This is a genomic window from Mycobacterium sp. RTGN4 (assembly GCF_033804635.1).
GTDB lineage: Bacteria > Actinomycetota > Actinomycetes > Mycobacteriales > Mycobacteriaceae > Mycobacterium.
The window spans coordinates 1-54854 of the sequence record NZ_JAPZLB010000018.1 but is presented as its reverse complement, the minus strand read 5'-3'; the positions used below and the strand labels follow the sequence as shown (position 1 = coordinate 54854).

Below are 54854 nucleotides of genomic sequence, written 5' to 3'. Positions count from 1 at the left end.
AACGCGCTCGCCAGCGCCAGCGGATCGCCCGTCAACTCGGCGCCGGACTGGTCGGCCTGATACTCACGCGAGCGCGACACCGCCATCCTGATGACCGTCGCGGCGATGGGGCCGAGCATCGAAACCAAAAGAATGGCAAAGGGATTGGTGCCGCCGCCCCGGTTGCCGCCGAACATGCTCGCGAAGAACGCGAGATTGGCCAGCGCCGTGATCACCGAGGCCATCGCCCCTGCCACGCATGAGATGAGGATGTCGCGGTTGTAGACGTGCGACAGTTCGTGGCCCAGGACGGCGCGCAGTTCGCGTTCGTCGAGCAGCTGCAGAATGCCAGCGGTGCAGCACACCGCGGCATTGCGCGGGTTGCGTCCGGTGGCGAACGCGTTGGGCGCATCGGTGTCGCTGATGTACAGCCGTGGCATCGGCTGGTGCGCGGTGTTCGCGAGCTCGCGCACGATCTTGTACATCGCAGGCGCCTGCAACTCGTTGACCGGCTGGGCGTGCATCGCCTTCAGCGCCATCTTGTCGCTGTTGAAGTAGACGTACGCGTTCATGCCGAGGGCAAAGAGCACGGCCAGGAACATGATGTTGCGACCGAACAGCGCGCCCACGAACACGATCAGCCCAGAGAACCCCGCCAACAGCAGGAACGTCTTGAGCCGGTTGGCGTGCGGGTGCCAGGTCATCGTTTGCTTCTTCCTTACCGAACTTGGAAAGTCTTCCGCGGACTAAACGCTTGGACTGCCTCCGGAAGTTTCCAAATCAGCCGTGACGATTGACGGTGTAGTCGACGAGGTTGGCCAACGCCTGCCGTCCAGGCCCATCCGGGAGGTTGGCGAGCTCTTCACGTGCCTGCACGGCGTACTTCGCGACCGTTTCCTTGGCCTCTGCGACGCCTCGTGACTTTCGCAACAGTGCCAGCGCCTCGGCGACGTCCTCGTCGGCCTCCACCGGGCCTGCGAGCAGTTCCCGGAGTCGATCGGCGTCGGGACCGGTGTCACGCAGCGCGTACAGCACGGGCAGCGTGTGCACGCCTTCGCGCAGGTCGGTCCCTGGCACCTTGCCCGATTCGTCGGGATCGCTGTCGATGTCGATGATGTCGTCGGAGATCTGAAACGCGGTCCCGACGATGCCGCCGAGCCGGCTCAGCCGCTCGATCTGCTCTTCGTCCGCCCCCGAGAACGTGGCACCGAACCGACCTGACGCGGCGATCAGGCAGGCCGTCTTCTCGTAGACCACCTTGAGGTAGTGCTCGACGGAGTCGACGTGTTCGACGGCGCCGCGGGTCTCCCGCATCTGGCCCGTGACGAGCTGCGCGAAGGTGTCGGCGATGACCAGCACGGCCTCGGGCCCCAGCCGCGACACCAGGCGTGACGCCGTCGCGAACAGATAGTCGCCCGCGAGGATCGCGATGTTGTTGCCCCACCGCGCGTTGGCGCTGTCGGCGCCGCGGCGAACCTGCGCCTCGTCCATCACGTCGTCGTGATACAGCGTCGCCAGATGCACCAACTCGATGACGGCTCCCGCCACGGTGACCTGCCAGGCGTCGGGCTCGGGACCCAATTGCGCAGACAACACCGTGAACAGCGGGCGGAACCGCTTGCCACCGGCCTCGAACAGATGGGAGACCGCCTCTGCCATCAGCTCGTCGGCCTTGCCCAGCTCCGTGGACATGAGGTCCTCGACGCGCGCCACGCCATCGCGTACCTGTGCGGCGAAGTCGGCGTCGCCGAAGTCCACGCCCGCGACCACTGTCGCTGGTGTCTTCATTGCTCCAACATACTGTGAAGCGTGGATCGCAAATCTGACGTGGTGGTGATCGGGGCCGGCCCTGCCGGCTCGGCGGCTGCCGCGTGGGCGGTTCGCAACGGCCGCGACGTGCTGGTCGTCGACTCCGCGGAGTTCCCGAGGGACAAGGCGTGTGGCGACGGGCTGACCCCGCGCGCGGTCGCCGAACTCGAGCTCTTGGGGCTCGGCGAATGGCTCGACGGCCGCATCCGCCATCACGGTTTGCGGATGTCGGGCTTCGGCGCCGACGTCGAGATCGCATGGCCCGGCCCGTCGTTCCCGCCGACCAGCAGCGCCGTCCCACGCACCGAGCTCGACGACCGCATCCGCTCGGTGGCCGCGGACGATGGAGCCAAGATGTTGCTCGGCGTCAAAGCGGTTGACGTCAAACATGATTCAACCGGCCGCGTGTCGAGCGTCGTGCTCGACGACGGCACCGAGCTCGGCTGCCGCGAGTTGATCGTGGCCGACGGCGCCCGCTCGACGCTGGGCCGGGCGCTTGGCCGCGAGTGGCACCGCGAGACCGTCTACGGCACCGCGATCCGCGGCTACATCAAGACGCCACGGGCCAACGAACCCTGGATCACGTCGCACCTCGAACTGCGCTCCCCCGACGGCGACATACTGCCCGGCTATGGCTGGATCTTCCCGCTCGGCAACGGCGAGGTGAACATCGGCGTCGGCGCGCTGGCCACCGCGAAGCGGCCCGCCGATGCCGCGCTGCGGCCGCTGATGTCCTATTACACGGCGTTGCGGCGCGAGGAGTGGGGGTTCACCGGCGAGCCACGGGCCGGGCTGTCCGCGCTGCTGCCGATGGGCGGGGCGGTCTCCGGGGTCGCGGGGCCGAACTGGATGCTGATCGGCGACGCCGCGGCCTGCATAAACCCGCTCAACGGCGAGGGCATCGATTACGGCCTGGAGACCGGCCGGCTGGCCGCCGAATTGCTGGGCACCGGCGACCTGACCGAGGCCTGGCCGGCCGAACTGCGTCGCCACTACGCCCGCGGCTTCTCCGTGGCGCGGAGGCTGGGGCTGCTGCTGACCATCCCGCGCTTCCTGCCCGCGACGGGCCCCATTGCGATGCGTTCGAACTTCCTGATGGGCATCGCGGTGCGGGTGATGGGCAACCTCGTCACCGACGAGGACGCCGACTGGATCGCCCGCGTCTGGCGCAGGGCCGGGGCAGGTTCGCGCCGGCTCGACGGCCGTCCGCCCTTTAGCTGACCATTGAGCGACGGCCAGCTTAAGAGTCGTGAAATGACGGCGTCGCCACAGCGATACGGCTTGGACACGGCGATATGGTCAAGGCATGACCGGCGTAACGTCCGACGCCACGTACGAGTGGGCACACGCCGGATACGACGTGCTGGTCGACGTAGCGCGAAAGCCGAATAGCCACATCACCTATCAGGAAATCGCCGACGCGCTACAGGACACGACCGGCATTCGGGCAGGCGGCGCCACGTGGATCGACACGACCCTGGCGTTGGTCGCCGAGATGTGCGTGCGCAACGGCGAACCGCAGTTGACGGCGCTGGTCGTCGAGGCCGATTCACTGGAAGTGGGCGACGAGTTCGCCATCACCTACTCCATTGCCGGTCAACTGCTTCCGAAGAACTTGCAACGCGCCGCCGCCGAACTGCGCGCCAAGTGCTACGACCACTTCTCCCGGCGTGAGGCGGTCGGGTGGGACCGGACCAAGCTCACGGGCCGAACTGGAACACCGCGCACGCCGCCGGTGCGGGTCTTGTCGAAGCCGAAGCACGAACCCGTCGCTCCCACGGTCTGCGCGCAGTGCCGTCTGGTGTTGCTCCCGAGCGGCCGTTGCGGCTACTGCGACTGAGCCTGCGCTACGGTTTGGTCGCCGCGTGCAGCGCGACGATGCCTCCGGTGAGGTTGCGCCACCGCACCGACGACCAGCCCGCCGCCGAAATCTGTTGCGCCAGTTCGGCTTGGTCGGGCCAGGCCCGGATCGACTCGGCGAGGTACACGTAAGCGTCCGGGTTCGACGACACCGCGGTGGCCATCCGCGGTAGGGCCTGCATGAGGTACTCCTTGTACGCCGTGGCGAACACCCGGTTCGTCGGCGTCGAGAACTCGCACACCACCAACCGACCACCGGGGCGAGTCACACGCGCCATTTCCCGTAGCCCCTCGAGGTACGGGTTGACGTTGCGTAGCCCGAAGCTGATGGTCACCGCGTCGAAGGCCTCATCAGGGAACGGCAGCCGCGTCGCGTCGCCGGCCACCTTGGGCACCGCGCGCGTCGCACCCGCAGCCAGCATGCCCACCGAGAAGTCACACGCCACGCACCATGCCCCAGACTTGCCGAGTTCGACCGTCGACACCGCGGTACCCGCAGCCAGGTCGAGCACGGCGTCACCGGGCTTGAGCTCGAGGGCTGCCCGGGTGGCGCGTCGCCAGGATCGGTCCTGGCCCAGCGACAGCACGGTGTTGGTCAGGTCGTAGCGCTTGGCCACGCCGTCGAACATCGACGCCACCTCGTGTGGGTTCTTGTCCAACGACGCGCGGTTCACCGGATTAAAGCTACCTGTGAACATTTGCCTTCCGGGAATGGGGAGAGACCGCCAGTGTTGGTACCGCGCAGACATCACGACGGAAGAGGACGCATGGCTGAGAAGGTTTGGTTCATCACGGGGGCATCGCGCGGGTTCGGCCGGGAATGGTCGATCGCCGCCCTCGAGCGGGGCGACAAGGTGGCCGCGACCGCGCGGGACACCGCGACGCTCGACGATCTGGTCGCCAAGTACGGCGACGCGCTGCTCCCACTCAAGCTCGACGTGACCGACCGTGACGCCGATTTCGCCGCGGTCAAGACGGCCCACGACCACTTCGGCAGGCTCGACGTCGTCGTCAACAACGCCGGCTACGGCCACTTCGGCTTCGTCGAGGAACTGACTGAGGCCGAGGCGCGCGACCAACTCGAGACCAACGTCTTCGGCGCGCTGTGGGTCACGCAGGCGGCGCTCCCGTTCCTCCGGGCGCAACGCAGCGGGCACATCATCCAGGTGTCGTCGATCGGCGGCGTCACGGCGTTCCAGAACGTCGGGATCTACCACGCGTCGAAGTGGGCGCTGGAGGGCTTCTCACAGGCGCTGGCGCAGGAGGTCGCGGCCTTCAACATTCACGTCACGCTGATCGAGCCGGGCGGCTTCGACACCGACTGGGCTGGGCCGTCGTCCAAGCGCTCCGCCCCGCTGCCCGATTACAAGGAGGCGCACGAACTGGCCGATCAGTTGCGTAGCCAGCGGACCGCGAAGTCCGGCGACCCCAAGGCTTCCGCGGCGGCCGTGCTCAAGATCGTCGACGCCGAGCAGCCGCCGCTGCGGTGCTTCTTCGGCGAACTACCGCTACAGCTGGCGAAGGCCGACTACGAAAGCCGGCTGAAGGTTTGGGACGAATGGCAGCCGGTCGCGAAGTTGGCCCAGGGCTAGGCCGACGCGCGTTAGGCCACCTTGACGCCGCGCTTGCCGACGACGGCCTCGTAGTGGCCCATCAACTCACCGCACACCGCGGGCCAGGTGCGAGCGAGCACGCTCCGGCGCGCTGCCACCGAGTAACGCTGCCGCTCGGCGAGCAGGTGATCGACGGAAGCCGACAACCGCGCCTCGAAATCCGCTACGGGAAGCAGCAATCCGGTGTGCATGGGCACCACCAGGTCGCGGGGCCCGCCGGCGTCCGGGGCGATGACGGGCAGGCCGGACGCCATGGCTTCCTGGACGGCCTGGCAGAAGGTCTCGTGCTCGCCGGGATGTACGAACACGTCCATGCTCGCGTAGGCGGTCGCTAGCTCGGGCCCGTACAGTGCACCGGTGAAAACCGCTGACGGCATTGCTGATTCGAGCTTCGCCCTGTCGACCCCGTCGCCGACGACCACCAGCTGAATGTCGTCGCGCGCGGCGATCACGGCCAGTCGCTCGACGTGCTTCTCCGGTGCCAACCGTCCGACGAACCCGACGATCGGCTTGCCGTCGGGCGACCACCGCGCCCGCAAGGTCTCGTCGCGGGCCGAAGGGACGTAGCCCGTGACGTCGACTCCACGACCCCAGTGATGTACGCGCGGAATACCATGCTCGACAAGGCTTTCCATCGCCGACGTGGACGGAGCCAGCGTGCGGTCGGCCTTGCCGTGCAGATGCCGCGTCCACGCCCACGCCGCCCGCGCCATCACGCCGACGCCGTAGCTCTCCGCGAAACCCGCGATGTCCGTTTGGAACACCGCGACCGTCGGGACGCCGAGATGCCGCGCGGCGTGCAAACCGCCGTAGCCGAGCAGCGCCGGGGAGGCCAGGTGAACAACGTCGGGGTCGAATCCCCGCAGCACGCCAACCATTCGGGGCCGGGGAATGCCCAGCGGCAACGAGGTGACCTTCGGGAACATCCGCGACGGCACCCGGTGGATGCGAACGCCGTCGTACACCCGGTCGGCCGGAGCCTCACCGCGTGGCGTGTCGGGCGCGATGACGAGCACTTCGTGACCCGTACGCCGGAGGTGCTCGATTACCCGAAGCACCGAGTTGGTGACTCCGTTGACATTCGGCAGGAAACTCTCTGCGACGATCGCAACGCGCACATTGGTAGCGTGCCACCGCCGCCTGTCTGCAAGGTTGCGTACAGGAATACGACACGCAAAGCCTTTGGCCCGGAAGATCGCTGCATACTGGGTGTACTGATGACGTAGCGAAGGGGGGACGGATGCGCCGAACGCCGCTTGTGCTCGCCCTGGCAGCGAGCTTGCTCATCGCCTCCACCGCCTGCACCCAGCAGATCAAGGGCAGCGCGCGGGCCGACCCCGTCAAGGCACCCGTCGCGCTCGTCAAGGACGGCTTCGGCATCAAACTCGGATTCGACGACGCCCCCGTCCAACTGGAGCTCTACACCGAGCCACAGTGCAACCATTGCGCCGACCTGCAAGCCGACTTCGGCGACCGGATGCTGAGCTACATCAATCTGGGCCAACTCGCCCTGACCTACCGGCCGGTGACATTCCTCGACGCCGGCGCCAACCAGCACTCCGAGCGGGTGGCCAACGCGATGTTCGCCGCCGTCTCGCCGCACGGCGGGTCCGGGGATGCGGGCGCCACCAATGCCGGCGAGTTTCAGCACTTCGTCGAGGAGTTGTGGAAGGTGTACGACGCGGGGCCCGACCATCCCGACAACGAGGAAATCGCCAAAATGGCCCGCACCGCGGGCATATCGGCGGCTCAGGTGTCCGACATCGAAGCCGGCAAGCCGGCCGTCGACGTTAAAGACCTGGAGGACAACAACTTCGAGTTCCTCTACGAAATCGACGACATCAGCACGGGCACGCCGACGGTGTACGACCTGAAGAACGACAAGAAGCTCGACGTCTACGACGACAACTGGCTGTCCAAGGTGATGGGATCCTGACGGGCCAGCCTGCGCTGTAGCCACCCCAGCCCCAACACGGCCGCCCCCGCGACCAGCCAACCGACGACCGCGATCGACCCCGCGGGGATGATCGCGAGTGACGCGTTGCGGCCCTGGACGCGAACCAGGTCGGGGTTGGTCCTGTCGTATTCGACGTAAATGCGCATGCCCGTGTCCAATTCGGACGGGTACAGCACCCCGAGCTCCGGCCGATAAGTGACGCGATCCGGTGTGACGAACTCGATCGTCGACCTGCGGGGGCCCGCGTCGAGTACCTCGGCGGCGGCCACCCCCATGTTGGCCTCGATCCGGTTGTCGTTGCGCCAGGCTCCGACCACAAGCAGCAGCGACTGAAACGTCACCAGACATGCGGCGACGACGATGCCCACCCGCACCCGGCGGATGATCCGCTCGGCCTTGGTCTCGGTCGGATCGCCGAACAGATGCGGAAGCGCGCTGTGCCGCAAGGTGTTCAACCACGCGATGATCGACTTCACAGGTCCGCCCTGATCGACGCGTGCAATGCCCGCAGCGACGAGCGGTCGGCCTTCACCTCCAGCACACGCATCCCCTCGAACGGCTCGCTGAGCGCCTCGGCGAGGCCGTCGAGCTCAACCTGTCGACAGTCCACGTGATAGGCGCGGCAGAGCCCGCCCACGTCGACGTCGTGCGGCGTACCGAAGATGCGGGAGGACACGTCGGAGAACCTGGGGTCGCCCTGCTCGAGCAGTTCGAAGATGCCGCCGCCATTGTCGTTGGACACCACGATGGTCAGGCTCTTCGGCGTCGGCTCGGTCGGCCCGATCAACAGTCCGGAACTGTCGTGCACGAACGTCAGGTCACCGATCAGCGCGACCGTGCGGCCACGCGTCGGGTCGTGCGCCAGCGCCGCGCCGATCGCCGTCGACACCGTGCCGTCGATCCCCGCGACGCCGCGGTTCGACCGGACCTTGATGCCCTTCGGGTTCAGCCCGACGAGCGCGACGTCACGCACGGGATTGGACGCCCCGAGCACCAGCTGATCGCCAGCCTTCAGACCCGCCACGACGGTGGCGGCGACGTGCAGGCCGGTCGTCAGCGGATGCGCGGCCAGCTGCGCGCGGACGGTCTCGATGGCGCGGGCGTTGGCGTCGGAGCAGCGCGTCAGCCAGCTCGGATCGGGGCTCCCCGACGTCACCGCGCGGGTACCGGTGGCCTGCGAGTTACCGGATACGTCGGGCCAGCGCGGGCCGGTGGTCAGGGCGAACACCGGCAACGACGGGTCGGCCAGCAGCGCCGACACCGGCCGGTGCAAGGTCGGCCTGCCCAGCATGATGACCTGCTGCGGCCGCAGCGATGGCAGCGCCAACGGGTGCAACGGGTTGGCGGCGGGCGGCGCGGTCGGTTCGGCGACGGTCGGCAACTGCGCGAGGTTCGGGTGCGCGCCCGCGCCGTGCCCCGCGATGACGACCGTGTCCGGCCGAAGGTCGATATCGAGCGGTTGGTCGAACGTCACCGGCGGGCTGTACGTCCACGGCACGCCATCGGGTCGCCCCGGCGCGACGGAACCCAAGGGTGGATCGTCCGTAGCGTCGGGGACCAATGGCTCGCGCAGCGGGATGTCGAACTGCACCGGTCCCGCATTCGCGCTACGCGCACCCGTCGCGGCCGCCAGGACTCGGCACGTGGCCGAGCGCCACTGTGCATTGAGCGCGGCCAGCTTCTCCTGGGCGCCCTCGGCCAGTCCGAGGCTGATGGTGGCGCGCACCTGCGTGCCGAAGAAGCCGAGCTGTTCCATGGTCTGGTTGGCGCCGGTGCCCAACAGTTCGTACGGCCGGTTCGCGCTCAGCACGATCAGCGGTACGCGGGCGTAGTTCGCCTCGGCGACGGCGGGCCCGAGGTTGGCCACTGCCGTGCCCGACGTCATTGCCACGCAGACCGGCGCCCCGGCCGTGACGGCTAGTCCGATCGCGAGGAATCCGGCCGTGCGCTCGTCGATGCGGACGTGCAGCCGGATCCGGCCGGCCCGGTCGGCGTCGGCCAGCGCGAACGCCAACGGCGCGTTGCGCGAACCAGGGCAAAGGACGACGTCGCGAACGCCGCCGCGCACCAGTTCGTCGACGACGATACGAGCCTGCATCGTCGAGGGGTTGACCACCACTACAGCGTGTCATACGCCATCTGAGAGACCCCCGCGCCGACTAGACGCCGGAGCCGAAGAACTCCAGCGCAGCGGCGTTGACGACGTCCGGCCGCTCGATGAAGCCTAGGTGCCCGGTATCGGGTATCTCCAGGTAGCGGCCCTGCGGGATGGCGTCGGCCACCTCGCGGCCCAGGTATGGCGGAAGCAGCAGATCGTCGGCGAAACCGATCACCAACGTCGGCGTCGTAATGCTTCGGTAAGCGGGCAAGCGGTTGTCCGACGGCGCGACGTCGAGCTGTGCGCGCAGCCCGGGCGTCACCTTCGTCGGCCACATCGTGAACATGTCCATCCAGTCGCGCACCACCGTGTCGTTGTTCAACGTGGCAGGCGAGAAGTTCTCCACTAAACGGAGTTTGGCGTCGTATGTCGGGGGCAGTTCGATCCCCGCGTCGAGCATCTCTCGCTCGGCGTTCCTACCGAAGGCGCGCATCTTGTCCTCGCGGCCCCTGGTCGCCATCAACACGGCGGCCGTGACCAACTCCGGTCGCGCCACCATGAGCTCCTGAGCGAGGTACGAGCCCATCGACACCGCCACGATTCGCACCGGTGCGGCGTCGAGCCGCTCGATGAGCGCCACCAGGTCGCCGACCATCTGTTCGGTGGTGAGCCCCGTCGCCTGCTCAGTGGCGCCGATCCCGCGGTTGTCGAACGTGATGACGCGATAGCCCGCGCGCTGGAAGGCGGGTACCTGGTGCAGGTGCCAGGTGCGGCCTGCTCCCCCGCGACCCGCAATGAACAGCACGGGGTCGCCCGAGCCACGGTCGTCGTACGCCAGATTCACGCGGCCGACCCTACCGAACTCCACCTTCCTGCGACTTGTGGAGCAGATCATCCGGTGGAGACGCGCGATCGCTTCTTGCCGCGGGTGCGCGCCACGCGGATGGCCCGATCCCACAGCAGCAGCACCGGCGCCGCGAGCTGGCCCGTCTTGACCATGTCCTTCGACAAGATCGCGGTGGCCGAGGCCTTCGTGGCTGCCGACGCCTTCGACATGTGGCCGGAGTCGAATGGGGGCTGCGGGTCGTATTCGATGACGAGTTGGATGGCCTTGGCCTTGGCCTCTCCGACGATTTGCCCGGCCAGCCACATCGCCATGTCCAACCCGGCGGAAACTCCGGCGCACGTCACGGTCTTACCCTCTTGCACGATGCGTTCATCCCCAACGGGGTTGGCCCCGAACGCCTTCAGCATCGGCACCGCCATCCAGTGCGACGTGGCCCGCTTGCCTTCGAGCAGCCCGGCGGCAGCGAGGATCACCGAGCCCGAGCACACCGACGCCGTCCACGTGGTGGTCGCGTCGACGCGCCGCACCCAGTCGAGCAGCTTCTCGTCGCGCGCATGCTCCATCGTTGTCATGCCACCTGGCACCAAAAGGATGTCCGGAGCAGGAGTTTCGTCCAAGGAGTGGGTGGCGCCGACGACGAGCACGCCGGAGTCGGCGGCGATCGGTCCGGACTCGTGCCAGACGAACCGGACGTCGGCGTCGGGCAGGTTGCGCAGCACCTCGTAGGGACCGATGAAGTCCAGCGCGGTGAAGCCGGGGTACAAGACGATGGCGATCTGCATGAGATGTCTCCTATGCGAAGGTTTTGCGGTACTGGTCGGGCGAGATGCCGACCCGTCGAACGAAGTTGCGCCGCATGGTTTCTGCGGTGCCGAACCCACACCGCGCAGCGATCACGGTGACGGTGTCGTCGGTTTGCACGAGCTGCCTGCGCGCGGCTTCGGTGCGCACGCGTTCCACGTATGCGCCGGGCGCCTCGCCGACCTCGTCGGTGAACACCCGGGTGAAGTGCCTCGGGCTCATCGCGGCCCGCCGGGCGAGCTCGGTCACGCTGTGGGCGGCACCCGGCGCGGTCTCGATGGCCTCCTGCACGTCGCGGATGGGTTCGCGTTTGGCGCGCGGCATCCACACCGGCGCCGCGAACTGCGTCTGCCCGCCGGGCCTCCGCAGGTACATCACCAGCCAGCGGGCGACGGTCTGCGCGACGTCGGTGCCGTAGTCCTCCTCGACGAGCGCCAGCGCCAGGTCGATGCCCGATGTGACGCCCGCCGCCGTCCACACCTTCTCGGAACTGCGCACGAAGATCGGCTCGGGATCGACGTCGACCGACGGATACTCGAGGGCCATTTGCGCCGCGAACGCCCAGTGCGTGGTGGCGGCGCAGCCATCGAGGAGGCCGGCCTCGGCGGCGAGCATCGCACCGTTGCAGACACTGACCACCCGCCGCGCGTTCGGCGCGACCGCTCGAATCCAGTCGATGAGGCGTGCGTCGTCACGGGCGGTGGAGGTTCCGAAGCCGCCGGGCAGCACGACGGTGTCGAACGGTCCCGCGGGATCGGGTAGCGGCTTGGCGGCCAGGTCAAGTCCGGTGCCGGTGCTGACGGGCGCGCCGTCGACGGACGCAAGCGTCACGTGGTAGCCGTCGTCGGTGTGCCCTGCCGCCATCAGGCCAACGGTGGCCCCGGTGAAGACGTCGAACGGCCCGACGAGGTCGAGCGCCTGCACGCCGTCGAACCCCACGACCACCACCGAGCGCTTCACAGTTTCAGTGTCGACCGCGTAGGCCATGTCGTCTACGCCGTTGACCCCACGTATTAGGACACGCACTAGAGTCCGCAGACATGGGCATGCGCAGATTGGCGACCGCGGTCGTCGCGCTGTGCCTGTTATTCACGTCGGTGGGCTGCGCCGCGGTGATTCCCGGGAACGCCGTGGCAGCCAAGCTCGACGCCACGGGCGGCGTGCCACGCTCCGACGACGGCCACGGCGTCGTCCTCGGAACGTCACAGGACGGTGGGGCCGCGGCCATCGACCTGTTCATCGAGCCGCAATGCCCGCACTGCGGCCACTTCGTCGCGGAGTACGGCGATGCGATCGCAAAGAACATCGCGGGCAATCGGCTCGCGGTCACCGTCCGCCCGCTGACGTTCATGGACTACGGATCCGACGACTATTCGGCGCGCGCAACCAACGCCATCTTCCTGGTCGCGGCGGACCAGGCAGCCACGCCCGCGCTGGTGTGGAAGTTCATCCAGGGCCTGTACGCCAGGCTCATGTCGACGGCCTCGCACGCGGACAACGACGGAATCGCCAAGGTGGCCAACGACGTTGGCGTACCGGCGGACACGGTCAACCGCATCGCCGCTGCCGAGCCCCAAGTCAACGGGAACGTGGTGAGCGACGGGAACCTGTCGGTGATGGACGACTACGGCGTCGAACGCGCGACACCCACCATCTACGACACCGTCGGCAAAGACCAAGTCGACTTCGACGATCCGAAGTGGCTCGACAACCTCGTCAAGTAGCAAGCAGCGGGTAGCACGCCGTGATGCGTTCGATCCACCAATCGCGCCGCTCGGGTGCCGCCGCCATCGCAGCCAGTCGCGCCGGATCGGGCGTGACGGCGCCGACCGGCAGGTACCCGTCGACCGGCGGCACGGGCTCGATCACGTCGTCGACGAAGAGCCCACCTGTGCCCAACCCGCATGCATGCCGCAGTTCGGGCAGGCAGGCCGCGGCCAGTAGGCCTCGCGCCATGCCAACGGCCGAATCAAGCGCACTCGAGACCACGATCGGAACGTCGATCTGGGCGGCGATGTCCAGCAGCGGCCGCACCCCGCCCAGCGGGGCCACCTTCAGCACCGCGACGTCGGCGGCGCGCGAACGTACGACGTAGAGCGGATCCTCCGCCTTGCGGATGCTCTCGTCGGCGGCGACCGGAACGGCGATGCGTGCTCTGAGCTCAGCCAGTTCGGGCACCGTCGCGCAGGGCTGTTCCAGGTATTCCAGTGGACCGCCTGCGGTCAGCGCGGCTGCCGCGGCGACGGCCTGCTCGACCGTCCAGCCGCCGTTGGCGTCGACGCGCACCGTCGGCACCAGGGCGCGCACGGCGTCGACCCTGGCGACATCGTCGGCCAGCGTCTGCCCCGGCTCGGCCACCTTGACCTTCGCGGTGCGGGCACCCGGGAAGCGAGCGAGCACCTCCGGCACGCGTTGGGGTGCGACGGCGGGCACGGTGGCATTGATCGGGATGCGATCGCGCACCGGGGTGGGCGCCGCGTGGTAGGCCGCCTCGATCGCCGACGCCAGCCAGTGCGCGGCCTCGGCGGGTTCGTACTCCAGAAAGGCGCCGAACTCACCCCAGCCGAGCGGGCCATCGATGAGCGCCAGCTCGCGAACATCGATGCCGCGGAATCGAACCCGCATCGGGAGCGCGACGACGTGCAATCCGTCGAGCAGGTCGTCCAGCGGTGGGGTCACCACCCCTAGACCTTACGGCCGGCCGCTTCCCAATGCGGCTGGCGCAGATCCTTCTTCAGGATCTTGCCCGTGGGATTGCGTGGCAGCGCATCGACGACGTCGACAGTCCTGGGGCACTTGTACCTGGCCAGCCGCTCGCGGGCGAATGCGATGAGCTCATCCTCGGAGGCCTCACCCTCAAGCGCGACAACGGCTTTCACCGATTCACCCCACTTGTCGTCGGGTACTCCGATGACGGCCACCTCGGCGACCGCGGGGTGTTCGGCCAGCACCCGCTCGACCTCGATCGAGTAGACGTTCTCGCCGCCAGTGATGATCATGTCCTTGAGCCGGTCCTCGACGAAGATGTAGCCGCCGTCGTCGATCCGTCCGATGTCGCCGGTGCGGAACCAGCCGTCGTCGGTCACGGCTTCAGCGGTGGCCTCCGGCCGGTTGTGGTAGCCCTTCATCAATTGCGCTGACCGGAACCACAATTCACCTTGCCCGCCCGTTGGCACGTCTTCGAGGGTGTCGGGATCGACCACCCGCACCTCGGCGTTGGGCACCAGCGTGCCCGCGCTGGACAGCCTTTCCTCGGTGCCCGAGCGATGATCCTCCGGCATCAGGTGGCTGATCACGCCGCACAGTTCGGTCAGCCCGTACGCCTGGATGAAGTCGGTGTTGGGCCAGGCCTTGAGCGCGGCGCGCAGCAGCGGCAACGGCATCGGCGACGCACCGTAGGAATAGGTCTTGAGTGCGCCGAACAACTTGACGGCGTCATCGCCCGACTCCAACACCTTGGCGAGCACGGCGGGCACCAGGAACGTGCGGTTGGCGCCCTGCAGGATCGCGCCGGCCAAGGCCGCACCGTCAACGTCGCGGGTCATGACGCTTGGGATCCCGGTGTGGGTGCCGAGCTGGGCGTACGACGAACCGCCGACGTGGAACAGCGGCATCGACACCATGTTCTTGTCGCCCTCGTCGAACTCGAAACCCTCCTGCCCATTCACGGTGTGCGCGATGAGATTGGCCTGCGTCAGCGCCACGCCCTTGGGCCTGCCGGTGGTGCCCGACGAATACATGATGATGCACACGTCATCGGGTTCGACGGCGGCCGAACGGCTTACGGGTGTCGCCGCCGCCAGCATCGCCTCGTATTCGTCGCCCTCGGCGCCTTCAGGAGTGACCTCGATGACCTGCTCGACATTCGGCAGCTTGTCGCGGATCTTGTCGATCGATCCCTTGAGCTCGGCCCCGACGATCAGCACCTTGGCGCCGGAATCGTTGAGCACGTAGTCCATCTCGTCCACGGCGAGCCGGAAGTTGATGATGGCGTTGGCCGCCCCCAACGAGGCCGCGGCGAATGTCGCCTCGAGGCACGCCGGGTGGTTCTTGTCCAGGAACGCGATGACGTCGCCCCGCTGGACACCGCGTTCGGTCAACGCTCCGGCCAACCGCTGAATCCGGTCGTACCACTGCGCCCACGTCCACGTTCGGCCCAGGTAGGTCATGGCTTCGCCGTCGGGCTTGGTTTGTGCCCAGTGCGCGACGCGTTCGTCGAGGAATTGCGGATCAGGCAGGTCAGACATCAATCGAGCGTGCCACGTCGACGGTGACCGTCAGTCGGAATTGGCGTAAACGCGGCGGCCCGCAAGGTAGGTCGCGCGCACTTCCAGGTCGGCGATCGTCTCGGGCGCCACCGCGCGCGGGTCGGCCGAGAGCACCACCATGTCCGCGTACTTGCCGACCTCCAACGAACCGACCGCGTCCTCGGACTGCAGCTGCCACGCCGCGTCGATGGTCTGCGCTCGAATGGCCTGCTCGACGGTCAACCGCTCCTCGGGCCCAAGCACCCGACCGCTCGGCGCGGTGCGGGTGATGGCCACGCTGATGTTGCGCAGCGGCTCCTCGGGCGTGACGGGCGGGTCGTTGTGCAGAGAGATGCGCATCCCCGTCGCGACCGCGGACCCGGCGGGCATCCACCGGTTTCCGTGCTCGGGACCGAACAGCCCGTCGACGATCACGTCACCCCAGTAGTGGATCTGGTCGACGAAGATGCTGCACGTCACGCCCATCTCGTGAGCCCGCTGCAACTGCGCGTTCGAAATCGCGCCGACGTGCTCGAGCCGCAACCGGTGATCCTTGCGGGGCCAACGCCGCAAAGCCTGTTCATAGACGTCGAGAATCGTGTCGACCCCGGCGTCGCCCTGGACGTGACATGCCATCTGCCAACCCAGCGGAAAGTACGCGGCGACGATCTCAGCCAACTGCTCGCGTGTGTAGTTGGCGTGGCCACACGATCCCGGCGTGACGCCGATGGTGCGGGTGGCCTCGGTGTCCAGATACGGGAACGTCAGATCGATGTTGCCGATCCACGGCGATCCGTCGACCCAGATCTTGATGCCGACCTGGCGCACCACGTCGTCGCCGTTGGCCGGCGTCTCGGTGGTGGTCATCTGCGCGGTGGACATCTCGTAGGTGCGCAGCCGGACAGGTAGCTCACCGCGCAGCGCGTCCAGCACCGGCCGGAACATCGGATCGAACGCCATCTCCGAACACATGGTCAACCCGGCCCGATTCAACCGGGCGCACTCGGCGAGCAGCATCGCCGGATAGTTGTTCGGATCGATCGCCCCGCCGATGAGCGGAAACACCGCGCCCGTCTCCTCGGCCGTCCCGTCGAGCTCACCGTCCGCGTCGCGCCCGTACTTCGCGCCCTTCGGATCTGGGGTGTCGCGGGTGAGCCCAAGCTGGCGCGCCGTCGCAGAGTTGAAGTACGCCAAGTGTCCCGAGTTGTGGATGATCACCAGCGGTGTGTCCGGTGCCAGCCCGTCGAGCCACGCCAGCGTCGGCTGGGGCAACCCGGTCACATCTCCCGAGTCGCTCCGCTCCTGCCCTCCGGTCTGCAGCAGTGGGTCCCATCCATTGAGGTACGCCCCCGAAGCACCGCGCACCGCGATCTCGTTGGTGATGGCGGCCAGCACCTGGTCCGGGTCGCGCATGATGACGGGCCGGATGTCGACGAGCCGTTCGGACAGCACGACAGCCTCCATCAACGGGTGGCCATGCGCCTCGACGAAACCGGGCATGACGCATCCGTCGTGGATCTCGACGACCTCGGTGCCGGGGCCGACGTACGGTGCCACGTCAGCTCTGCTGCCAACGGCGACGATGCGGCCGTCCGTCACAGCGAGCGCTTCGGCCGACGGCCTGCTCTCGTCGACGGTCAAAACGGTTCCATAAACCACCAGGTCAGCAGGCACGGGGAAATTCTTTAGGAAAAGTTCGCGGGCCGTGTCGATTTCGGGGGGTTGCCGTTCGACGTAGTGGTGAGGGCAGGATCAAGGAGCCCCTTCCACCCACTAGAAGGAGACAGAACAATGTCGCGTTACATGCTGATCATGCGGGTCGGTCCCGAGGCCGAGGCGCTGATGGCCGAGCAAGAGATCGACTTCAACGAGGTCATCGAGTCGATGGGCCGCTTCAACGAAGAGCTCATCAAGGCCGGCGTGATGCTGGCCGGCGAGGGCCTGACCGGTCCCGACGAAGGCTTCGTCGTCGACTTCAACGCCGACCCGCCCGTCGTCACCGACGGGCCCTACACCGAGGCCAAGGAGTTGTTCAACGGCTTCTGGATCCTCGAGGTGTCGTCCAAGGAAGAGGCCAAGCAGTGGGCGCGCAAGGTGCCGCTGGGCCCTGGCGTGAAGCTCGAGGTGCGGCGGGTGCACGACACCGACGAGTTCCCTGAGGGCAACCCGTGGATCCAGAAGGAAATCCAGTGGAGGGCCGAGCTCGCCGAGAAGATCGCCGCGCAGGCGCGGGCCGACGCCGACAAGTTCGCCGCGCGCTGACCTGAGCTTGCGCGGGATCCCCGGCGGTGACGTCACCGCCGGGGACCTCGCGGCCTGGCTAGAAGAACGTCGAGGTTTCCGTCTTCGTGCCGTTGTCGCAACTGATCGTCACGCTCCAGTTCTGGAACTTCGGAATGGCAGGCACGATCACCAGGTCGTACGTGCCGTTGGCGGGCAGGAAGAAGCTGCGGTCGTAGAAGTCCGACTGATACCGGCACTGCGACGCGACTCCGCTGCGGTCGTTGATGTGGGCAGTAAGACCGCCGACCCGCGGATCCCACGAAACGCCCGGCCCCAGTTTGGGCGGCGGCGGTGGCGGTGGCGCCTGGTTGGCCTGCTTGCGCGACTCGGCCGCAGCGTTGTCAGCGGCCGCATCGGACCGGATGTTGGGCGTCACGCAGACGTGGTCACCGTCCCATGCGTCGCGCCAGACGAACCCCTGCTTGCAGGTGTCGGGCCCGTACGGACCGCCGTTGGGCTCCTTGTTCTGGGCCGCCGCGCCGTTCTCCTGTGCGGTACGGCTGCGCACCGACGGGGTCACGCAGACGTGGTCGCCCGGTCGCCCATCGCGCCAGACGAACCCTTGGATACAGGTGTCGGGTCCATACGGCAACGGATCGGCCGTAGAAATCGCCGTCGAGCCGGTCGCCCCGAGCGCCGCAAATACCAGTGCAGACAGGGGGACGAAGACGGACCGCAACGCCAATGTGCTTGCCATTGTCAATCTCCTTCAGTGTCGTCAGCAGCTGGCGTATGCCAGTCGCATATCGCCGGGAACGCTCGCCGCGGCGCGACAAGGACGCTATTTTCGGAGCGCCATGGAGTCGCGAGTAGCCGACTACCCGAGTTCGACACGGACTGGGCATTGACCGAACTGGAACACGTTCTAGTCTGTTGACATGACGGACGACCTGCTGCGCCATCCCATCCACTCCGGTCATCTGACGATCGGTGCGCTCAAGCGCAACAAGGACAAGCCGGTGCTGTTCCTTGGCGACACCACGCTCACCGGCGATGAGCTCGCCGAGCGCATCAGCCAGTACATTCAGGCCTTCGAGGCACTCGGGGCTGGCACCGGCTCCGTCTCCGGGCTGCTATCGCTGAACCGGCCCGAAGTGCTGATGATCATCGGCGCCAGCCAGACGCAGGGTTACCGGCGCACCTCACTACACCCGCTCGGCTCGCTGGACGATCACGCGTACGTGTTGTCCGATGCGGGCATCACGTCGCTGATCATCGATCCGAACCCGATGTTCGTCGAGCGCGCGCTCGGACTGCTGGAGAAGGTCGACTCGCTCAAGCAGATCCTGACCATCGGCCCGGTGCCCCAGGCACTCGCCGGCGTCGCCGTCGATCTGGTGGCCGAGGCGGCGAAGTACGAGCCGAAGCCGTTGGTGGCCGCCAACCTGGCGCCCGATCACGTCGGCGGGATGGCCTACACCGGTGGCACCACCGGAAAGCCCAAGGGCGTCATGGGCACGACGGGCTCGATCACCACGATGACGACGATCCAGCTCGCCGAATGGGAGTGGCCCGAGAATCCGCGCTTCCTGATGTGTACGCCGCTGTCGCACGCTGGCGCGGCATTCTTCACACCGGTAGTCGTCAAGGGTGGCGAGATGATCGTGCTCTCGAAATTCGATCCCGCCGAAGTGCTGAAGACCATTGAGGAACAACGTATTACGGCCACCATGCTGGTGCCGTCGATGATCTACGCGTTGATGGACCACCCTGACTCTCACACCCGCGACCTGTCGTCACTGGAGACCGTGTACTACGGGGCCTCCGCGATGAACCCGGTGCGGCTGGCCGAGGCCATCAAGCGGTTCGGACCGATCTTCGCGCAGTACTACGGGCAGTCCGAGGCGCCGATGGTCATCTCCTACCTTGCCAAGGGTGATCACGACGAGAAGCGCTTGACGTCGTGCGGCAAGCCGACGCTGTTCGCGCGCACCGCGCTGCTAGGCGAGGACGGAAACCCGGTGCCGCAGGGCGACGTTGGTGAGATCTGTGTGTCCGGCCCGCTGCTGTCCGGCGGCTACTGGAACCTGCCCGAGGCCACCGCCGAGACCTTCCGCGACGGGTGGATGCATACCGGCGACCTGGCCCGCGAGGACTCCGACGGCTTCTGGTACATCGTCGACCGGACCAAGGACATGATCGTCACCGGCGGCTTCAACGTCTTCCCGCGCGAGGTGGAAGACGTTGTCGCCGAGCATCCTTCGATCGCGCAGGTCTGTGTGATCGGCACCCCCGACGAGAAGTGGGGCGAGGCCGTCACCGCCATCGTGGTGCTGCGCCCCGACGCCGCGTCCGACGAGGCCGCCGTCGCCACCATGACGGCCGAAATCCAAGCCTCGGTCAAGGACCGCAAGGGCTCGGTGCAGTCGCCTAAGCAGGTGATCGTCGTCGACTCGGTGCCGGTGACTGCGCTGGGCAAGCCCGACAAGAAGGCCGTGCGCGCGCAGTTCTGGGAGGGCGCTTCGCGCAGCGTCGGCTGACGCCTGGCGCCCGAGTCGCAAACGCCACATGCGTCACCAGTGAGCGGCCGCTCACTACGGTGGTTGGCGTGGCCGCATCCGACCTCCAGCAGACCGTGGACGCGGTGTGGCGTATGGAGGCCGCCAAGATCGTCGCGACGCTGACCCGCGCGGTCGGCGATGTCGGACTGGCCGAAGACCTGGCCTCCGACGCGCTGGTCGAGGCGCTGCAACAGTGGCCGGACGCGGGCGTGCCGCGCAATCCCGGAGCCTGGCTGACCACCGTCGCCAAGCGCAAGGCGATCGACAACTGGCGCCGTGCCGACCGGCTCGACGCCAAGTACGCGACGCTTGCCCGCGAACTGGAGCATCACGTCGACGACGCCTGGGATCCCGAGCGCATCGACGACGACGTTTTGCGGCTGATCTTCATCTCGACGCACCCGGTGTTGCCGCGCGAGGGCCAGCTTGCGTTGACGCTGAGGGTGGTCGGCGGATTGACCACCGAGGAGATCGCGCAGGCGTTCCTGGTCCCGAAAGCGACGATCGCGGCACGGATCACACGGGCGAAGAAGACGCTCGCCGCGGCCGACGTAGCGTTCGTCGTGCCAGCGCCCGAGGAGTATCCGCGCCGGCTCTCCGCCGTGCTCGGTGTCATCTACCTGATCTACAACGAGGGCTACTCCGCATCATTCGGGCAGCGTTGGATTCGCGACGAATTATGCACGGAGGCAATGCGACTGGGTCGTGTACTGGCTGCTTTGGTGCCCGACCAGGCTGAAGCACACGGATTGCTCTCGTTGATGGAGTTCCAGTCGTCACGGTTCGCCGCTCGCACCGATGCCGAAGGACACGCCATCCTGCTCGAGGAGCAGGACCGCACCCGATGGGATCGCGCGCAAATCGGTCGCGGCGTCACCGCCCTTGGGCGTGCCGCAGAAGTGTTGCGCCGCACCGGCACTGGCTGGGGCCCCTACGCCCTGCAGGCCGCGCTGGCCGAATGTCACGCCGTCGTGCCCACCGCCGCCGACACCGACTGGGCGCGCATCGTGACGCTCTACGACGGGCTGGTGCAGGTGGCCCCGTCACCGGTGGTCCGACTCAACCGGGCCATCGCCGTCGCGATGCGCGACGGACCCGCCGAAGGGCTGGCCCTCGTCGACGGGCTCGACGGGCTCGACGAGTCCTACCTGCTGCCCAGCGTGCGCGGCGAACTGCTCGCTAGGCTGGGCAGGGACGACGAGGCCGCCGCCGAATTCGAAAGGGCCGCAACCATGGTGACCAATGATCAGGAGCGAGAAGTGCTCATCGCCAAGGCAGCTCGGGCGCGCGCATGACCATCAAGGCAGTGTTGTTCGATTACTCGGGGACGTTGTTCCGGCTCGAAGAGGACGACAGCTGGTTCACCGGAATCCAGGTCGACGAGCAAGAGGTCGACGGGCACGTGCAGGCCGAGCTCATGCGGCGATTGACCGCACCCACCGGCCGCTCCGTCGACATGGACGACGAGCAGTACCGCAACTGGGTCAACCGCGACCTCGAACCGCACCTACACCGGGAGGCTTACCTCCACGTGCTCCGCGAATCCGGGGTGGCCGAACATCAGGCGCGGGCGCTCTACGACCGGTTGATCAACCCCGCCAGCTGGACGCCCTACCCCGACACGGCGGCGGTGCTCACGGGCTTGAAGCGCCAAGGGTTGCGGATCGCTGTGGTGTCCAACATCGCCTTCGACCTTCGGCCCGCATTCGCGACGTTGGGAGTGTTCGACGACGTCGACGAATACGTGCTGTCCTACGAAGTGGGCGCCATCAAGCCGAACCCCGAGATCTTCGAAACCGCCCTGGAGCGGCTCGGAGTGGCGGCCGAGGACGCGTTGATGGTCGGTGACAGCGAGGAGGCCGACGGCGGCGCCCGCGCAGTCGGTTGCGCGTTCGCGCTAGTGGATCCGTTGCCCACCGACGCACGACCGGACGGACTCGTCAGGGCACTGAGTGCCGCGGGCATCTCGGTCTAAGCTCGAAACATGGCCAACTCCAATCCCAAACCGCCGCGCTGGCTCAAGCCCATGAACAAGGTGTTCATGGCGATGCTGCGGCTGGGGCTGCCCATTTCGGGCAAGGAGGGGCCATTGGTGTTGACGGTGCCCGGCCGCAAGTCCGGGCAACCGCGTTCGACGCCCATCACACCGATGTACGTCGACGGCACGCGCTACGTCGTCGCGGGTTTCCCGGGCGCCGACTGGGAGAAGAACGCCCGCGCCGCTGACACCGCCACGCTGTCGGCGGGCAAGAAGTCCGAGACAGTGCGCATGGTGGAACTCTCCGCCGACGAAGCCCGCCCGCTGCTGCGCCAATTCCCCACCCTGGTGCCGACCGGCGTCAGCTTCATGAAGCGCTCGAGGCTGGTCACCGATGGCACGCCCGACGAGTTCGAGGCACTCGCCGGGCGATGCGCGGTGTTCCGTTTCGACCCCGCGTGACGTCTAGAGGTGCGGCGCGTTCTTGATCTTGGTCTCCGGCGTGCCTGCGGTCTGACACCAGGTCTGGACGGCAAGCTTGGTACCGGTGATCTCGAGGTTCGCAGCGTCGGAACCCTTTTCGTCCTTCAGCATCTTGGTGATCGCTTCGGTCTTCGTGTTGTCGTCTGCCGCCAGGAAGTCCTTGCATGACGTGTCGCCGCCGGTGATCGCTGGTGTCGACGAACAGGCTCCGAGTACCAGGGCTGCGACCGCCCCTGACATCAACACACTTGCTGACCGCTTCATCGTGGCTCCTGTTCGTTGCTTTCCGGCTTGTCGCGGGGTTTGTACCCCTGAAGACTCCCTGTGAAACACCGCGGTAACGCGCTCTAGAGTCAAGCACGTGAGCGCTGACAACCCGTTCGATCCGTCGTCATGGCAAGCCATCGAAGGCTTCGAGTTGACCGACATCACCTACCACCGCCACGTCGTCGACGGAAAACCGCAGCCGACCGTACGTGTCGCGTTCGATAGACCCGAGGTGCGCAACGCGTTTCGCCCGCATACCGTCGACGAGCTCTACCGCGTGCTGGACCACGCGCGCATGTCGCCCGACGTGGGCGTGGTGCTGCTGACGGGCAACGGACCGTCGCCCAAGGACGGCGGCTGGGCGTTCTGCTCCGGCGGGGACCAGCGCATCCGCGGCCGCACCGGCTACCAGTACGCCTCCGGCGAGACGGCCGAGACGGTGGACCCCGCGCAGGCGGGCCGGCTACACATCCTCGAAGTGCAACGGCTCATTCGGTTCATGCCGAAACCCGTCATCTGCCTGGTCAACGGTTGGGCGGCAGGCGGCGGGCACAGCCTGCACGTCGTCTGCGATCTGACGCTCGCCAGCCGCGAGCACGCCCGCTTCAAACAGACCGACGCCGACGTCGGCAGCTTCGACGGCGGGTACGGCAGCGCGTATCTAGCCAGGCAGGTCGGCCAGAAGTTCGCCCGCGAGATCTTCTTCCTTGGCCGCACCTACACCGCCGAGCAGATGTTCGCGATGGGCGCCGTCAACGAGGTCGTCGACCACGCCGACCTGGAAGCCGTTGCGCTGCAATGGGCTACCGAGATCAACGGCAAGTCGCCGCAGGCCACCCGAATGCTCAAGTTCTCGTTCAACCTGATCGACGACGGACTCGTCGGCCAGCAGATCTTCGCCGGGGAGGCCACGCGGTTGGCGTATATGACCGACGAGGCCGTAGAGGGCCGCGACGCCTTCCTTCAGAAGCGCGACCCCGACTGGTCGGAGTTCCCGCGCTACTTCTGAGCCGGGCGATCAGCGGTCGATGGCGGCCATGTTCCCTTCGTCGTGGCGTTCGCCTGCGGCCGGCGTGAGGTTGTCGAGCCGTTCGATCTGTTCGAAGCTCAACTCGATGCCGTCGGCGGCGGTGTTCTCCTCGACGCGGGCGACCCGCTTGGTGCCGGGGATCGGGGCGATGTCATTGCCCTGGGCGAGTAGCCAGGCCAGGGCGATCTGCGCCGGTGTGGCACCTGCCTCGGCGGCGATGGCCTCGACTTCATCGACGATGCGCAGGTTGCGCTGGAAGTTCTCACCGACGAAGCGCGGATTGGTCTTGCGCCAGTCGTCGTCGGAAATGTCGTCGGCGGAACGGATTTGACCGGTGAGGAAGCCGTGGCCCAACGGCGAGTAGGGCACGAATCCGACGCCCAATTCACGCAGCAGCGGCAGCAGTTCGGCCTCCACGTCGCGGGTCCACAGGGAGTACTCCGTCTGAAGCGCGGTGATCGGGTGCACGGCGTGCGCACGACGGATGGTGTCCACTCCGGCCTCGGATAGCCCGATGTGGCGGACCTTGCCCTCGGCCACCATCTCGGCGACGGCGCCGATGGTGTCCTCGACGGGCGTGTTCGGGTCGACGCGGTGCTGGTAGTACAGGTCGACGTGGTCGGTGCCGAGGCGCTTCAAGGAGCCTTCGACGGCGGTGCGGATGTTCGCCGGGCTGCTGTCCACGACGCCGGGCCCGCCTCCGGAGTGCGACACCAGGCCGAACTTCGTCGCCACCACGACCTGGTCACGGCGGCCCTTGATGGCCCGGCCGACCAGTTCCTCGTTGTGGAAGGGGCCGTAGATCTCGGCGGTGTCGATGTGGGTGACGCCCAGATCCAGCGCCCGGTGGATGGTGCGGATCGACTCGGCGTCGCTGCCCTCGCCGGTGTTGTAATAGCCGGACATCGACATGGCGCCCAGTCCGATCCGGGACACGTCCAACTTGCCTAGCGTGATGTGCTTCATCAGTAACTCCATTTCTCATATCTCTTTGTTTCCAGGTGATCTCGGGTCATTCGACGATCTGCATGTTGGCTTCATCCATCCTTTCGCCGTGCACCGTGATCTTGGAGAAGTCGCTGTCGATCTCCTGCAGGTCCGCGGTCGTCAGCGCAACGTCGAGCGCCCCGAGGTTCTCGGTCAGGTGATCGACGTTGCGCGTGCCCGGAATGGGAACGATGAACGGCTTCCGTGCGAGCAGCCAGGCCAGTGCGATCTGGGCAGGCGTGGCGTCCTTCTTCTCTGCGAATCGCTTCATCAGGTCAACGACCGGCATGTTGGCTGCCAGTGCCTCAGGGGTGAAGCGTGGGAACCGTGATCGAAGGTCGGTTCGCGGGTCGAATCGAGCGCGGGCATCGATCGTCCCGGTCAAGTAGCCCTCGCCCACCGGTCCCCACGGGACGAAGCCGACGCCCAACTCTTCGCACGTATCGAGGACGCCGTTCCGTTCGGGATCGCGTGTCCACACCGAGTATTCGCTCTGCACCGCCGTCACGGGTTGAACGGTGTGCGCCCGCCGGATCGTTCGTGCACCCGCCTCGGAGAGACCGAAGTGCAGAACCTTCCCCTCGCTGATGAGTTCCTTGACGGCGCCTGCAACGTCTTCGATCGGTACGGTCGGGTCGACCCGGTGTTGGTAGTAGAGGTCGATTCGGTCAGTCCGCAAACGCTGCAGCGACCCCTCGACCACCTTCTTGATGTGGTCGGGTCGACTGAGCGGTGCACCGGAACCCTCGACGTCGAACCCGAATTTGGTGGCGATGGCGACATTGTCCCGAAACGGCGAGAGTGCCTCTCCGACAAGCTCTTCACTCGTATGGGGGCCGTATACCTCGGCGGTGTCGAAGAACGTGACGCCCTTTTCGTAGGCCGCACGAATGGTTCGGATGCCCTGGTTTCTGTCCGCGGGAGGCCCGTAGTTGGCGCTGATGCTCATGCACCCGGCGCCCAGTTGCGAGACGTCCAAGGTTCCGAGTCGTCGTGTTGGCGTGGCGGTGTCGCCGCGGTTGCCGAGGTCCTCGGGTTTGTTCGCGCATGCGGCGAGCACGAGAGGTCCGGCGGCCAGCCCGGCGCCGACGAGGGCGGTTCTCGCCAGAAGTTCACGGCGACCGATACCCCGGACATCGCCTCTGTCAGTCACTTCCGATGCCTCCTTCGTGGGTCGTCGGTGTCTGGTAGGTCTGCACCAAGACAACCGGAGGCGCCGCGATGGCGACAGGGCCTGTTGAGCCATGTAATGCCAGACCACCCCTACATTCGCTCGGTCGCCGTAGCCTGACGGGGTGGACAGCAGGACCGAGATACGAGAGTTCCTGGCCACCCGACGGGCCAGGATCACCCCTCAGCAGGCGGGCGTGGCCACCTACGGGAGGCGACGCGTTCCCGGCCTGCGGCGCGAAGAAGTGGCCATGCTCGCGGGCGTCAGCACCGACTACTACGCACGCCTTGAGCGAGGAAACCTCGCCGGCGTCTCCGACAGCGTTCTCGAGGCCATCGCCCGCGCGCTGCACCTCGATGAGGCCGAACACGCGCACCTGCACGACCTGGCGCGCGCCGCCAACGCCACACCCCGCGCCCGTAAACGGCCCGCGCCGAGGCAACGGATTCGCCCCGTCGTCCAGCGCATCCTCGACGGAATGACGTCAATGCCTGCGATCGTGCTCAACGGGCGTCTCGACCTTCTGGCTGCCAACCGGCTCGCGGTCGCTCTGTACTCATCGGCGTATGAAGACCCATCCCGGCCAGTGAACCTCGCGCGGTTCTGCTTCCTGAATCCCCACGCCACCGCGCTCTACACACACTGGGACGAAGCGGCGAACACCACTGTCGCCATGCTTCGGATCGAAGCGGGCCGAAACCCCTACGACCGCGACCTGTCCGATCTGATTGGGGAGCTGTCCACCCGCAGCGACACCTTCCGCAATCGCTGGGCCGCCCACAACGTGGTCCTGCACCGGGCGGGCGCCAAGCAGTTCCATCACCCAGTGGTCGGCGACCTCAACCTCGCCTACGAGGTCATGGAACTCTCGGCCGACGCCGGACTGACCCTGACCGCCTACAGCCCCGAGCCCGACAGCACGTCGGCGGACGGACTGGCCCTTCTCGCCAGCTGGGCCGCGACGCAGGACCGGAGCGACCAGGAGCAGACGGCCCATCCGGCAGATCGCTCAACATGATTGCCGCGTGGTACGACCGTCAGGGCCCAGCGAGCGAAGTGCTGCAGGTTGGCGAACTGCCCGACCCGCAGCCCGGTCCCGGCGAGGTGCGAGTCCGCGTCCACGTTTCTGGCGTCAACCCCGGTGACACCAAGAAGCGCCGCGGATGGCTCGGCTCGTCCATGTCGTATCCGCGGGTCATCCCACACAGCGACGCAGCGGGCGTCGTCGACGAGGTGGGCGATGGCGTCGACGAACACCTTGTCGGACAACGAGTCTGGACCTATGGTGCGCAGTCCTACCGACCGTTCGGCACCGCCGCCCAGTTCACCGTCGTCCCCGAGCACCTTGCGGTGCCCCTGCCCGACAACGTCGGCGACGACGTCGGCGCCGCCCTTGGCATTCCCGGCATCACCGCCCACCGCGCCGTCTTCTCCGACGGGTCGGTCGACGGCAACACGGTGCTCGTGCACGGCGTGCTCGGCGGCGTCAGCTCCCTAGCCGCCCAACTGGCCCGCTGGGGCGGCGCAACCGTGATCGCCACCGTTACCCGCAGCAGCGACCTCGCTCGCGTCGATCCGGCGGTGGTGGCGCACGCCGTGGCGCTTGACCAATCCGATCCCGCCGGCGCGATTCGTGAGTTCGCGCCGAAGGGCGTCCACCGCATCGTCGAGGTGGCACTGTCCGACAACGTCGACCTCGACGCCGCAATCGTCGCGAATGACGCAGTGATCGCCGCCTTTGCGACCCGCACGGACCGGACGGAAATCCCGTTCTGGCCATTGCTTTTCGCCAATGCCACACTCCGGCTTCTCGGCAGCGACGACTTCCCCGCCGAAGCCAAGCAGCAGGCCGCGCGCGACCTCACCAGCGCAGCAGCGGCCGGCGCACTGCACGTCGCGATCGACCAGAGATACCCGCTACACCGGATCGCAGGCGCTCACGACCACGTCGATGCCGGTACGCGCGGACGCATCCTCGTTGACATCACGCAATGACCAGACGCCGCCGCCAAGCGAGTGAGTCGCGGCGGCGGGATGGGAACTAGTCAGCGGCCTGCAACCCATTGAGTCAGGACCTAGTGTCCGCTGGGTCTTCCAAATAGATACCGCCCCAGATCATCTGGGTCAGAGTATCGGCCAGCCGGTGGTCCGCTTCAGGCGGCGCGTCACGCAGCATCTGGTAACAACACCGTTCGACCATCCACGTGATGACTTGTGCAGTTTCGGCACTGTCGAGTTCGCGGATCCGGCCGGCGGCCTGAGCGCGGTCCAGGAAGTCGCGGCTGTAACCGGCGTTGCGCTCGATGAGTCGCCGATAGACCTCGTCGATCTCCGGGGTGTAGTGCGGTCAGCGGCGGCGGTTCCGACCGTTCGGCTCTGCGGATCGAACCAACGGTGATCGTCGACCCGTCACCGTCTGATGCCGTCATGGCCGACGAGATCTTCGGTCCCGTGCTGCCGATTCTCACCATCGAATCGACCGACGCCGCCGTCGATTTCGTGAACAGTCGGCCAAAGCCCTTGGCGCTGTATGTCTTCACCGAAAGCCCCCGATTGGGGCGAGACATCGTCGACCGGACGCCGTCGGGTGGTGCCGTGATCAACCACGTGATGATGCACTGCCTGGTACCGCAACTGCCTTTCGGCGGCGTCGGTGCCAGCGGAATGGGCGCCTACCACGGGCGATGGGGATTCGAGACACTCAGCCACCGTCGCGCGGTGCTGGCCAGACGGTCTCGGCCTGACCCGACCCTGATCTATCCGCCGCACACCGAGCGGGCACAGGCGATCATCCGGAGATTTCTCTGAGAACGGCGACGACTTGAATGCACCACAACAAACCACCCGAACTCACGGCGTGAAGCGCGTCTGGCCGTGGGGCGACTTCGCGAACGCGAGGATCTTCGTCGGCCTCACGCGGAACACGTGCGCCAAGTGACCATCCCCGTCGAAGCCCTGCTCACCAGGGGTGAAGTCCCATTCGCCGTCGTACTTCTCGCGGTAGGCGTCGGCAAGCTCGGCCACCGCGCTACCCCCGACGATCCGCTCCGCAGTGCCCTCGATGACGACGTCGAGGCCGTCCTTCCACGCGTTGACCCCGGTGGTCACCGTGACCGCGGGACGTTCGACGAGATTGCGCGCCTTCTGTTCCTCGGGTCCGGTGCAGAACACGAACGCATCGTCGCGCCAGAGCCCGACCAACGGCGTCGTGTGTGGCCTGCCGTCCGTGCGCACGGTCGTGAGCCAGAACAGTTCCGCGGTGTCCAAGGCTGATTCGACCGTGGCCCAGTCCGACGGCGTCTCGGCCTCGCTGAATCTCGTGTCGAGCGTTGCGTTGAAGGTCATGTGCTGTCGACTACCCGCGCGCCGACAACTCATCGCGCCGTCGATTCCGAATCCGCGCAACGGCTGTCAGCAGCTCGTCGCTTGATAGCATCCCGCACAACGCGAGCGGGGGGACCACACCATCGAAGCCACACTCACCAGGTGGGCGATCGTCGTCCTCGGCGTGGTGGTCATCGCCGTCGCCACCGTGTGTCCTTGGTATATCGCGACGACGGTCGGCGGCTCCGCGACGCTGGCGGGGTGGGGCGCGTGGACCGCGGCCGGTGACCTGAACGCCAGCCTGCGCCCGCTGCCGCTCGCCGTACTCGCGTACCTGCCCGCCGGCTTCATGATCGTCAGCGCGCTGCGGGATCGGTTCGGCGCCGCGTTGATCGGGGCCATGGCGACCGTCGCGGCCGCGATCCTGCCGTTCATGACGGAAGCCTTGGTGGATCGGCGGCTTCCCGGCGGCGAGTCGGTGGCCGTGGACGTTGGGCCGGCGCCGGTGCTGGTGCTCGCCTTCGCGTTGGTCGTCTTCGTCGTCTGCTGGATCGGCTACGCGCGGCGGGTGCTGCGGGCCGCCCCACGCGCCGAAACCGCGTGATTTCGCAAGGCAGTAGGGTCGATTCGTGAGCAAGAGCCCGCTTCGCCGACTGTCCGAAGGCCTGCTGTTGGCCAGCATGCGTCCACCGCGGATGGACACTCTGGTGGGGCCTCGCCGCGACCCCGTCGACCTCAGAGGCAAGCGCATTCTGGTGACGGGCGCGTCGTCGGGAATCGGTGAAGCCGGCGCCGTGAAGCTCGCCCGCGAGGGTGCCACCGTCGTTGTAGTCGCCCGTCGACAAGAACTGCTCGACACCGTCGTCGACCGGATCATCGACGCGGGCGGTGAAGCCAAGGCCCACGCCTGCGACCTATCCGACCTGGACGCGGTCGACGATCTGGTTGCCACCCTCGAACGCGAGCTCGGCGGCATCGACGTGCTCATCAACAACGCGGGCAGGTCGATTCGCCGCCCCCTCGCCGAGTCGCTGGAGCGCTGGCACGACGTCGAGCGCACGATGCAGCTGAACTACTACTCCCCGCTGCGGCTGATCCGCGGGCTCGGCCCTGGCATGCGCGAGCGCGGTGACGGGCACATCATCAACGTCTCCACCTGGGGGGTGCTGAGCGAATCGTCGCCGCTGTTCTCCGTCTACAACGCGTCCAAGGCCGCGCTGACCGCGGTGAGCCGGGTCATCGAGACCGAATGGGACAAGGACGGCGTGCACTCGACGACGTTGTACTACCCATTGGTCAAGACCGCGATGATTGCGCCGACGCGCGCCTACGACGGGCTGCCCGGGCTCAGTGCGGACGAGGCCGCCGACTGGATGGTCACGGCGGCCCGCACTCGCCCGATCCGCATCGCGCCGCGGATGGCGGTTACCGCCCGCGCCGTGAACAGCTTCCTTCCGGCGGCGGTCGACGCCGTCATGAAGCGCCAGCGGGTCCAACCCAGCGGGTAGCTAGTTAGGTTAGCCATGCCATACTTCGAGCGTGGCTGACAACGCGATCGAACTGGACGCCGTCACCAAGCGGTTCGGCGACGACGAGGCCCTGCGCGGCGTCACGTTCACCGCGCCCGTCGGCTCCGTACTCGGCGTGCTCGGCCCCAACGGGGCAGGCAAGACCACGACGATCAACATCTTGTCGACCCTCGTCAGCCCGTCGACGGGACGGGCCACGGTGGCCGGGTACGACGTGGTCAAACAGGCCAAGGAAGTGCGCGCCAGCATCGGCCTCACCGGCCAGTACGCCGCCGTCGACGAATTGCTCACGGGTCGCGAGAACCTGGTGCTCTTCGCACGGTTGCGCGGGCTGAACCGCGGCCAGGCCCGCGACCGAGCCGACGAAATGCTCGAGACGTTCAGCCTGACCGACGCCGGAAACCGTCGGGTGTCCACCTACTCCGGTGGCATGCGCCGGCGCGTCGACATCGCCTGCGGACTGGTCGTCCCACCCAAGGTCGTCTTCCTTGACGAACCGACGACCGGCCTCGACCCCCGCAGCCGCCGCGAGGTGTGGGACCTCGTCGCCGCGCTGAGTGGACAAGGCATCACCGTGCTGCTGACGACCCAGTACCTCGAGGAGGCCGACGCGTTGAGCGACTCGATCGTCGTCATCGACCGCGGTGAGGTCATCGCCGACGGCACCGCCGAGGAACTCAAGCGCCGCGTCGGCGGAAGCTACTGCCAGGTGACGCCGGTCAACCTCGCCGACGTCGCACGCATCGCCGACGCGCTGGCGGGCATCGATGGACTCGAAACCGACTCCGACGGCGGGACGGTGTCGGTTCCGGCGCCCGACGGCGTCGCGACGCTGAGCGAGGTCTTCCGCCGCGTCGGCGACCTCGGCGTCGACCTGACCGACATCTCGCTGCGCAAGCCGTCACTCGACGAGGTGTTCTTCAAGCTGACCGGCGCCCCGGTCACGTGACCGCACTCAGCGCGCTCACCGAACGTTCGGTGCTCGGCACCCTGCGCGACGGCGACCTGATCTTCGCGATCGGCGGGCCCATCGCGTTCTTCCTGTGCTTCAACATCACGTTGCGCGGCGTCATTGATGTTGGAGCTGCCGGTGCCTCCTCCTACGCGCAGTACATGCTGCCGGTCATCGTCGTGCAGGCCATGATCTTCACCGCGATGACGACGGCCGACCGCGCAGCGCGAGACCACTTGAGCGGCTTGGGCGTTCGCTTGCGCACCCTGCCCATGTCATCGTTGGTACCCGTGGCGGCGCGCATGCTCTCCGCGCTGATCCGCGCAACCGGTGCACTGGCTGCCGCCATCGCCATCGGGTACGTGTTCGGCTTCCGCTTTCAGGGAGGCTTCCTCGACGTGGTCGCCTTCGTCGTCATCGCCCTTGTGCTGTCGCTTGCGCTGTCGCTCGGTGCGGACGCCATGGGCTCGGTGGCGACCAACGCCGAGGCCGCCGGACAGACGCTGCTCATCCCCCAACTACTGCTGGTGATGATCTCGACGGGCATCGCACCGGCATCGGCGTTTCCCGGCTGGCTCGGCCCGTTCGTGCGCAACCAGCCCGTCTCGCAGCTCTCGGAGGCACTGCGGGGGCTCGCCGCCGGGGATGTCCAGCGCGACAACCTCTTGATCAGCCTTGCGTGGTGCGTAGGGCTACTGCTGGCGTTCGGGGCCATCGCTGTGCGGATGCAACGGCGGACGAAATGACCACTTTGGCGCTTCAGAGCCGCCTGCAGGCCGGCCGACTGCTGCGCGGCTGGACCCGCGAACCGGTCGTGTTGATCCAGTCGCTGATCTTCCCGACGTTCCTGCTCGTGGTGTACAGCCTGGTGATCGGCGAATCGGTCCGCACCCTGACCGGTGGGAACAGCCTCTACGGCCTCGTCCCGATGTGTGCGGTGGCAGGCGCATTGTTCGGCGCCATCGGAGCGGGCGCCGCGATCCCCGACGAGCGCGAGTCGGGTCTGCTCAGCCGGCTGTGGGTACTGCCGGTACACCGAGCCAGTGCGCTCACCGGGCGGTTGCTCGCGGAGGCCACCCGCGCCCTGGTCGGATCGATCGCGATCACTGTCGTCGGCGTGGCGATCGGCCTACGGTTTCACGAAGGCTGTTTTGCCGCAGTCGCTTTCGTGTTCATTCCGGCCCTCATGGTCGTCGGATTCTCGACGGTGATCGTGGCGTTCGGGGTGAAGTCGAACGGCAAGAACATCATCACCGGGCTGTCGACGGTGTGCTTCCTGCTGCTGTTCTTCAACACCGGCATGGTGCCGGTCGACGTCTTCCCCGGTTGGCTTGCGCCCTTCGTCAAGGCCCAACCGATGTCACCGGCCATCGAGGCGATGCGGGCCCTGGCCGACGGCGGTCCGACGCTGTGGCCCGTCCTGCAATCGGTCGCGTGGGTGGTCGGCCTGTTGGCGGTGTTCGGACCGATGGCGGTGCGCGGGTATCGGGCCGCCGCGGAGTCCAGCAGTTAGGTGATTTCGCGAGTCCTACACCAGTGTCGTGATATCGCGGCGCGAATGACAGTGGTGTAGGACTCGCGAGAGCTCGAGTGTGTTAGACACGGTGGCATGGAGATCCTCGCCAGCCGCGTGCTGCTCCGGCCGGCGGACTACCAGCGCTCACTGATCTTCTACCGCGACGCCATCGGGTTGGCGATCGCGCGGGACTACGGCGCAGGCACGGTGTTCTACGCGGGACAGTCGCTGATCGAACTCGCCGGACACGGCTCGCCTCCTGCGTCCGCGCCGCCCTTCCCCGGCGCGCTGTGGCTACAGGTACGCGACGTCTACGCCACCCAGGCCGAACTCGAAGGCCGCGGCGTCGACATCGCGCGGGCGGCCAAACAAGAACCGTGGGGCCTGCACGAGATGCACGTGACGGACCCCGACGGCGTGACGCTCATCTTCGTCCAGGTCCCCGAGACACATCCGCTGCGCCGCGACACCCGACAGTGACAACCCGCGGCCATCACGTTATAGGCATGCTGCACAAATGGATTCGGCCCGCATCCGACGGGATGCGGGCCGAAATCGCAGAAGGGGCTAGCGGGCCGGAGCGGCCAGCGGCCAACCGACGGATGCCAGCCGCGATGCGACCTGGTGGATCTCGTCGGGGTTGGGTTCCTTGTCGATGACGTCCTGCACGGCCTTGCGGACCTCGTCCTCGGTCACCTCGTCGCCGGCGGCGTTGGCCCTCAAGACCGACTGCGCTGCTTTGACGACCTCGTCTTCGGTCAGCGAGCGCTTCAGCAGCGCGAGCAACGCGAAGTAATCCTTCGGCGGGACGCCTTCGGGGTAGCCCTGGTGCAGCCAGCCCAGAATGTTGTCGAGAATGCCTGTGTTTTCAGTCATGTTCGCTGGCCTTACTTGGGGAGGAAGGGGACGGGGTTGAACCCGAAGTGGTGGATGATCGTGGCCTTGGTGATGAACAGGATCGCAATCACGATCACCAGAGACACGGCGGCAAACAGCAGCAGCCCGAGCGCCTTCAGCGCGGGGTTGGGCGCTACGGCGGCGCCGTCGTCTCCTGTGCCACCGGCACCCCTCGAGTAGGCGACCAGGCCGATGGCGAAGACCGCAGGCAGTCCGGCGCCGAGCACCAGACCTACGACGAGCACCTTGAAAATAGCTTCCACATAAGTCATTTGAATTTCCTTCTGTCAGCAGGAGAAGAGAATCGGCGCGATCAGACCGAGGCCGTTGGCTTGCTCGGCTCGCCCTTGGTGGCATCACGCACGTCGGCCGGAACCACGGAGTTGGTGGAGTCGTCCCAATCCGCATTGACGTTGCTGCTGTCGACCTTCTGCTGCTGCGCGCGCCAGTACATGTACCCGGACAGCGCGACCAGGATCACGAAGATGACGCCGTCACCGACGAGTTGTGAGCCGGACACCGACTTCAATCCGTAGGACAGCCAGTACGACAGCGCGCCGACGAGTGCCGCGGCAGGCAGTGTGATCAGCCAGGCCGCCGCCATGCGCCCGGCGACCGCCCAGCGCACCTCTGCACCCGGCTTGCCGACCCCGCTGCCCAGGATCGAACCCGTGGCAACGTGGGTGGTCGACAGCGCCATGCCCGCGGCGCTGGAGCTCAGGATGATCGCGGCCGAGGATGCCTCGGCGGCCAGGCCCTGCGGCGACTCGATCTCGACGAGGCCCTTGCCCAGGGTGCGGATGACGCGCCAGCCACCGATGTAGGTGCCGAGGCCGATCGCCAGTGCACAGCTGAAGATGATCCAGAACGGGAGGCCGTCCTTCTTCACGTCGCCGGTGAGGTGGCCGGTGGTGATCAGGGCCAGCGCGATGACGCCCATCGTCTTCTGTGCGTCGTTGGTGCCGTGCGAGAGCGCCACCAGCGAGGCGGTGATGATCTGGCCCCAGCGGAAGCCGTCTTCGCGGCGCTTCTTCGCGACCTTGCGGGTAAGCCGGTAGACCAACCAGGTGCCGCATGCGGCGACGAGGCCCGCGATGAACGGGGCCGCGAGGGCGGGAAGGATCACCTTCGAGAACACACCCGACCAGTTGACCCCCGCCATGCCGAGTGCGGCGAGGCCCGCACCGATCAGTCCGCCGAAGAGCGCGTGCGACGAACTGGACGGGATGCCGAAGAGCCAGGTGAGCAGGTTCCACAGGATGCCGCCGATGAGGCCGGCGAAGATGATCGTCAATCCCATCGACGCGTCTATGCCCGAAAGCAGGTGCCCGGTTTTGCCGTCCTGCACCTTCAGCACCGAGGTGGTCACCGTGACCGCCACCTCGACCGAGAGGAAGGCGCCGACGAGGTTGAGGACGCCGGCCAGAAGCACGGCGACCTTCGGCTTCAGCGCGCCCGTGGCGATCGAGGTCGCCATCGCGTTGCCGGTGTCGTGGAATCCGTTGGTGAAGTCGAATGCCAGTGCTGTGGCTATCAGCAGCACCAAAATGATCATCTCTGCGCTCATGGCGCTAATTCTGGGGGTACGCGAGCCATTTTTCCTAGCGGATCGCCACACTCGTCAGGTACTCCGACCAGGCAGTTTTGACGGGACCGCAAAGCTGTTCATTTATTGTTCACCTTGACGCCGCCGAGCCGTCGACTGGCGGGGTCCAACTGCCTCACATGTTGCATGCCCCGACGCGCAGTGGACGCTCCACTACTACCATCAACTTGTCTGAGCACCGAGGCGGCCGAGCCGTCCCAATGCGGGAGTTGCGGCAGTGAACGGATTTCTCTCCAAGATCGTGGCGTGGCTGAATGCCGGTTACCCCGAAGGCGTTCCGGGCCCCGACCGGGTACCGCTGCTGGCCTTGCTCACGCGCAAGCTCACCAACGAAGAGGTGAAGGCCGTCGCACAAGACCTGATGGACCGCGGCGAGTTCGACCACATCGACATCGGCGTACTCATCACCGGGATCACCGACGAATTGCCGAGAACCGAAGACGTCGAACGCGTCCGGGCCCGGCTGGCCGCCAAGGGTTGGCCGCTCGACGATCCCCGCGACGTCCACGACGACACCGAGGATTCGGCATAGCCGTACTCCGCGCCCGTCCGGTCGGAGCCGCCGCGGCGGCCCTGACGCTGCTGCCAGACCTCGAATCCGCCCTGGCAGGCACGGGACCTGCCGTGCTACCGGTGCCCGCCGACGACGAGCGCACGGCGCGGCTCTTGGCGACATCGCTGCGGGAAGGTGAGGAGATCGACGACGACGTCGCCGTGGTCGTTTCGACCTCCGGTACGACGGGCGTGCCCAAGGGAGCGCTGCTTTCGGCCTCCGCGTTGGTGGCGAGCGCGTCCGCCACCCACGACCGGCTCGGCGGTCCTGGGCGATGGCTACTGGCGCTGCCCGCCCACCACATCGCCGGCGTGCAGGTGCTGGTGCGCAGCGTGCTCGCGGGCACCACCCCCGTCGCGATATCCGCCAGTTTCGACGTGGCCGAATTGCCTTCTGCGATAAAGACTCTTGGCTCGGACCGGCGCTACGCAGCGTTGGTGGCCGTACAACTGGACAAGGCGCTGCGCGACGCGGCCGCCACTGCCGCGCTGGCCGAACTCGACGCCGTGTTGATCGGCGGCGGCCCGATGCCCCCGTCCGTCGGCGAACGTGCCTCGGCCGCAGGCATTTCAGTGGTTCGGACCTACGGCATGAGCGAGACCGCGGGCGGCTGCGTGTACGACGGCGCGCCATTGGACGGGGTACGGGTGCGCATCGAAGACGGCCGCGTCGCGCTCGGTGGACCGACAGTGGCCAACGGTTACCGCAACCCCGTGAATCCTGACCCGTTCGCCGAGCCTGGATGGTTCCATACCGATGATGTTGGTACCGTGGATGATTCGGGCGTTCTGCGTATCATCGGCCGGGTCGACGACGCCGTCAGCACCGGAGGGCTCAAGGTGTTCCCGCAACTGGTGGAGGCCGCGCTGGCGACTCATCCCGCGGTGGCGGACTGCGCCGTCTTCGGCGTCGCCGACGAGCGGCTGGGCCAGCGCGTCGTCGCCGCCATCGTCGTCGAAGCGGGGCACCAAGCCCCGACGGTGGCCGAGCTGCGCGCCCACGTCACACGGACGTTGGCGTCCACCGCCGCCCCACGCGAGGTCCACGTCGTGGCGGCACTTCCGCGCCGCGGCATCGGCAAGCTCGACCGAAAAGAGCTCGCCACCCGGTTCCGCTCTGGAGCATGATGGCGTCATGCGCCGTGAAGTGACCACCGTTGACCAACTCCGCGACATCGTCGGAGCGCCCAACGCCTACGTCGCCAACAAGGTGAAGAGCCGCCTGTCGGACGCGCAGCAGGACTGGCTGACGCACTCGCCGTTGGGATTCGTGGCCACCACCGATGCCGATGGTCGGGTCGACGTCTCCCCCAAGGGCGATCCGCCAGGCTTCGTCCACATCATCGACGACACCACGATCGCGATTCCCGAACGACCGGGCAACAAGCGCGTCGACGGCTACCTCAACGTCCTGCAGCGGCCCCACGTCGGCACCGTCTTCCTCATCCCCGGCCGCGGCGACACGCTACGCATCAACGGCACCGCGACCGTCCTGTCGGACGCCGACTACTTCGACGCGATGGTCGTCGACGGCAAGCGCCCCATCCTGGCCTTGGAGATCGCCGTCGAAGAAGTGTTCTTCCACTGCGCCAAGGCATTTCTGCGCTCGGACGCATGGAAGCCGGAGACCTGGGACCCCAAGGCGGTGCCGAGCGTGGCGCAGCTGGCCAAGGCCATCAAGCCGGACATGAGCGATGCGGAGCTCGACAGGTACTACGAAGAGGACAACATGCGCAAGATGCTCTATTAGCCGGGCGAGCGCGCGCAAAATGCCGCTGGCCAGCGGCGTGTCGCGTACAGACACGCGCGGTCGCGGGAGAAAAGCAGGTTTGAAACTGACGGATTGGGCAATTCCAGAGCTCAGGGAACCATCCCTTGAGAGATCGGATAGACCAATGATCGTCCTCGGCATCATCCTGCTGCTGATTGGCTACTTCGTTGCCACTCCCATCAGCGGACTGCTCACCACCATCGGTGGAATCCTCTTGATCGTCGGCATCGTGCTGTGGATTCTCGGAGCCGTCGGTCGGCCCGTCGGAGGCCGCAAAGTCTGGTTCTAGATGCCCGACACCGACCAGGAGTCGGTGACTCCTCGGGTACGGAGGGCCGCGGCGTGGTCATGGCGTTTACTCGTCATCCTCGCCGCGGCCTTCGTCATCTGGAAGCTGCTCGAGCGGCTCGGCGTCGTCGTCGTTCCGATTGCGTTGGCGCTCATCCTCACCGCGCTGTTGCTACCGGCGGTCGACGCCCTCGACCGCTACGGGGCCGCCCGCGGTGGCGCAGTCGCCTTCGTGCTCGTGCTCGGCCTGACCATCCTCGTCGGCATCATGTCCTTCGTCGTCAACCAATTCGTGGACGGCGCACCGTTACTCGCCGATGAGGTGACACGCAGCATCGAGGGCACCCGAGACTGGTTGGTCAACGGGCCGTTGCACCTCAGCGGGGATCAGCTCAAACAAGCCGGCGACTCGGTGATCGACGCCATTCGAACCCACCAATCACAACTCACCAGCGGGGCGCTGTCGACGGCGGGCACCATCGCCGAAATCGTCACTGGCGCACTGCTCACGTTGTTCACCGTGATCTTCTTCCTGCTCGGCGGCCGCAACATCTGGCAGTTCGTCACCCAGGCAGTGCCCCAGACCCAACGCTTACGCGTCCGGGAAGCCGGTGCGGCGGGGTTCCATTCGCTGGCCGGCTATGCCCGCGCGACGTCGCTGGTCGCACTGGTGGACGCGGTCAGCATCGGTAGCGGCCTTGCCATCATGGGCATTCCGCTGGCCCTGCCACTGGCGTCGCTGATCTTCGTTGGCGCGTTCGTCCCTGTCGTCGGCGCGGTCATCACCGGATTCCTTGCGGTCATCGTCGCGCTACTCACCAAGGGTCTCGTCTACGCCCTCATCACCTTTGCGCTCATCATCGCCGTCATGCAGTTGGAGGCGCACGTGCTGCAGCCCCTCGTCATGGGCCGCGCGGTGTCGATCCATCCGCTCGCCGTGGTCCTCGGCATCACCACCGGAGGGGTGCTGGCCGGGATCATCGGGGCCCTGCTCGCCGTACCTGCGATCGCCTTTCTCAACAGCTTCGTTCGCGTGCTCGTCGCCGAAGACCCCGGCGAGGAAGGCGCGGTGCTCGAAGCGGACAGCGGGCCACTCATCGAGGCCACGTCCGACGACGCCGGTTAATCCCGCGGAAATGGGTACCCACCGTCCGTGCTTGGACTACCCGCGGGCGTACGTGCGTGCCTGTTCGACCTCGATGGCGTGCTCACCGACACCGCAAGTGTGCACCGCAAGGCGTGGAAGGCCATGTTCGACGACTTCCTGCGACAGTGGTCGCAACACCACGGAAGCAACTTCGTGCCGTTCGATGCCGAGGCCGACTACTTCAACTACGTCGACGGCAAGACGCGCGAGGACGGCGTCCGGTCCTTCCTCGCCAGCCGCGACATCAAGCTCCCCGAGGGCAATCTGGACGACGCCCAGACCGCCGAAACCGTGCGCGGCCTTGGCAACAAGAAGAACGCGCTCTTCCTGCGAGCCGTCGACAAAGACGGCGTACAGGTCTTCGCAGGGTCCCGGCGCTACCTTGAAGCAGTGACGCGTGCCGGACTCGCGGTAGCCGTCGTCTCGTCGTCGGCCAATACCCGTCAGGTACTCGAAGTGACCGGACTGGCCAGGTTCGTTCAGCAGCGCGTCGACGGAATTACGTTGCGGGAAAAGCACATCGCGGGCAAGCCGGCACCGGACTCCTACCTCGAGGGCGCCAGGCAACTCGACGTCGCACCCGCGGAGGCAGCGGTGTACGAAGACGCGCTGTCCGGGGTGGCCGCCGGACGGGCCGGGCACTTCGGGCTCGTCGTCGGGGTCGACCGCGTGGGCCAGGCCGAAGCGTTGCGGCGCAACGGCGCCGACGTCGTCGTCAAGGATCTCGCCGAACTGCTGGACCGCGAATGATCAACGAAGGCACGTTCCCGGTGGAGCCGTGGCTCGTTCGGGAGACGACGCTCGACCTCGAACTGCTGGCGCAGACCGAGTCGGTGTTCGCATTGTCCAACGGGCACATCGGACTTCGCGGCAACCTCGACGAAGGCGAGCCCTACGGCCTGCCCGGCACCTACCTCAACTCGTTCTTCGAGTTGCGTCCGCTGCCGTACGCCGAGGCCGGCTACGGCTACCCGGAGGAAGGCCAGACGCTCGTCGACGTGACCAACGGCAAGATCCTGCGGCTGCTGGTCGACGACGAGCCGTTCGACGTCAGGTACGGCGCCCTGCACCATCACGAGCGGGTGCTCGACATGCGCGCCGGCACGCTGACCCGCAACGTGCGCTGGACCTCCCCCGCCGGCCGCCAGGTCGCGGTGACCTCCACAAGGCTGGTCTCGCTGGCGCACCGCGGCGTCGCGGCCATCGAGTACATCGTGGAGGCGATCGACGACTTCGCCCGCATCACAGTCCAATCCGAGCTGGTCGCCAACGAGGATCAACCCACGACCTCGAACGACCCACGTGCCGCCGCGCTGCTCAAGAGCCCGCTCGAGGCCGTCGCTCAGGAGTCCGGCGAGCGCAGCGCGGTACTCATCCACCGCACCCGAATGTCCGAACTGATGATGGCCGCCGCGATGGACCACGACGTCGAGGTCCCCGGTCGCGTCGAGGTGGACACCGAAGTCAGCGCGGACCTGGCCCGCACCACGGTCATCTGCGGCCTGCGCCCCGGTCAGCGGCTGCGGATCGTCAAGTTCCTGTCCTACGGATGGTCGAGCCTGCGGTCTCGTCCCGCGCTGCTCGATCAGGTGGCCGGGGCGATGAAGGGCGCGCGCTACACGGGCTGGCCGGGCCTGCTCGACGCACAGCGCGAGTACCTGGACGACTTCTGGGACAGCGCCGACGTCGAGGTCGAAGGCGACCCCGACTGTCAGCAAGCGGTGCGCTTCGGCTTGTTCCACGTGCTGCAGGCCAGCGCCCGCGCCGAGCGCCGGGCCATCGCGGGCAAGGGCCTGACCGGCACGGGGTATGACGGCCACGCCTTCTGGGACACCGAGGGTTTCGTGCTACCGGTGCTGACCTACACCCATCCCGATGCCGCCGCCGATGCACTGCGGTGGCGGGCGTCCACGATCGACCTCGCGCGGCAACGAGCGCGGGAGTTGGACCTGCGGGGCGCGGCCTTCCCGTGGCGGACCATCCGCGGCCAGGAGTGCTCCGCATATTGGCCTGCGGGTACCGCCGCGTGGCACGTAAACGCCGACATCGCAGCGGCTTTCGAACGCTACCGGGTGGTTACCGGCGACCAGACACTGGAAGCGCACTGCGGACTCGAGGTGCTCGTCGAGACGGCCCGGCTGTGGCAATCGCTGGGCCACCACGATCGTCACGGCGTCTTCCATCTCGACGGGGTCACCGGACCTGACGAGTACACCGCGGTGGTGCGGGACAACACGTTCACCAATCTGATGGCCGCCCACAATCTGCGAGTCGCGGCGGCGGCCTGCGAACGCAACCCCGAGGCAGCCCGCGCACTGAATGTCAGCACCGAGGAGGCGGCCGCGTGGACTGACGCGGCCGACGCGGTTTACGTTCCCGTCGACGACGAGCTGGGCGTGCACCAGCAGTGCGAGGGCTTCACCAATCTGCGCGAATGGGACTTCACCGACGACGCCGCTTATCCACTGCTACTGCACTACCCGTATGTGCTGCTGTATCCGGCACAGGTGATCAAGCAGGCCGACCTCGTGCTGGCCATGCACTGGCAGGGCCACGCGTTCACACCCGAGCAGAAGGCCAGCAACGTCGCCTATTACGAGCCGCGCATGGTGCGCGACTCCTCGCTGTCGGCGTGCACCCAGGCCGTGTTGTGTGCCGAGGTTGGGCACTTGGAGCTTGCCCATGACTACACCTACGAGGCGGCGCTGATCGATCTCCGCGACCTGCACCACAACACGCGCGACGGCTTGCACATGGCCTCGCTCGCCGGATCGTGGACGGCGTTGGTCGCCGGGTTCGGCGGGCTGCGCGACGACGAAGGCATCCTCGCGTTGGACCCTCAGCTGCCCGAGGAGATCACTCGGATGTGTTTCCGGTTGCGCTGGAGGGGATTTCGCGTCACGGTCAACTTCGACCACACCGAGGTCATCTACACCCTTCGGGACGGACCGGACGGTGAGCTGACCATCCGGCACGCGGGCGAGGAGCTTCGGCTGAGCACCAAGGCCACCTCGACGCTGCCGATCACCGCCCGCCGGGCGACGACGCCCGAGCCGCAACAGCCCAAGGGGCGCACCCCGATGCGGCGGACGCGGGCCTGATGGACTCAGTACTTGCCGTAGACGACGGCGACGTTGTGACCACCGAAGCCGAGCGAGGTGTTGACGGCGTAGCGGTAGTCACCGCGCCGCGGCTGCCCCGCCACGACGTCGAGCTCGACGCCGGGATCGAGTTCGTGGAAATTGAGCGTCGGTGGCACGATCCCGTCGCGCAGGGCGAGCACCGTCAGCGCGGACTCGATACCGCCTGAAGCGCCAAAACTGTGTCCCAGCGCGGCTTTCGACGCGTAGACCGCAGGCGCTGAGCCGCCGAGCGCCCGCTGCAGCGCCACCGCCTCGGCCAGGTCGCCACGGACGGTGCCTGCCGCGTTGGCGTTGACGTGGTCGATGTCGGACGGTTTCAGGCCGGCCAGCTCGATCGCCCGGGTGACGGCGGCGGCGGCCTGTTCGCCGCCAGGGTCGTTGAACATCAGGTCGTAACCATCGGAGTTCATGGCTGCGCCGAGCAGGCGGGCCAGGATGGTGGCGCCGCGGGCCTTGGCGTGCTCCTCGGTCTCGATGACGAGCAGTCCGCCGCCCTCACCGAGCACCATGCCCGTCCTGGACCGGTCGAATGGGCGGCACGCGCCCTTGGGATCCGCGTCATCGGTCGACAGCACGCCGTCGAGTTGTGAGTACGCCGCAATCGGAACCGGCTCGATCTTGTCCTCGACGCCGCCGCAGATCACCATGTCGGCCTCACCGAAGACGATTTGTCGCCAGGCCGCCGCCACCGCGCCATTGCCCGACGCATCGCCCATCAGAGGCGCCGTCACGCCCGCCTTGGCCGCTCGGTCGAGTCCGACGGTCGCGGCGGGACCGTTGGGCATGAACATCTGAACGGCCAACGGTGACACGGCCTTCATCCCACGTTCCCGCATTGCGTGGTAGGCCAGGATGACGTCCTGGGTGGCGCCGTACCCGGTGCCGATGGACACCCCCAACCGCACGGGGTCGACGTCGGGCGAACCGCAGTGCTCCCACACCCGCCTGCTGAGTACCAGCGCGACCTTCTGCAGGTACGACAGCCTGCGCAGCTCGACCCGATTGAGGTGGCCGTCGAAGTTCTCGAGTATCCCGGCCCCCATGCGCGTGGGCAGTTCGATTTCTGCCGGCAACGCCTCCCCCAGCAGGCGAACCCCGCTCTGGCCGTCCAGCAACGCCGTCCAGGTTTCCTCGGCATCGCTCGCCACCGCCGTGCTCATCGCAATACCGGTGACGACGACATCGGGAAGAGAGCCCTTCATCGTCCTCCTCATCGATCCCAGACCGCCTACGATTTTGCCACGTCGAGGCCACCGGCTCCACTGGCGACCGTCCCCCGCTGACCGATCAGCGAAACGACTCAAGCGATCAGGACGAGTATCTGCTCGCCGGCCTCTCGAAGCTGGGCAGGCTCGACGCCGCCCCTGCGCAACGCGTCGAGCCCCCTCAGCAGTCCAAGCAACACCGTCGCCAGCGCCTGGGGATCAGCCGCTGCGGCGATGGAGCCGTCGTCGTGCGCCTCCACCAGGCAGTCGGCGAGATCGGAATGCCAGCGGCGCAGCGATTCGCCGACGATGCGGTCGACGTCGGAGTCGGCACTCCCCAGTTCGACCGAGCTCTTCGCCATGAGGCAGCCTCGGCCCTCGATGTCGGCGGTGATGCCCGCGACGGTCGTCCTCACGTGGTTCGACAGCCGGTCGATGGCGGGGACGCCGGGTTGCCGCAGTTGCGCCGACATCCGATCGGACGCAGATGTGCAGTAGTTGTCGAGCGCCCGCACGAAGAGCGCGTGCTTGTCGCCGAAGGCGCCGTAGAGACTGCCCTTGCCCAAACCCGTGGCAGCGGTGAGGTCGTCGACCGAGGTAGCCGAGTAGCCGTGGGTCCAGAACTGGTCACGCGCCGCCTCGACCACGTCGGCCTCGTCGAAGGTGCGCGGTCTAGCCATGAGCCCAGTTTACGCCGTTCTGGAATAAACGGTACAAAAGCGAACTTGTCGGAATGTCGGTCCGTTTGGGGCTGAGCCACGTCACCGCAAGGAGTACCGCACATGTCTCGACCCGTACGCGTAGGTGTCCAGCTCTGGCCTGGCGGAGCGCCCGACTACCGGAGTTGGCGCGCTGCGGTGCTCCGGGCCGAGGAACTCGGTGCCGACGTCATCTTCGGATATGACCACTTTCACCGTCCGTCGATCGAAGGCATCGTCGACGCGAAGCCGATCCTCTCGGAGATCCAACCCGACGAAGTCAACTTCGAAGGATGGACCGCGCTGGCGTCGTGGGGCGAGCTCACCACGCGCGCCGAGATCGGACTGCTCGTCACCGGCATCGGATACCGGAACCCGGATCTGCTCGCCGACATGGCCCGCACGGTGGACCACATCAGTGGCGGTCGACTGATCCTCGGCCTCGGCTCGGGTTGGTATGAAAAGGACTACACCACATACGGTTACGACTACGGAACGTGGAAGTCCAGATTCGACCTGTTCGACGAGGGATTGGCCCGCGTCGAGCACCGACTCGCCAATCTGGTACCCCCGCCGCTGCACAAGATTCCGATCCTGATCGGAGGCTCCGGCGCGAAACGCACCCTGCCCGCGGTGGCCAGGCACGCCGACATATGGCACACCTTCCTCCCCATCGACGCGTTCAATCGGGCAAGCAAGCTGGTCGGCGAACTCGCAACGGCCAACGGCCGCAACGACTCCGACATCGAGCGCTCATCGGTGTGGGAGAACGCAGGCGATGCGGACGCCTACCGCGACGCAGGCGTGACGCTGTTCACCACGGAGATCCATCCCACCGCAGCAGGTTACGACTTCAGTACCCTCGCGAAGATGATCGAGTGGCGGGAGTCGCAGTGAGTCAGATCTCGGAGACGACGGTTGCGGTGCAGCGCGTCACCGTGAGGTCCGAGCGGCCGTTCGACGACGTCGTCGCCGCGGTCTATGCGGGGCTCGGCATGGTCGAGCACTTCGACGGGCTGGTGCGGAAGTGGAGCACGGCGGCAGGCCGCGAGGAATTCGACGCGCTGATCGAACCCGTCGCGGGCAGCAGCGGGTTGATCGAATTCCTGAGCCTGGACCTGGGCGGCGTGTTGGCGATCCGGGACCCGGACCACAGCCGCCGGATGCTCCGGATCATCGCGGGCAATCCCGTCACGATGAGCAAGATGACTGCGTCCGCGCCCGACGCGGGTTCTTACGCGCCGGTGACGATCCTGGTCATGGAGCGGGACGGCGGCGTGACGCTGTCCTACGACCGCCTGGCCAGCGCCATCGCGCCCTATGCAGGCCAGGAGGCGTCGGCCGTGGCCGAAGGGCTCGACGATGCCGTCCTGACCCTGTTGTGCGACGCGGCGGGATAGCCGCGACCACGCCATAGGGTGGATAGGCGTGAGGTCCATCCGCCGCGAGCTGATCGTCGCTGCGCTTGCGCTGCTGCTGGTGGTCGCGGCTTTCGTCGTACCGCACCTGAACACGGGCATCGTGACGCCCCTGTTGCACGCCACCCCGCAACGGATCAGGGACTACGCGCAGACCGCGCCCATCTTCGGCTGGTGGAACGCCCACGTCGGCTGGGGCACCGTGCCCGCGATCGTCATCGCCGCCGCGGCCGTGCTGTGGGGCGACACCGTGGCCCGGCGACTGCCGTGGCGCGCGGTGCCATGGGTGACGTGGGCGACGGCGTGCGCGTGGGCCTTCGCGCTGGCGATGATCGACGGTTGGCAGCGCGGCTTCGCGGGCCGGCTCACCACCACCAATGAGTATCTGCGCCAGGTGCCTGGCATCACCGACATCCCGAAGGCGCTGCGCACCTTCTCCAGTCGGATCCTCGACTTCCAGCCCGACTCGTGGATCACCCATGTCTCGGGGCACCCGCCTGGCGCCCTGCTGACGTTCGTCTGGCTGGACCGAATCGGACTAGGCGGTGGCGCGTGGGCAGGGCTGCTTTGCCTGCTGGTCGGCTCGAGCGCAGCCGCGGCGATCGTGGTCGCGGTACGGGCGCTCGCCGATGAATCGACTGCCCGTCTGGCGGCCCCATTCGTCGCGGTAACGCCGACCGCAATCTGGGTGGCAGTATCGGCCGACGGCTACTTCACCGGGGTGGCGGCCTGGGGGCTTGCGCTGCTGGCGCTGGCCGCGCGCGGGACCGCCCGCTTGCCGCTGCTGGCCGGCGCGGGTGCGGGCCTGCTGCTGGGCTGGGGCATCTTCCTCAACTACGGACTAGGGCTGATCGCGTTGCCCGCCGTCGCCGTGCTGATCGCCGCCAAGGACCTGCGCGCAGCGCTGCGGGCAGCGATACCCGCCGTACTGGCCGTCCTCGTCGTCGTCGGAGCCTTTGCGCTCGTTGGGTTTTGGTGGTTCGACGGGTACACGTTGGTGCAGGAGCGCTATTGGCAGGGAATCGCGAAGGACCGGCCGTTCCAGTACTGGTCGTGGGCGAACCTGGCGTCCGTGGTCTGCGCCATCGGGTTGGGGAGCGTGGCCGGAGTGGCCCGCATCTTCGACATCGCGGCCATCAAGCGTCGTTCGGGCCTTCACCTTGTGGTGCTGGCCGCGCTGCTGGCGATCGTGTGCGCGGATCTGTCCATGTTGAGCAAGGCCGAGACCGAACGCATCTGGCTGCCCTTCACCACCTGGCTGGTGGCCGCGGCGGCGCTCCTGCCCGCGCCGTCACGGCGCTGGTGGCTGGCGCTCAACGTCGTCGGCGCGCTGCTGCTCAACCACGTCATCCTGACGAACTGGTAGAAATCGCGTGATGAGGTAATAGCCCGGCACGCACGCCCACACCAGTGCGAGCGAAACCCACAGTCCCAGTGGATAGTTGCGGTCCAGCACCGTCACGTTGTCGGCGTGCGCGCCTGGCCGGGCATAGACCGGGATCGCAAGCAGGGCCAGCACGATCGTGCACAACGCCGCCACCGTCACCGGCTTCCAACAGCGCCCGCGGATGATCCGTCGGCCCGCGAGCCCGAAGGCCGCGCAGAGCGGGGCGAACACGAAGTCGTGGAGCACCACCCCGGCCGCAGCCCACACCGCGATGCGCACGATGATCACCCACGGGAACTCCCAGATCAGCCAGGCGCCGTACAGCCCTGCCGCGAATCCTCCGGCCATCAGCAGGATCCGTGCGGCGGTCATGACGGAACCACCTCGATTCGCGTCAGCCACTTCGTCTGCAGCACACCGGGTCTCGTCGGAGCGATCAGCCGGCACGGGTACCCGTGGTCGAGATCGAGCACCTCGCCGTTCAGCTTCAGCGCGATCAGCGTGTGCGAGTCGCGCGTGTGTCTGGCCGGCAGCATGGTCCGTGAGTACGGTCCTGGTGGCTCCAGCGAGATCATTCGCACATCCGAATCGGGTCCCGCGCCAACGGTGGCGATCAGGTCGGCGAGCACCACCCCGCTCCACTCGGCGTTGGCGCTCCAACCCTCTACGCACGCGATGGGCAGTTCACGCGTGGCCTGCGGCAGGGCGGCCAGCTCGCCGACGGTGAACGTCTTCGCCGTCTGCCCGTTCGTGACGGTCAAGCGGTAGTCGGCCGCCTGCGCCCTCCGAATCACACCCGCGGCGAGCGCCGACCGATTCACCGGAACACCTTGCGGGCCTTGGCCGGAACGTGGCGCCAGCACAGACAACCTGCGCAGCCACGGGATCGTCTGCCCCGCAGTGACCACCGTCGCCAGCCCGACGGCCAGGCCCGTGCCCCACAGCACCGTCCGACGGGTCGGGCCGACGGATCCGCCCATCACGACGTCGCCCTCCAACGGCTCGCCAAGCGCGCGCCGGATCACCGGCAACTTGACGCCGATGTGCACCAGCACCGCACCGATGGCGACCCAGGCCATGGCGTAGTGGCTGGTGGTGAAGAAGAACTTGAACGCGTACCACTGCGCGGTGTTCAGCAGTCCCGTGGTGAGCTGGAAGAACATCGACGCGACGAGCACGAGGATCGACGCGCGTTCGAGTTGTCTGGTGACGCCACCGATGATCGGGCGCTCGAACAGCTTTGGCCACACCGACCACAGCTTGACGACGATCAGCGGGATGGCCGCGGTGCCGCTGATCACGTGTAGGCCCTGGGTGACGCGGTACAGCCAGACCGGGCGGGTCGGCCAGTAGAACCAGGGCTGAGGATGTTGGATGAAGTGGCTGATCAAGCCGGTGAGAAAGCAGATCACGATCGCGATGCCCAAGGCCATCCCGACGCGCGCGGTGACGGCCGTGCCCCGCAGCGGCGACGTCGTCACGCGGTGGCCAACGTGGCGAGCAGCCGATCTCCAATCGAATGGACATCAGTGATGGTCAGCCCGACCTGGTCGGCCACGTGGCGGGCGCCTTCGATGCCCACCGTCGCCCACCGAAACCAGGGGCCGATGGTCCTGGACGACTCTAGCCGCACCCAATGGGAGGTGATACCCGTTGTTGCACTTTCGAACTCGGCCACGCACTGGCCGCCGGAGCGCAGAAGTTCGCCGGCCCGATGAAGCACGCGCCGCGGGTCGCCACCGATGCCGACGTTGCCGTCCGCGAGTAGCACCGTCGACCATCGCCCGGTGCCCGGCAGTGGCCCGAAGAGGTCACGGCGCAGCGCGGGCGCCCCGCTTCGCCTGGCTAGTTCAACGGCGGTGGCAGACTGGTCGACGCCGAGCGCGGGCACTCCACGCGCGATCAGGTTGACGACCAAACGCCCTGGCCCACAACCCAGGTCGAGCGTGGGTCCTTCGCATAGCCCCACCATCGCCGAATCGAAGCCACGGTCGGCACGCCGTCGGCCCAGCCAGCTGTGCACCGGCAGTCCGTGCACGCTGCCGTCCTCGTGCCGGATCCAACATCGTTCGCCGGTCAACGCCCGGTCATACAGATTTCCGAACACGTCAGACTCCTTCTGGAAGGGCAAGCTGGTGAAACCGGCTACCCGGCAGGCAAACCCGCCGGACGGCCTCGACATCGCCGATGGTGTCCACGTCGGCCAGTTCCTTGACCAACCGCACATCAAGTCCAGTGTGTCGAAGTGCGCCAAGCGTTACGGCGCCCGTATCCGGCTGCGACATCGGCACCTCACGCAGGCACTGCGCCGTCGCGGGATCGTGCAGACCCAGCACCCACCAGCCGCCGTCGGACGCCATGCCGAGCACCGCATCGGCGCCGCACAGTGTGCTGCCACAGTCGGCGATCAGGTCCGCGGTCACCTGCGGGGTGTCCATTCCGACCTGCAGCACTGGAAGGCCACCCACCGCGGCCGACGCGTCTGCGTGCGCGTTGGCCAGCCGAGCGGCGAAGTCGTCGCCGCGTTGCTCGATGACGGTGAATGCTTGGAGTCGCCTGTGGATTTCGGCGCTGCGCGCCGCCTCGTCCAAGTCACCCGTCATCGCGACGACGCGTGCTGCCACCGGCGCGTCGGCCACCGCGTCCAAGGTGTCCAGCAGCGCGGCCGCGGCAACGTCGGCGGCACGCTCGGCTCCAATGGTCGCGGCCAGCCGCGTCTTGGCCAGCCCGGGTACCGGCGCCTTCGCCACGACGAGCACTGCTACCGAGATCACGAGATCGCCCGCCAAAAGTCGAGGGCCGCATGGAAACTACCTCTTGCCGAACCACTGACCTTGGACTTCCCACCCGTGCGGGGCCCGTACACCACATCGTGTTCAACAACGTGCCAGTTCGCCGCGGCAGCGCGCACCAGCAACTCCAGCGGATACCCCGATCTCCGGTCGTTCACACCCAGCGCCAAAACCGCGTCCCGTCGCGCCACTCGCATCGGGGCGATGTCGTGCACCGCAAGACCGTGGCGGGTGCGCAGCCGCCAGCACACCGCGGCCGTACCCAGCCGTGCATGCCATGGCCAGTTCAGTCCGGGCACCGGCCGCCTGCGCCCGACGGCCATGTCCGCGCCGCGCTCGACGTCGGCGACCAGCCTGGGCAGTTCACCGGGGTCCAGCGAGCCGTCGCCGTCGAGCACCGCCACCATTTCGGTCGACGCAGCCACGATTCCGGCGTGTACCGCGGCGCCGTATCCCGGCTGCGCTTCGGCCACCACCGCCGCACCGCAGCGCCGGGCCACGGCGGCGGTGTCATCGGTGCTGTTGTTGTCGACCACCAACGCCCGGTAGCCGTCGGGCAGCGCGGCCAGCACTCCGGGCAGCGACTCCGCTTCGTTTAGACACGGCAGCACCACCGTGACGCGACAGTCACCCTCCATGAGATCGAGGTTATCCACGGCGGCGGGATTCAATCCTCTGCGAAGACTGACCAATTAATGACGTCGGCGCAGGTAATCGGGTTTCGGGGCTAGTGTTAGACGTCGTGACCCGTGTGCTCATCGCCGACGACGACACCGTCGTGCGCGATGTGCTGCGCCGGTACCTCGAACGCGACGGGCTCGACGTGTCCGTCGCGAAGGACGGACACGAGGCGCTGCGCCTACTCAGCACGGAGCGCATCGACCTGGCTGTGCTCGACGTGATGATGCCTGGCCCCAACGGGTTGTCGTTATGCCGGACGCTGCGCGACCAAAGCGGGTATCGCGTACCGGTGATACTGCTGACCGCGCTCAGCGAGGAGGCCGACCGGATCGCCGGGCTCGAGGTGGGCGCCGACGACTACGTCACCAAGCCGTTCAGCCCAAGGGAGTTGGCGCTGCGGGTGCGCTCGGTGCTTCGGCGCGGGGCATTGCCCGCCGACCCACCGGTGGTGATCACCGTCGGCACGCTCACCGCGTCGGCGGCCGCGCGTTCGGTGACCATCGACGGCCTGCCCGTGAGCCTGACGAATCGCGAATTCGACCTGCTGTTGTTCTTCCTGACGCACACCGACGTGGTATTCAGTCGCGAGGAGTTGCTGAAGCGCGTGTGGCAGTGGGACTTCGGCGATCTGTCCACCGTCACCGTGCACGTCAAGCGGCTGAGGTCCAAACTGGGTGACCACCATCGGGTCCAAACGGTGTGGGGCCGCGGATACATGTGGAGTGGATCGCAGGATGCCGCAGTCTGACCTCTGGGAGCTCATCGGGCTGGCGTTGATCTGCTCGGTACCCGTGGTGCTCGTGGGGGGCATCGTGATCCGCTTGGCCCGGTCGTGGTCGTTGGCGGTGAGCATGGTGGTGCTCGTTCTGATTCCGACGGTCGCCACGTTCACCGGGGTGCTCGGGGCCAGCCGGTTCATGATCAGCCAGCAGTTCGAACGGACCGCCATCGTGCTGGTCATCGTCTTCGTCGTCACCATTCCGGCCGCGGTCATGCTGGCCCGCTACCAGGCCCGCCGCACGGTATGGGAGAACGAGATCCGCCAGTCGGAGGCGTCCGCGGAAGAGAGCAGGCGGCGACTTGTCGCCTTCGTGAGCCACGACCTGCGTACGCCGTTAGCCGGAATCCGCGCGATCGCCGAGGCCATCGCCGACGGAGTGGTCGCCGATCACGAGGTGCGGGCGCACGCGAAGCACATTGAACAGGAATCGATTCGGCTGTCCGAGATGGTCGACGACCTCTTCGAGATGTCGAAGATCAACGCCGGTGCCATCCAGCCGGTGTACGACAGGGTGGCACTCGACGAAGTCGTCGACGACGTGCTGGCCGCTCATCGGATCGCGGCCGAGCGTGCCGGTGTGGTGCTGCGCGGCGACGTGCCCGCCGACCCGGTGCAGGTGATCGGCAGCGATCGTGCGCTGGTGCGGGTGCTGTCGAACCTGGTCGCCAACGCCATCGCACACACCCCGGCAGGCGGCACCGTCGAATTGGCGGTCGGCGCTGACGAACGCGGGGCGTGGGCGCGGGTGGACGACACCGGCGTCGGCATCGACGAGGCGGACCTACCCCGCGTGTTCGACGTGGCCTACCGCGGCTCCAACAGTCGCGTGCCCCGTGAGGACGCGTCGCTGCCGAGCGGATCCGGTTTGGGCCTTGCGATTGCCGCGGGCCTGGTCCAGGCCCATCACGGGACGCTGGCCGCCTACAACCGCGACACCGGGGCGAGCTTCGAGGTCAGGCTGCCGCTCGCCGGAGAGGAGTAGCGGGTCTTGTAGTTGAGTGATCGTTCCACTATCGTCGCCATCATGGCAAGGACGAGCACCGAAAAGGCACGACGCAAGTTCAAGTTCGAGCGCACCGTCGGCCGCATGGTCATGAACCCAACGGTGGCCGCGCTCGGCAAGCTCGGCATCCACGTTCCGTTGACCGTCGAACTCGAGACCGTCGGCCGCAAGTCCGGCGAACCGCGTCGGGTGCCACTAAACGGCCGCCCGGACAGCGACGGGTTGTGGGTCATCTCGCAACACGGCCGACGGGCAGGCTGGGCGTACAACGTCACCGCCAACTCACGGGTGCGCGTCCGGATCAAGGATCAATGGCACAGCGGGACCGCAACTTTCGAGCCCAATGACGACGTCGTCGCGCGCGCCCGCAAGATCGGTGGAGGTGGGAAGCTCAGTGGAGCGGCCTTCGCCGCCGGGATGAAGGCGCTACAGAGCGACCCGATCTCGGTGCACATCACGTTCGACGACTAGTCGGGCAGCGAGTTGCTCAGGCGCTGCGTCGCCGCCAGATAGTCCTCGATGAACTCGAGTACGACGTCGCGGGCGGGCCTCACCCTGTTCATCAAGCCCACACCCTGACCGACGAAGTAGGTGGCCAGCGCCTGGGCTCCTGGATGACCTTGCGCGGCAAGCACATCGACGCGACGAATCACTGGCTCGCACAGCATGTTCTGCAGCGGCAAGCCCAGTGGCTTGCGTCCCCCGTCGTGTGGCAGCCACGCGTCGGTCCATTCCGAAACCAGCTGACGAGCAGGCTTGCCCGTGCGGCCCGCCGAGCGGATCGTGTCACGCGACGTCGCCGCCAGCATCTTCTGTTTGGTGTGCGGCGCCGTCTCGGCCTCCTCGGTGGTGAGCCAGACCGACCCCGTCCACGCGCCTGCCGCGCCCATGGCGACCGCCGCCGCCATCTGTCGTCCGGTGACGATGCCACCCGCGGCCAGCACGGGTACCGCTGCGCCCATTGCATCAATGGCTTCGATGACCTCGGGGATGAGCACCATCGTGGTCACCTCGCCGCAGTGCCCACCCGCCTCGGTGCCTTGCGCGACGATGAGATCCACGCCTGCCGCGACCTGCTTGACGGCGTGTTCCTTGGCGCCGACGAGGGCTGCCACCGGCACGCCGTTCTCCTTGCCCGCGTCGATCATGTAGTCGGGCGGCACCCCGAGCGCGTTGGCGATCAGCTTGATGGGATGACTCATCGCCACGTCCAGGAGTTCGCGACCGGTGTTGCCCGACAGTCCGGAGCCCCCGAGCCGCGGCGCCTGCTCAGGTTCGATGCCGTGCGCCTCCAACAATTGGCCGACGAAACTGCGGTAATCCTCCGGGATCCTCTGCGTCAGATCCGAATTCGAAAGGTTCTCACCCTTGCCTTCGAACTTGGCGGGCACGATCAGGTCGACGCCGTAGGGCTTACCGCCGACGTGGTCGTCGATCCACACCAACTCCTGCTCGAGCTGCTCCGGGGTGTACGCCGTCCCGCCCAGCACGCCGAACCCGCCGGCGTTGGTGACCGCGGCCACCACATCGCGGCAGTGGCTGAAGGCGAAGAGCGGGAAGTCGATGCCGAACTGGTCACAGAGTGCGGAGGTCACTCATCCAGTATCACCATCGGATTCCGGGCCCTGTCGCCGCCCTTCCGCGCGCGGCGAGTGTGCGGTTTCGCACGCTCGCCAACCGCCAAAACTCGTCTGTCACTTCAGTTCCACACGTCACATCGCGAAAAAACTTGTCGGTGGTCGAATGTATGTTCGAAGTATGTCCGGGACGGCCGTACGGGAAGCGATCAGCGCGCTGCGCGACGCGCTCGCCGCCTGCGACCACGACGCCATGGCACTCACCGAACAGCTCGCGCACCTCGATGACCTGCAGACCCTGACCTGCCAACTACCCACCCAATTCCACCACCTGCTGGCCGGCCTGCAAGCCGAACACACCCCGAGGGAGTTGGGCGCCAAGTCCTGGAACGAAGTGCTGCGCACCCGCTGGCGCATCTCGAGTGCCGAGGCCGGGCGCCGGCTGGCCGACGCCGCCGCACTGGGACCACGCCGCACCCTGATCGGCCAACCCCTGCCCCCGCTGCTACCGGCCACCGCGGCCGCTCAAGCCCAGGGCTCGATCAACGGTGAACACGTCGAAGTGATCCGCAAAGCCATCAGCCGGCTGCCCGACGCCACCGACCCCACCACCGCAGCCCAGTTCGAAACCGACCTGGCCCGCACCGCCCAAGGCGTCGGCCCCAAAGAACTCAAG

The 54854-nt window shown here is 67.2% G+C and carries 61 protein-coding genes and 1 pseudogene (1 of these 62 running past the window's edge); 34 read left to right on the top strand and 28 right to left on the bottom strand.

Annotation, left to right across the window (positions count from 1 at the left end; translation table 11 throughout):
* Positions 1 to 683, bottom strand: the 5' portion of a protein-coding gene (htpX, locus tag SLQ30_RS28865) for a zinc metalloprotease HtpX (protein WP_319450396.1). It extends 196 nt beyond the left edge of the window; 683 of the gene's 879 nt are visible here — the first part of the coding sequence; its start codon is at positions 681 to 683; its stop codon lies off the left edge, out of view.
* Between the two features lie 76 nt (positions 684 to 759).
* Positions 760 to 1767 carry a nonaprenyl/(2E,6E)-farnesyl/geranylgeranyl diphosphat synthase gene (gene grcC1 / locus SLQ30_RS28860; protein ID WP_319450397.1) on the bottom strand — a complete coding sequence of 336 codons (1008 nt, stop codon included), beginning with the start codon at positions 1765 to 1767 and terminating at the stop codon, positions 760 to 762.
* A gap of 21 nt (positions 1768 to 1788) precedes the next feature.
* Here grcC1 and menJ point away from each other — a divergent pair, with 21 nt between their 5' ends.
* Both menJ and SLQ30_RS28850 read left to right on the top strand, forming a co-directional pair.
* Positions 1789 to 3009 carry a menaquinone reductase gene (gene menJ / locus SLQ30_RS28855; protein ID WP_319450398.1) on the top strand — a complete coding sequence of 407 codons (1221 nt, stop codon included), beginning with the start codon at positions 1789 to 1791 and terminating at the stop codon, positions 3007 to 3009.
* A gap of 85 nt (positions 3010 to 3094) precedes the next feature.
* Positions 3095 to 3628 carry a hypothetical protein gene (locus tag SLQ30_RS28850; RefSeq protein ID WP_319450399.1) on the top strand — a complete coding sequence of 178 codons (534 nt, stop codon included), beginning with the start codon at positions 3095 to 3097 and terminating at the stop codon, positions 3626 to 3628.
* Positions 3629 to 3635: 7 nt separating this feature from the next.
* Here SLQ30_RS28850 and SLQ30_RS28845 read toward each other — a convergent pair whose 3' ends face one another.
* Positions 3636 to 4322 carry a demethylmenaquinone methyltransferase gene (locus tag SLQ30_RS28845; protein ID WP_319450400.1) on the bottom strand — a complete coding sequence of 229 codons (687 nt, stop codon included), beginning with the start codon at positions 4320 to 4322 and terminating at the stop codon, positions 3636 to 3638.
* Between the two features lie 93 nt (positions 4323 to 4415).
* Between SLQ30_RS28845 and SLQ30_RS28840 the strand changes: the two genes are divergently transcribed.
* Positions 4416 to 5240, top strand: coding sequence for an SDR family oxidoreductase (locus SLQ30_RS28840; protein ID WP_319450401.1), 825 nt, complete (start codon positions 4416 to 4418; stop codon positions 5238 to 5240).
* 11 nt (positions 5241 to 5251) lie between these two features.
* Here SLQ30_RS28840 and SLQ30_RS28835 read toward each other — a convergent pair whose 3' ends face one another.
* The gene (locus tag SLQ30_RS28835) at positions 5252 to 6379 is read right to left on the bottom strand and encodes a glycosyltransferase family 1 protein (RefSeq protein WP_319450402.1); all 1128 of its coding nucleotides are present in this window, start codon (positions 6377 to 6379) and stop codon (positions 5252 to 5254) included.
* A 122-nt stretch (positions 6380 to 6501) separates the two neighbouring features.
* Between SLQ30_RS28835 and SLQ30_RS28830 the strand changes: the two genes are divergently transcribed.
* Complete coding sequence (locus SLQ30_RS28830) at positions 6502 to 7197, top strand: DsbA family protein (RefSeq protein ID WP_319450403.1); 696 nt, start codon at positions 6502 to 6504, stop codon at positions 7195 to 7197.
* Here SLQ30_RS28830 and SLQ30_RS28825 read toward each other — a convergent pair.
* From SLQ30_RS28825 to SLQ30_RS28805, 5 genes are all read right to left on the bottom strand, one after another.
* The gene (locus SLQ30_RS28825; RefSeq protein WP_319450404.1) at positions 7158 to 7694 is read right to left on the bottom strand and encodes a DUF3592 domain-containing protein; all 537 of its coding nucleotides are present in this window, start codon (positions 7692 to 7694) and stop codon (positions 7158 to 7160) included. The genes SLQ30_RS28830 and SLQ30_RS28825 overlap by 40 nt on opposite strands.
* On the bottom strand, positions 7691 to 9316 hold the full coding sequence (menD, locus tag SLQ30_RS28820) for a 2-succinyl-5-enolpyruvyl-6-hydroxy-3-cyclohexene-1-carboxylic-acid synthase (protein WP_319450454.1): 1626 nt from the start codon (positions 9314 to 9316) through the stop codon (positions 7691 to 7693). The genes SLQ30_RS28825 and menD overlap by 4 nt, the downstream gene beginning before the upstream one ends.
* A gap of 61 nt (positions 9317 to 9377) precedes the next feature.
* Positions 9378 to 10160: an alpha/beta hydrolase gene (locus tag SLQ30_RS28815; protein ID WP_319450405.1), complete on the bottom strand. Its 783-nt coding sequence runs from the start codon at positions 10158 to 10160 to the stop codon at positions 9378 to 9380.
* Between the two features lie 47 nt (positions 10161 to 10207).
* A complete protein-coding gene (locus SLQ30_RS28810) occupies positions 10208 to 10945 on the bottom strand; it encodes a DJ-1/PfpI family protein (protein ID WP_319450406.1) in 738 nt (245 codons plus the stop codon).
* A 10-nt stretch (positions 10946 to 10955) separates the two neighbouring features.
* Positions 10956 to 11951: a GlxA family transcriptional regulator gene (locus tag SLQ30_RS28805; protein WP_413468210.1), complete on the bottom strand. Its 996-nt coding sequence runs from the start codon at positions 11949 to 11951 to the stop codon at positions 10956 to 10958.
* A gap of 53 nt (positions 11952 to 12004) precedes the next feature.
* Here SLQ30_RS28805 and SLQ30_RS28800 point away from each other — a divergent pair, with 53 nt between their 5' ends.
* Positions 12005 to 12688 carry a DsbA family protein gene (locus SLQ30_RS28800; protein ID WP_319450408.1) on the top strand — a complete coding sequence of 228 codons (684 nt, stop codon included), beginning with the start codon at positions 12005 to 12007 and terminating at the stop codon, positions 12686 to 12688.
* On the opposite strand, the gene SLQ30_RS28795 is transcribed toward SLQ30_RS28800, so the two are convergent.
* Genes SLQ30_RS28795 through SLQ30_RS28785 form a run of 3 tightly spaced genes read right to left on the bottom strand, consistent with a single transcriptional unit; the run spans position 12681 to position 16885 of the window.
* The gene (locus SLQ30_RS28795; RefSeq protein ID WP_319450455.1) at positions 12681 to 13643 is read right to left on the bottom strand and encodes an o-succinylbenzoate synthase; all 963 of its coding nucleotides are present in this window, start codon (positions 13641 to 13643) and stop codon (positions 12681 to 12683) included. The two genes, SLQ30_RS28800 and SLQ30_RS28795, sit on opposite strands and share 8 nt — an antisense overlap.
* 5 nt (positions 13644 to 13648) lie before the next feature.
* Positions 13649 to 15211: a long-chain-fatty-acid--CoA ligase gene (locus tag SLQ30_RS28790; RefSeq protein WP_319450409.1), complete on the bottom strand. Its 1563-nt coding sequence runs from the start codon at positions 15209 to 15211 to the stop codon at positions 13649 to 13651.
* 30 nt (positions 15212 to 15241) lie between these two features.
* Entirely contained in the window at positions 15242 to 16885 is a 1644-nt protein-coding gene (locus SLQ30_RS28785; protein ID WP_319450410.1) for an amidohydrolase, read from the bottom strand.
* A gap of 117 nt (positions 16886 to 17002) precedes the next feature.
* Here SLQ30_RS28785 and SLQ30_RS28780 point away from each other — a divergent pair, with 117 nt between their 5' ends.
* Positions 17003 to 17473, top strand: a complete 471-nt coding sequence (locus SLQ30_RS28780; RefSeq protein WP_319450411.1) for a YciI family protein — start codon at positions 17003 to 17005, stop codon at positions 17471 to 17473.
* Between the two features lie 58 nt (positions 17474 to 17531).
* On the opposite strand, the gene SLQ30_RS28775 is transcribed toward SLQ30_RS28780, so the two are convergent.
* Positions 17532 to 18191, bottom strand: a complete 660-nt coding sequence (locus SLQ30_RS28775) for a hypothetical protein (protein ID WP_319450412.1) — start codon at positions 18189 to 18191, stop codon at positions 17532 to 17534.
* Between the two features lie 181 nt (positions 18192 to 18372).
* On the opposite strand from SLQ30_RS28775, the gene fadD8 reads away from it, so the two are divergent.
* The 4 genes from fadD8 to SLQ30_RS28755 all read left to right on the top strand — a co-directional run bounded on the left by fadD8 (position 18373) and on the right by SLQ30_RS28755 (position 22435).
* Positions 18373 to 19974, top strand: a complete 1602-nt coding sequence (gene fadD8 / locus SLQ30_RS28770; RefSeq protein ID WP_319450413.1) for a fatty-acid--CoA ligase FadD8 — start codon at positions 18373 to 18375, stop codon at positions 19972 to 19974.
* A gap of 113 nt (positions 19975 to 20087) precedes the next feature.
* Positions 20088 to 21290 carry an RNA polymerase sigma factor gene (locus tag SLQ30_RS28765; protein ID WP_319450456.1) on the top strand — a complete coding sequence of 401 codons (1203 nt, stop codon included), beginning with the start codon at positions 20088 to 20090 and terminating at the stop codon, positions 21288 to 21290.
* Positions 21287 to 21970, top strand: a complete 684-nt coding sequence (locus SLQ30_RS28760; protein WP_319450414.1) for an HAD-IA family hydrolase — start codon at positions 21287 to 21289, stop codon at positions 21968 to 21970. Before SLQ30_RS28765 ends, SLQ30_RS28760 begins: the two co-directional genes overlap by 4 nt.
* A gap of 9 nt (positions 21971 to 21979) precedes the next feature.
* Positions 21980 to 22435, top strand: coding sequence for a nitroreductase family deazaflavin-dependent oxidoreductase (locus SLQ30_RS28755; protein ID WP_319450415.1), 456 nt, complete (start codon positions 21980 to 21982; stop codon positions 22433 to 22435).
* A gap of 3 nt (positions 22436 to 22438) precedes the next feature.
* On the opposite strand, the gene SLQ30_RS28750 is transcribed toward SLQ30_RS28755, so the two are convergent.
* The gene (locus SLQ30_RS28750; protein ID WP_319450416.1) at positions 22439 to 22720 is read right to left on the bottom strand and encodes a hypothetical protein; all 282 of its coding nucleotides are present in this window, start codon (positions 22718 to 22720) and stop codon (positions 22439 to 22441) included.
* 97 nt (positions 22721 to 22817) lie between these two features.
* On the opposite strand from SLQ30_RS28750, the gene SLQ30_RS28745 reads away from it, so the two are divergent.
* On the top strand, positions 22818 to 23732 hold the full coding sequence (locus tag SLQ30_RS28745) for a 1,4-dihydroxy-2-naphthoyl-CoA synthase (RefSeq protein WP_319450417.1): 915 nt from the start codon (positions 22818 to 22820) through the stop codon (positions 23730 to 23732).
* A gap of 9 nt (positions 23733 to 23741) precedes the next feature.
* Here SLQ30_RS28745 and SLQ30_RS28740 read toward each other — a convergent pair whose 3' ends face one another.
* The gene (locus SLQ30_RS28740) at positions 23742 to 24719 is read right to left on the bottom strand and encodes an aldo/keto reductase (protein ID WP_319450418.1); all 978 of its coding nucleotides are present in this window, start codon (positions 24717 to 24719) and stop codon (positions 23742 to 23744) included.
* A 46-nt stretch (positions 24720 to 24765) separates the two neighbouring features.
* Positions 24766 to 25893, bottom strand: coding sequence for an aldo/keto reductase (locus SLQ30_RS28735; protein WP_319450419.1), 1128 nt, complete (start codon positions 25891 to 25893; stop codon positions 24766 to 24768).
* Between the two features lie 142 nt (positions 25894 to 26035).
* Between SLQ30_RS28735 and SLQ30_RS28730 the strand changes: the two genes are divergently transcribed.
* The 3 genes and pseudogenes from SLQ30_RS28730 to SLQ30_RS28720 all read left to right on the top strand — a co-directional run.
* Positions 26036 to 26929 carry a helix-turn-helix transcriptional regulator gene (locus SLQ30_RS28730; RefSeq protein ID WP_319450420.1) on the top strand — a complete coding sequence of 298 codons (894 nt, stop codon included), beginning with the start codon at positions 26036 to 26038 and terminating at the stop codon, positions 26927 to 26929.
* Positions 26926 to 27906, top strand: a complete 981-nt coding sequence (locus SLQ30_RS28725) for an NADPH:quinone reductase (RefSeq protein ID WP_319450421.1) — start codon at positions 26926 to 26928, stop codon at positions 27904 to 27906. The genes SLQ30_RS28730 and SLQ30_RS28725 overlap by 4 nt, the downstream gene beginning before the upstream one ends.
* 345 nt (positions 27907 to 28251) lie before the next feature.
* Positions 28252 to 28719, top strand: a pseudogene (locus tag SLQ30_RS28720) (aldehyde dehydrogenase family protein); the annotation flags it as partial.
* A 42-nt stretch (positions 28720 to 28761) separates the two neighbouring features.
* Here SLQ30_RS28720 and SLQ30_RS28715 read toward each other — a convergent pair.
* On the bottom strand, positions 28762 to 29256 hold the full coding sequence (locus SLQ30_RS28715) for a pyridoxamine 5'-phosphate oxidase family protein (protein WP_319450422.1): 495 nt from the start codon (positions 29254 to 29256) through the stop codon (positions 28762 to 28764).
* A 163-nt stretch (positions 29257 to 29419) separates the two neighbouring features.
* On the opposite strand from SLQ30_RS28715, the gene SLQ30_RS28710 reads away from it, so the two are divergent.
* From SLQ30_RS28710 to SLQ30_RS28685, 6 genes are all read left to right on the top strand, one after another.
* On the top strand, positions 29420 to 29839 hold the full coding sequence (locus SLQ30_RS28710; protein WP_319450423.1) for a hypothetical protein: 420 nt from the start codon (positions 29420 to 29422) through the stop codon (positions 29837 to 29839).
* Between the two features lie 25 nt (positions 29840 to 29864).
* A complete protein-coding gene (locus SLQ30_RS28705) occupies positions 29865 to 30743 on the top strand; it encodes an SDR family oxidoreductase (protein ID WP_319450424.1) in 879 nt (292 codons plus the stop codon).
* Positions 30744 to 30774: 31 nt separating this feature from the next.
* Positions 30775 to 31713, top strand: a complete 939-nt coding sequence (locus SLQ30_RS28700) for an ATP-binding cassette domain-containing protein (protein ID WP_319450425.1) — start codon at positions 30775 to 30777, stop codon at positions 31711 to 31713.
* The gene (locus SLQ30_RS28695; RefSeq protein WP_319450426.1) at positions 31710 to 32462 is read left to right on the top strand and encodes an ABC transporter permease; all 753 of its coding nucleotides are present in this window, start codon (positions 31710 to 31712) and stop codon (positions 32460 to 32462) included. The genes SLQ30_RS28700 and SLQ30_RS28695 overlap by 4 nt, the downstream gene beginning before the upstream one ends.
* Positions 32459 to 33229 (top strand): ABC transporter permease, encoded by a 771-nt coding sequence (locus SLQ30_RS28690; protein WP_319450427.1) that lies wholly within the window; start codon positions 32459 to 32461, stop codon positions 33227 to 33229. The genes SLQ30_RS28695 and SLQ30_RS28690 overlap by 4 nt, the downstream gene beginning before the upstream one ends.
* Before the next feature lie 96 nt (positions 33230 to 33325).
* Positions 33326 to 33712 carry a VOC family protein gene (locus tag SLQ30_RS28685; RefSeq protein ID WP_319450428.1) on the top strand — a complete coding sequence of 129 codons (387 nt, stop codon included), beginning with the start codon at positions 33326 to 33328 and terminating at the stop codon, positions 33710 to 33712.
* An 87-nt stretch (positions 33713 to 33799) separates the two neighbouring features.
* On the opposite strand, the gene SLQ30_RS28680 is transcribed toward SLQ30_RS28685, so the two are convergent.
* Genes SLQ30_RS28680 through SLQ30_RS28670 form a run of 3 tightly spaced genes read right to left on the bottom strand, consistent with a single transcriptional unit; the run spans position 33800 to position 35696 of the window.
* The gene (locus SLQ30_RS28680; protein ID WP_319450429.1) at positions 33800 to 34108 is read right to left on the bottom strand and encodes a DUF3349 domain-containing protein; all 309 of its coding nucleotides are present in this window, start codon (positions 34106 to 34108) and stop codon (positions 33800 to 33802) included.
* Positions 34109 to 34119: 11 nt separating this feature from the next.
* Positions 34120 to 34401, bottom strand: a complete 282-nt coding sequence (locus SLQ30_RS28675; protein ID WP_319450430.1) for a hypothetical protein — start codon at positions 34399 to 34401, stop codon at positions 34120 to 34122.
* 41 nt (positions 34402 to 34442) lie between these two features.
* Positions 34443 to 35696, bottom strand: coding sequence for an inorganic phosphate transporter (locus SLQ30_RS28670; protein ID WP_319450431.1), 1254 nt, complete (start codon positions 35694 to 35696; stop codon positions 34443 to 34445).
* A 256-nt stretch (positions 35697 to 35952) separates the two neighbouring features.
* On the opposite strand from SLQ30_RS28670, the gene SLQ30_RS28665 reads away from it, so the two are divergent.
* From SLQ30_RS28665 to SLQ30_RS28635, 7 genes are all read left to right on the top strand, one after another.
* Positions 35953 to 36267, top strand: coding sequence for a DUF3349 domain-containing protein (locus SLQ30_RS28665; RefSeq protein ID WP_319450432.1), 315 nt, complete (start codon positions 35953 to 35955; stop codon positions 36265 to 36267).
* Between the two features lie 50 nt (positions 36268 to 36317).
* Positions 36318 to 37415 (top strand): o-succinylbenzoate--CoA ligase, encoded by a 1098-nt coding sequence (gene menE / locus SLQ30_RS28660; RefSeq protein ID WP_319450457.1) that lies wholly within the window; start codon positions 36318 to 36320, stop codon positions 37413 to 37415.
* A gap of 7 nt (positions 37416 to 37422) precedes the next feature.
* Positions 37423 to 38037, top strand: coding sequence for a pyridoxamine 5'-phosphate oxidase family protein (locus SLQ30_RS28655; RefSeq protein ID WP_319450433.1), 615 nt, complete (start codon positions 37423 to 37425; stop codon positions 38035 to 38037).
* 145 nt (positions 38038 to 38182) lie between these two features.
* Positions 38183 to 38347 (top strand): hypothetical protein, encoded by a 165-nt coding sequence (locus SLQ30_RS28650; RefSeq protein WP_319450434.1) that lies wholly within the window; start codon positions 38183 to 38185, stop codon positions 38345 to 38347.
* Positions 38348 to 39472 carry an AI-2E family transporter gene (locus tag SLQ30_RS28645; protein WP_319450435.1) on the top strand — a complete coding sequence of 375 codons (1125 nt, stop codon included), beginning with the start codon at positions 38348 to 38350 and terminating at the stop codon, positions 39470 to 39472.
* Positions 39473 to 39499: 27 nt separating this feature from the next.
* Positions 39500 to 40243 carry a beta-phosphoglucomutase family hydrolase gene (locus tag SLQ30_RS28640; RefSeq protein ID WP_319450436.1) on the top strand — a complete coding sequence of 248 codons (744 nt, stop codon included), beginning with the start codon at positions 39500 to 39502 and terminating at the stop codon, positions 40241 to 40243.
* Positions 40240 to 42594 carry a glycoside hydrolase family 65 protein gene (locus tag SLQ30_RS28635; RefSeq protein WP_319450437.1) on the top strand — a complete coding sequence of 785 codons (2355 nt, stop codon included), beginning with the start codon at positions 40240 to 40242 and terminating at the stop codon, positions 42592 to 42594. The genes SLQ30_RS28640 and SLQ30_RS28635 overlap by 4 nt, the downstream gene beginning before the upstream one ends.
* Before the next feature lie 5 nt (positions 42595 to 42599).
* On the opposite strand, the gene SLQ30_RS28630 is transcribed toward SLQ30_RS28635, so the two are convergent.
* A complete protein-coding gene (locus SLQ30_RS28630; RefSeq protein ID WP_319450438.1) occupies positions 42600 to 43838 on the bottom strand; it encodes a KasA/KasB family beta-ketoacyl-ACP synthase in 1239 nt (412 codons plus the stop codon).
* 98 nt (positions 43839 to 43936) lie between these two features.
* Positions 43937 to 44521 carry a TetR/AcrR family transcriptional regulator gene (locus SLQ30_RS28625; protein WP_319450439.1) on the bottom strand — a complete coding sequence of 195 codons (585 nt, stop codon included), beginning with the start codon at positions 44519 to 44521 and terminating at the stop codon, positions 43937 to 43939.
* Between the two features lie 102 nt (positions 44522 to 44623).
* Here SLQ30_RS28625 and SLQ30_RS28620 point away from each other — a divergent pair, with 102 nt between their 5' ends.
* The 3 genes from SLQ30_RS28620 to SLQ30_RS28610 are packed head-to-tail and all read left to right on the top strand — an operon-like array spanning position 44624 to position 47323.
* Positions 44624 to 45436, top strand: coding sequence for an LLM class F420-dependent oxidoreductase (locus tag SLQ30_RS28620; RefSeq protein WP_319450440.1), 813 nt, complete (start codon positions 44624 to 44626; stop codon positions 45434 to 45436).
* Positions 45433 to 45939: a DUF302 domain-containing protein gene (locus SLQ30_RS28615; RefSeq protein WP_319450441.1), complete on the top strand. Its 507-nt coding sequence runs from the start codon at positions 45433 to 45435 to the stop codon at positions 45937 to 45939. Before SLQ30_RS28620 ends, SLQ30_RS28615 begins: the two co-directional genes overlap by 4 nt.
* A 28-nt stretch (positions 45940 to 45967) precedes the next feature.
* Positions 45968 to 47323 (top strand): hypothetical protein, encoded by a 1356-nt coding sequence (locus SLQ30_RS28610; protein ID WP_319450442.1) that lies wholly within the window; start codon positions 45968 to 45970, stop codon positions 47321 to 47323.
* Here the strand turns inward: SLQ30_RS28610 and SLQ30_RS28605 are convergent.
* Genes SLQ30_RS28605 through SLQ30_RS28585 form a run of 5 tightly spaced genes read right to left on the bottom strand, consistent with a single transcriptional unit; the run spans position 47249 to position 50774 of the window.
* A complete protein-coding gene (locus SLQ30_RS28605) occupies positions 47249 to 47716 on the bottom strand; it encodes a hypothetical protein (RefSeq protein WP_319450443.1) in 468 nt (155 codons plus the stop codon). The genes SLQ30_RS28610 and SLQ30_RS28605 overlap by 75 nt on opposite strands.
* On the bottom strand, positions 47713 to 48777 hold the full coding sequence (locus tag SLQ30_RS28600) for a molybdopterin-dependent oxidoreductase (RefSeq protein WP_319450458.1): 1065 nt from the start codon (positions 48775 to 48777) through the stop codon (positions 47713 to 47715). Before SLQ30_RS28600 ends, SLQ30_RS28605 begins: the two co-directional genes overlap by 4 nt.
* Before the next feature lie 44 nt (positions 48778 to 48821).
* A complete protein-coding gene (locus tag SLQ30_RS28595) occupies positions 48822 to 49451 on the bottom strand; it encodes a class I SAM-dependent methyltransferase (protein ID WP_319450444.1) in 630 nt (209 codons plus the stop codon).
* Position 49452: 1 nt separating this feature from the next.
* Complete coding sequence (locus SLQ30_RS28590; RefSeq protein ID WP_319450445.1) at positions 49453 to 50118, bottom strand: DUF2064 domain-containing protein; 666 nt, start codon at positions 50116 to 50118, stop codon at positions 49453 to 49455.
* A complete protein-coding gene (locus SLQ30_RS28585) occupies positions 50115 to 50774 on the bottom strand; it encodes a glycosyltransferase family 2 protein (protein WP_319450446.1) in 660 nt (219 codons plus the stop codon). Before SLQ30_RS28585 ends, SLQ30_RS28590 begins: the two co-directional genes overlap by 4 nt.
* 104 nt (positions 50775 to 50878) lie before the next feature.
* On the opposite strand from SLQ30_RS28585, the gene SLQ30_RS28580 reads away from it, so the two are divergent.
* The 3 genes from SLQ30_RS28580 to SLQ30_RS28570 are packed head-to-tail and all read left to right on the top strand — an operon-like array spanning position 50879 to position 53072.
* Positions 50879 to 51565, top strand: a complete 687-nt coding sequence (locus SLQ30_RS28580; RefSeq protein WP_319450447.1) for a response regulator transcription factor — start codon at positions 50879 to 50881, stop codon at positions 51563 to 51565.
* A complete protein-coding gene (locus tag SLQ30_RS28575; RefSeq protein ID WP_319450448.1) occupies positions 51552 to 52580 on the top strand; it encodes a HAMP domain-containing sensor histidine kinase in 1029 nt (342 codons plus the stop codon). Before SLQ30_RS28580 ends, SLQ30_RS28575 begins: the two co-directional genes overlap by 14 nt.
* Before the next feature lie 42 nt (positions 52581 to 52622).
* Positions 52623 to 53072, top strand: coding sequence for a nitroreductase family deazaflavin-dependent oxidoreductase (locus SLQ30_RS28570; protein ID WP_319450449.1), 450 nt, complete (start codon positions 52623 to 52625; stop codon positions 53070 to 53072).
* Here the strand turns inward: SLQ30_RS28570 and SLQ30_RS28565 are convergent.
* On the bottom strand, positions 53069 to 54196 hold the full coding sequence (locus SLQ30_RS28565; protein WP_319450450.1) for a nitronate monooxygenase: 1128 nt from the start codon (positions 54194 to 54196) through the stop codon (positions 53069 to 53071). The genes SLQ30_RS28570 and SLQ30_RS28565 overlap by 4 nt on opposite strands.
* Positions 54197 to 54359: 163 nt before the next feature.
* On the opposite strand from SLQ30_RS28565, the gene SLQ30_RS28560 reads away from it, so the two are divergent.
* Positions 54360 to 54854 (top strand): DUF222 domain-containing protein (locus tag SLQ30_RS28560; RefSeq protein ID WP_319450451.1); only part of this gene is annotated, 495 nt, incomplete at its 3' end.

Excerpts from the sequence above, each read along its gene's own strand:
- grcC1 (WP_319450397.1), bottom strand. The coding sequence starts at position 1,767 with ATGAAGACACCAGCGACAGTGGTCGCGGGCGTGGACTTCGGCGACGCC.
- SLQ30_RS28850 (WP_319450399.1), top strand. The coding sequence starts at position 3,095 with ATGACCGGCGTAACGTCCGACGCCACGTACGAGTGGGCACACGCCGGA.
- SLQ30_RS28840 (WP_319450401.1), top strand. The coding sequence starts at position 4,416 with ATGGCTGAGAAGGTTTGGTTCATCACGGGGGCATCGCGCGGGTTCGGC.
- SLQ30_RS28830 (WP_319450403.1), top strand. The coding sequence starts at position 6,502 with ATGCGCCGAACGCCGCTTGTGCTCGCCCTGGCAGCGAGCTTGCTCATC.
- menD (WP_319450454.1), bottom strand. The coding sequence starts at position 9,316 with ATGCAGGCTCGTATCGTCGTCGACGAACTGGTGCGCGGCGGCGTTCGC.
- SLQ30_RS28810 (WP_319450406.1), bottom strand. The coding sequence starts at position 10,945 with ATGCAGATCGCCATCGTCTTGTACCCCGGCTTCACCGCGCTGGACTTC.
- SLQ30_RS28805 (WP_413468210.1), bottom strand. The coding sequence starts at position 11,951 with ATGGCCTACGCGGTCGACACTGAAACTGTGAAGCGCTCGGTGGTGGTC.
- SLQ30_RS28800 (WP_319450408.1), top strand. The coding sequence starts at position 12,005 with ATGGGCATGCGCAGATTGGCGACCGCGGTCGTCGCGCTGTGCCTGTTA.
- SLQ30_RS28790 (WP_319450409.1), bottom strand. The coding sequence starts at position 15,211 with ATGTCTGACCTGCCTGATCCGCAATTCCTCGACGAACGCGTCGCGCAC.
- SLQ30_RS28780 (WP_319450411.1), top strand. The coding sequence starts at position 17,003 with ATGTCGCGTTACATGCTGATCATGCGGGTCGGTCCCGAGGCCGAGGCG.
- SLQ30_RS28775 (WP_319450412.1), bottom strand. The coding sequence starts at position 18,191 with ATGGCAAGCACATTGGCGTTGCGGTCCGTCTTCGTCCCCCTGTCTGCA.
- fadD8 (WP_319450413.1), top strand. The coding sequence starts at position 18,373 with ATGACGGACGACCTGCTGCGCCATCCCATCCACTCCGGTCATCTGACG.
- SLQ30_RS28765 (WP_319450456.1), top strand. The coding sequence starts at position 20,088 with ATGGAGGCCGCCAAGATCGTCGCGACGCTGACCCGCGCGGTCGGCGAT.
- SLQ30_RS28760 (WP_319450414.1), top strand. The coding sequence starts at position 21,287 with ATGACCATCAAGGCAGTGTTGTTCGATTACTCGGGGACGTTGTTCCGG.
- SLQ30_RS28755 (WP_319450415.1), top strand. The coding sequence starts at position 21,980 with ATGGCCAACTCCAATCCCAAACCGCCGCGCTGGCTCAAGCCCATGAAC.
- SLQ30_RS28750 (WP_319450416.1), bottom strand. The coding sequence starts at position 22,720 with ATGAAGCGGTCAGCAAGTGTGTTGATGTCAGGGGCGGTCGCAGCCCTG.
- SLQ30_RS28740 (WP_319450418.1), bottom strand. The coding sequence starts at position 24,719 with ATGAAGCACATCACGCTAGGCAAGTTGGACGTGTCCCGGATCGGACTG.
- SLQ30_RS28725 (WP_319450421.1), top strand. The coding sequence starts at position 26,926 with ATGATTGCCGCGTGGTACGACCGTCAGGGCCCAGCGAGCGAAGTGCTG.
- SLQ30_RS28715 (WP_319450422.1), bottom strand. The coding sequence starts at position 29,256 with ATGACCTTCAACGCAACGCTCGACACGAGATTCAGCGAGGCCGAGACG.
- SLQ30_RS28690 (WP_319450427.1), top strand. The coding sequence starts at position 32,459 with ATGACCACTTTGGCGCTTCAGAGCCGCCTGCAGGCCGGCCGACTGCTG.
- SLQ30_RS28685 (WP_319450428.1), top strand. The coding sequence starts at position 33,326 with ATGGAGATCCTCGCCAGCCGCGTGCTGCTCCGGCCGGCGGACTACCAG.
- SLQ30_RS28680 (WP_319450429.1), bottom strand. The coding sequence starts at position 34,108 with ATGACTGAAAACACAGGCATTCTCGACAACATTCTGGGCTGGCTGCAC.
- SLQ30_RS28675 (WP_319450430.1), bottom strand. The coding sequence starts at position 34,401 with ATGACTTATGTGGAAGCTATTTTCAAGGTGCTCGTCGTAGGTCTGGTG.
- SLQ30_RS28670 (WP_319450431.1), bottom strand. The coding sequence starts at position 35,696 with ATGAGCGCAGAGATGATCATTTTGGTGCTGCTGATAGCCACAGCACTG.
- SLQ30_RS28655 (WP_319450433.1), top strand. The coding sequence starts at position 37,423 with ATGCGCCGTGAAGTGACCACCGTTGACCAACTCCGCGACATCGTCGGA.
- SLQ30_RS28650 (WP_319450434.1), top strand. The coding sequence starts at position 38,183 with ATGATCGTCCTCGGCATCATCCTGCTGCTGATTGGCTACTTCGTTGCC.
- SLQ30_RS28645 (WP_319450435.1), top strand. The coding sequence starts at position 38,348 with ATGCCCGACACCGACCAGGAGTCGGTGACTCCTCGGGTACGGAGGGCC.
- SLQ30_RS28635 (WP_319450437.1), top strand. The coding sequence starts at position 40,240 with ATGATCAACGAAGGCACGTTCCCGGTGGAGCCGTGGCTCGTTCGGGAG.
- SLQ30_RS28630 (WP_319450438.1), bottom strand. The coding sequence starts at position 43,838 with ATGAAGGGCTCTCTTCCCGATGTCGTCGTCACCGGTATTGCGATGAGC.
- SLQ30_RS28625 (WP_319450439.1), bottom strand. The coding sequence starts at position 44,521 with ATGGCTAGACCGCGCACCTTCGACGAGGCCGACGTGGTCGAGGCGGCG.
- SLQ30_RS28620 (WP_319450440.1), top strand. The coding sequence starts at position 44,624 with ATGTCTCGACCCGTACGCGTAGGTGTCCAGCTCTGGCCTGGCGGAGCG.
- SLQ30_RS28605 (WP_319450443.1), bottom strand. The coding sequence starts at position 47,716 with ATGACCGCCGCACGGATCCTGCTGATGGCCGGAGGATTCGCGGCAGGG.
- SLQ30_RS28600 (WP_319450458.1), bottom strand. The coding sequence starts at position 48,777 with ATGGCCTTGGGCATCGCGATCGTGATCTGCTTTCTCACCGGCTTGATC.
- SLQ30_RS28585 (WP_319450446.1), bottom strand. The coding sequence starts at position 50,774 with ATGGAGGGTGACTGTCGCGTCACGGTGGTGCTGCCGTGTCTAAACGAA.
- SLQ30_RS28575 (WP_319450448.1), top strand. The coding sequence starts at position 51,552 with ATGCCGCAGTCTGACCTCTGGGAGCTCATCGGGCTGGCGTTGATCTGC.
- SLQ30_RS28570 (WP_319450449.1), top strand. The coding sequence starts at position 52,623 with ATGGCAAGGACGAGCACCGAAAAGGCACGACGCAAGTTCAAGTTCGAG.